At 48.3% G+C, this 57,671-nt stretch carries 44 protein-coding genes, 2 tRNA genes and 3 pseudogenes (1 of these 49 running past the window's edge); 22 read left to right on the top strand and 27 right to left on the bottom strand.

Annotation, left to right across the window (positions count from 1 at the left end):
* Positions 1-366: 366 nt before the first annotated feature.
* Complete coding sequence (locus FH974_RS08260) at positions 367-867, bottom strand: GNAT family N-acetyltransferase (RefSeq protein ID WP_242551807.1); 501 nt, start codon at positions 865-867, stop codon at positions 367-369.
* A 54-nt stretch (positions 868-921) separates the two neighbouring features.
* The gene (locus tag FH974_RS08265; RefSeq protein ID WP_047886659.1) at positions 922-1,818 is read right to left on the bottom strand and encodes a LysR family transcriptional regulator; all 897 of its coding nucleotides are present in this window, start codon (positions 1,816-1,818) and stop codon (positions 922-924) included.
* A 101-nt stretch (positions 1,819-1,919) separates the two neighbouring features.
* Here FH974_RS08265 and FH974_RS08270 point away from each other — a divergent pair, with 101 nt between their 5' ends.
* From FH974_RS08270 to FH974_RS08280, 3 genes are all read left to right on the top strand, one after another.
* Complete coding sequence (locus FH974_RS08270) at positions 1,920-2,531, top strand: LysE family translocator (RefSeq protein WP_047886658.1); 612 nt, start codon at positions 1,920-1,922, stop codon at positions 2,529-2,531.
* A gap of 314 nt (positions 2,532-2,845) precedes the next feature.
* A tRNA-Gly gene (locus tag FH974_RS08275) sits at positions 2,846-2,919 on the top strand.
* Positions 2,920-2,951: 32 nt separating this feature from the next.
* Positions 2,952-3,038 (top strand) — tRNA-Leu (locus FH974_RS08280).
* A 97-nt stretch (positions 3,039-3,135) separates the two neighbouring features.
* Here the strand turns inward: FH974_RS08280 and FH974_RS08285 are convergent.
* Together FH974_RS08285 and FH974_RS08290 are read right to left on the bottom strand one after the other, a co-directional pair.
* Positions 3,136-4,401, bottom strand: a complete 1,266-nt coding sequence (locus tag FH974_RS08285; protein ID WP_207103700.1) for an anaerobic sulfatase maturase — start codon at positions 4,399-4,401, stop codon at positions 3,136-3,138.
* Between the two features lie 142 nt (positions 4,402-4,543).
* Positions 4,544-6,139 carry an arylsulfatase gene (locus FH974_RS08290; RefSeq protein ID WP_047886656.1) on the bottom strand — a complete coding sequence of 532 codons (1,596 nt, stop codon included), beginning with the start codon at positions 6,137-6,139 and terminating at the stop codon, positions 4,544-4,546.
* Between the two features lie 394 nt (positions 6,140-6,533).
* On the opposite strand from FH974_RS08290, the gene FH974_RS08295 reads away from it, so the two are divergent.
* Positions 6,534-8,006 carry a diguanylate cyclase domain-containing protein gene (locus FH974_RS08295; RefSeq protein ID WP_047886654.1) on the top strand — a complete coding sequence of 491 codons (1,473 nt, stop codon included), beginning with the start codon at positions 6,534-6,536 and terminating at the stop codon, positions 8,004-8,006.
* A 182-nt stretch (positions 8,007-8,188) separates the two neighbouring features.
* On the opposite strand, the gene FH974_RS08300 is transcribed toward FH974_RS08295, so the two are convergent.
* From FH974_RS08300 to FH974_RS08320, 5 genes are all read right to left on the bottom strand, one after another.
* Positions 8,189-8,656 carry a hypothetical protein gene (locus tag FH974_RS08300; protein WP_047886653.1) on the bottom strand — a complete coding sequence of 156 codons (468 nt, stop codon included), beginning with the start codon at positions 8,654-8,656 and terminating at the stop codon, positions 8,189-8,191.
* A 401-nt stretch (positions 8,657-9,057) separates the two neighbouring features.
* Positions 9,058-9,639 carry an NAD(P)H-dependent oxidoreductase gene (locus FH974_RS08305; protein WP_047886652.1) on the bottom strand — a complete coding sequence of 194 codons (582 nt, stop codon included), beginning with the start codon at positions 9,637-9,639 and terminating at the stop codon, positions 9,058-9,060.
* 160 nt (positions 9,640-9,799) lie between these two features.
* Complete coding sequence (locus tag FH974_RS08310) at positions 9,800-10,339, bottom strand: hypothetical protein (protein WP_207103177.1); 540 nt, start codon at positions 10,337-10,339, stop codon at positions 9,800-9,802.
* Positions 10,340-10,754: 415 nt separating this feature from the next.
* Positions 10,755-11,060 (bottom strand): NIPSNAP family protein, encoded by a 306-nt coding sequence (locus tag FH974_RS08315; protein ID WP_047886650.1) that lies wholly within the window; start codon positions 11,058-11,060, stop codon positions 10,755-10,757.
* Positions 11,061-11,221: 161 nt separating this feature from the next.
* A complete protein-coding gene (locus FH974_RS08320; RefSeq protein ID WP_047886649.1) occupies positions 11,222-11,818 on the bottom strand; it encodes a DJ-1/PfpI family protein in 597 nt (198 codons plus the stop codon).
* Between the two features lie 340 nt (positions 11,819-12,158).
* On the opposite strand from FH974_RS08320, the pseudogene FH974_RS08325 reads away from it, so the two are divergent.
* A pseudogene (locus FH974_RS08325) lies at positions 12,159-13,039 on the top strand (IS5 family transposase).
* 133 nt (positions 13,040-13,172) lie between these two features.
* On the opposite strand, the gene FH974_RS08330 reads toward FH974_RS08325, so the two are convergent.
* The 3 genes and pseudogenes from FH974_RS08330 to FH974_RS08340 all read right to left on the bottom strand — a co-directional run bounded on the left by FH974_RS08330 (position 13,173) and on the right by FH974_RS08340 (position 16,206).
* Positions 13,173-13,796: a hypothetical protein gene (locus FH974_RS08330; protein ID WP_047886648.1), complete on the bottom strand. Its 624-nt coding sequence runs from the start codon at positions 13,794-13,796 to the stop codon at positions 13,173-13,175.
* A gap of 33 nt (positions 13,797-13,829) precedes the next feature.
* A pseudogene (locus FH974_RS08335) lies at positions 13,830-14,329 on the bottom strand (IS3 family transposase); the annotation flags it as partial.
* Positions 14,330-14,748: 419 nt separating this feature from the next.
* On the bottom strand, positions 14,749-16,206 hold the full coding sequence (locus FH974_RS08340; RefSeq protein ID WP_047886647.1) for a DUF3360 domain-containing protein: 1,458 nt from the start codon (positions 16,204-16,206) through the stop codon (positions 14,749-14,751).
* A 519-nt stretch (positions 16,207-16,725) separates the two neighbouring features.
* Here FH974_RS08340 and FH974_RS08345 point away from each other — a divergent pair.
* Positions 16,726-17,340: a 3'-5' exonuclease gene (locus FH974_RS08345; RefSeq protein ID WP_047886646.1), complete on the top strand. Its 615-nt coding sequence runs from the start codon at positions 16,726-16,728 to the stop codon at positions 17,338-17,340.
* Positions 17,341-17,602: 262 nt separating this feature from the next.
* Here FH974_RS08345 and FH974_RS08350 read toward each other — a convergent pair whose 3' ends face one another.
* Positions 17,603-18,064 (bottom strand): hypothetical protein, encoded by a 462-nt coding sequence (locus FH974_RS08350; protein WP_053061913.1) that lies wholly within the window; start codon positions 18,062-18,064, stop codon positions 17,603-17,605.
* Between the two features lie 275 nt (positions 18,065-18,339).
* Positions 18,340-18,657 (bottom strand): hypothetical protein, encoded by a 318-nt coding sequence (locus tag FH974_RS08355; RefSeq protein ID WP_047886645.1) that lies wholly within the window; start codon positions 18,655-18,657, stop codon positions 18,340-18,342.
* Between the two features lie 323 nt (positions 18,658-18,980).
* Here FH974_RS08355 and FH974_RS08360 point away from each other — a divergent pair.
* From FH974_RS08360 to FH974_RS08370, 3 genes and pseudogenes are all read left to right on the top strand, one after another.
* Positions 18,981-20,110: pseudogene (locus tag FH974_RS08360) on the top strand (IS3 family transposase).
* A 958-nt stretch (positions 20,111-21,068) separates the two neighbouring features.
* On the top strand, positions 21,069-21,542 hold the full coding sequence (locus tag FH974_RS08365; RefSeq protein WP_047885470.1) for a cell division inhibitor SulA: 474 nt from the start codon (positions 21,069-21,071) through the stop codon (positions 21,540-21,542).
* A 219-nt stretch (positions 21,543-21,761) separates the two neighbouring features.
* A complete protein-coding gene (locus FH974_RS08370; RefSeq protein ID WP_047885471.1) occupies positions 21,762-23,174 on the top strand; it encodes a basic amino acid/polyamine antiporter in 1,413 nt (470 codons plus the stop codon).
* Between the two features lie 88 nt (positions 23,175-23,262).
* Here FH974_RS08370 and FH974_RS08375 read toward each other — a convergent pair whose 3' ends face one another.
* The 5 genes from FH974_RS08375 to phnW form a co-directional block, all read right to left on the bottom strand.
* On the bottom strand, positions 23,263-23,661 hold the full coding sequence (locus FH974_RS08375; protein ID WP_047885472.1) for a hypothetical protein: 399 nt from the start codon (positions 23,659-23,661) through the stop codon (positions 23,263-23,265).
* Positions 23,662-23,983: 322 nt separating this feature from the next.
* On the bottom strand, positions 23,984-25,201 hold the full coding sequence (glgC, locus tag FH974_RS08380) for a glucose-1-phosphate adenylyltransferase (RefSeq protein WP_047885473.1): 1,218 nt from the start codon (positions 25,199-25,201) through the stop codon (positions 23,984-23,986).
* 371 nt (positions 25,202-25,572) lie between these two features.
* On the bottom strand, positions 25,573-26,385 hold the full coding sequence (gene phnX / locus FH974_RS08385; protein WP_047885474.1) for a phosphonoacetaldehyde hydrolase: 813 nt from the start codon (positions 26,383-26,385) through the stop codon (positions 25,573-25,575).
* Positions 26,386-26,493: 108 nt separating this feature from the next.
* Positions 26,494-27,891: an aspartate aminotransferase family protein gene (locus tag FH974_RS08390; protein ID WP_047885475.1), complete on the bottom strand. Its 1,398-nt coding sequence runs from the start codon at positions 27,889-27,891 to the stop codon at positions 26,494-26,496.
* 108 nt (positions 27,892-27,999) lie between these two features.
* Positions 28,000-29,097, bottom strand: coding sequence for a 2-aminoethylphosphonate--pyruvate transaminase (phnW, locus tag FH974_RS08395; protein ID WP_047885700.1), 1,098 nt, complete (start codon positions 29,095-29,097; stop codon positions 28,000-28,002).
* 297 nt (positions 29,098-29,394) lie between these two features.
* Between phnW and FH974_RS08400 the strand changes: the two genes are divergently transcribed.
* A complete protein-coding gene (locus FH974_RS08400) occupies positions 29,395-30,408 on the top strand; it encodes a putative 2-aminoethylphosphonate ABC transporter substrate-binding protein (protein WP_047885476.1) in 1,014 nt (337 codons plus the stop codon).
* A gap of 87 nt (positions 30,409-30,495) precedes the next feature.
* Here FH974_RS08400 and FH974_RS08405 read toward each other — a convergent pair whose 3' ends face one another.
* Positions 30,496-30,657, bottom strand: coding sequence for a hypothetical protein (locus FH974_RS08405; RefSeq protein WP_157038321.1), 162 nt, complete (start codon positions 30,655-30,657; stop codon positions 30,496-30,498).
* A 340-nt stretch (positions 30,658-30,997) separates the two neighbouring features.
* Here FH974_RS08405 and FH974_RS08410 point away from each other — a divergent pair, with 340 nt between their 5' ends.
* From FH974_RS08410 to phnR, 3 genes are all read left to right on the top strand, one after another.
* Entirely contained in the window at positions 30,998-32,074 is a 1,077-nt protein-coding gene (locus FH974_RS08410; protein WP_207103178.1) for a putative 2-aminoethylphosphonate ABC transporter ATP-binding protein, read from the top strand.
* A gap of 89 nt (positions 32,075-32,163) precedes the next feature.
* Positions 32,164-33,879, top strand: coding sequence for a putative 2-aminoethylphosphonate ABC transporter permease subunit (locus FH974_RS08415; protein ID WP_047885479.1), 1,716 nt, complete (start codon positions 32,164-32,166; stop codon positions 33,877-33,879).
* Positions 33,880-34,129: 250 nt separating this feature from the next.
* Positions 34,130-34,831: a phosphonate utilization transcriptional regulator PhnR gene (gene phnR, locus FH974_RS08420; RefSeq protein ID WP_047885480.1), complete on the top strand. Its 702-nt coding sequence runs from the start codon at positions 34,130-34,132 to the stop codon at positions 34,829-34,831.
* Positions 34,832-35,017: 186 nt separating this feature from the next.
* Here phnR and FH974_RS08425 read toward each other — a convergent pair whose 3' ends face one another.
* Entirely contained in the window at positions 35,018-36,493 is a 1,476-nt protein-coding gene (locus FH974_RS08425) for a Na+/H+ antiporter NhaC family protein (RefSeq protein ID WP_047885481.1), read from the bottom strand.
* A gap of 29 nt (positions 36,494-36,522) precedes the next feature.
* Complete coding sequence (locus tag FH974_RS08430; RefSeq protein ID WP_047885482.1) at positions 36,523-37,866, bottom strand: glutamine synthetase family protein; 1,344 nt, start codon at positions 37,864-37,866, stop codon at positions 36,523-36,525.
* A gap of 349 nt (positions 37,867-38,215) precedes the next feature.
* Between FH974_RS08430 and FH974_RS08435 the strand changes: the two genes are divergently transcribed.
* The 8 genes from FH974_RS08435 to gabT are packed head-to-tail and all read left to right on the top strand — an operon-like array spanning position 38,216 to position 47,081.
* On the top strand, positions 38,216-38,980 hold the full coding sequence (locus FH974_RS08435; protein WP_047885483.1) for a gamma-glutamyl-gamma-aminobutyrate hydrolase family protein: 765 nt from the start codon (positions 38,216-38,218) through the stop codon (positions 38,978-38,980).
* On the top strand, positions 38,958-39,515 hold the full coding sequence (gene puuR / locus FH974_RS08440; protein ID WP_047885484.1) for an HTH-type transcriptional regulator PuuR: 558 nt from the start codon (positions 38,958-38,960) through the stop codon (positions 39,513-39,515). The genes FH974_RS08435 and puuR overlap by 23 nt, the downstream gene beginning before the upstream one ends.
* Positions 39,516-39,541: 26 nt before the next feature.
* On the top strand, positions 39,542-41,020 hold the full coding sequence (locus FH974_RS08445) for an aldehyde dehydrogenase (protein WP_047885485.1): 1,479 nt from the start codon (positions 39,542-39,544) through the stop codon (positions 41,018-41,020).
* An 18-nt stretch (positions 41,021-41,038) separates the two neighbouring features.
* Positions 41,039-42,316, top strand: a complete 1,278-nt coding sequence (locus FH974_RS08450) for an NAD(P)/FAD-dependent oxidoreductase (protein ID WP_047885486.1) — start codon at positions 41,039-41,041, stop codon at positions 42,314-42,316.
* Positions 42,317-42,331: 15 nt separating this feature from the next.
* Entirely contained in the window at positions 42,332-43,201 is an 870-nt protein-coding gene (gene aguB, locus FH974_RS08455) for an N-carbamoylputrescine amidase (protein ID WP_047885487.1), read from the top strand.
* 24 nt (positions 43,202-43,225) lie between these two features.
* Positions 43,226-44,314, top strand: a complete 1,089-nt coding sequence (gene aguA / locus FH974_RS08460; RefSeq protein WP_047885488.1) for an agmatine deiminase — start codon at positions 43,226-43,228, stop codon at positions 44,312-44,314.
* A gap of 51 nt (positions 44,315-44,365) precedes the next feature.
* A complete protein-coding gene (locus FH974_RS08465) occupies positions 44,366-45,799 on the top strand; it encodes an NAD-dependent succinate-semialdehyde dehydrogenase (protein ID WP_047885489.1) in 1,434 nt (477 codons plus the stop codon).
* Positions 45,800-45,809: 10 nt separating this feature from the next.
* On the top strand, positions 45,810-47,081 hold the full coding sequence (gabT, locus tag FH974_RS08470; protein ID WP_047885490.1) for a 4-aminobutyrate--2-oxoglutarate transaminase: 1,272 nt from the start codon (positions 45,810-45,812) through the stop codon (positions 47,079-47,081).
* Positions 47,082-47,205: 124 nt separating this feature from the next.
* Here gabT and FH974_RS08475 read toward each other — a convergent pair whose 3' ends face one another.
* Positions 47,206-48,630, bottom strand: a complete 1,425-nt coding sequence (locus FH974_RS08475; RefSeq protein ID WP_047885491.1) for an FAD-dependent oxidoreductase — start codon at positions 48,628-48,630, stop codon at positions 47,206-47,208.
* A 451-nt stretch (positions 48,631-49,081) separates the two neighbouring features.
* Here FH974_RS08475 and FH974_RS08480 point away from each other — a divergent pair, with 451 nt between their 5' ends.
* Positions 49,082-50,038, top strand: a complete 957-nt coding sequence (locus FH974_RS08480; RefSeq protein ID WP_047885492.1) for a TerC family protein — start codon at positions 49,082-49,084, stop codon at positions 50,036-50,038.
* Between the two features lie 207 nt (positions 50,039-50,245).
* Here the strand turns inward: FH974_RS08480 and FH974_RS08485 are convergent, their stop codons facing one another.
* From FH974_RS08485 to bcsB, 4 genes are all read right to left on the bottom strand, one after another.
* Entirely contained in the window at positions 50,246-52,114 is a 1,869-nt protein-coding gene (locus tag FH974_RS08485; protein WP_084712566.1) for a L,D-transpeptidase family protein, read from the bottom strand.
* 547 nt (positions 52,115-52,661) lie between these two features.
* Positions 52,662-56,426, bottom strand: a complete 3,765-nt coding sequence (locus FH974_RS08490) for a cellulose synthase subunit BcsC-related outer membrane protein (protein ID WP_047885702.1) — start codon at positions 56,424-56,426, stop codon at positions 52,662-52,664.
* A 50-nt stretch (positions 56,427-56,476) separates the two neighbouring features.
* Positions 56,477-57,616, bottom strand: coding sequence for a cellulose synthase complex periplasmic endoglucanase BcsZ (gene bcsZ, locus FH974_RS08495; protein WP_047885494.1), 1,140 nt, complete (start codon positions 57,614-57,616; stop codon positions 56,477-56,479).
* Positions 57,613-57,671, bottom strand: the end of a protein-coding gene (gene bcsB / locus FH974_RS08500; protein ID WP_047885495.1) for a cellulose biosynthesis cyclic di-GMP-binding regulatory protein BcsB. It continues 2,230 nt past the right edge of the window; only the last 59 of its 2,289 coding nucleotides appear in the window; its start codon lies off the right edge, out of view; the stop codon is at positions 57,613-57,615. Before bcsB ends, bcsZ begins: the two co-directional genes overlap by 4 nt.

Here is a 57,671-nt window from a genome sequence, read left to right on the forward strand (position 1 = left end):
AGACAGCTTTTCAACATGCAAGCGAAAAAATGCCAACCATGCATTGAAGGGATGATTTATTACCGTCACTTTGGGTCTGATTTATCACTAATCATCAGATTTTTGGTCGAATTTATGACTCATCACAGTAAATCATGTAGTCGATTACACTGTCGATATATCAGTATCCGTTACAGGAAAAAGTGAGTCATTCAAAAAGGACAATGGGTAATTAGGTGAATGAAAAAGGAAGAGATGCCCATAAAGTTAGCCATTTGCTATCTGCTTTCAAGAGCTATCTGTTTTATGAGCCATCCGTTTTATAGCCACGGATGACTGAATTGCAAAATAATGAATCACTTAATAGCTAAATCACAGCCGCAGCCTTCATAGCGATAACACAAAGTGCGTACCAGAACGATATTCGAATCCCAGCCTGATAAAAAATTGTCTGGAGCGCACATTGCCGTCATCAATATCAGCAATTGCTTGCTTGATGCCATAACGAGATGCCAGCGACAACAATGCCGTCACCGCTTCTGACATGTATCCCTGACGCCAGTAATCGGAATGCAACAGGCAGCCGATTTCAGCTTCCGTCCGGCAGTTATTAAACGAATGAATCCCGCATGTTCCAATAACCATGCCTGACCCTTTGAGTGATACGCACCATTCAAAAGATACCCCTTTGCGGTGTAAATTCGCGACACTTTGCAGCATTTGATCGACTGTAGAAATATCGGTGAAAACCGGATCAGCCGCAAACTCCATCACCGCCTTATCGCTGTAAATTGAATATAATGCCTCTCGGTCTTCATTCTGTATGGCTCTTAATATTAACCTTTCGGTGTCGATTATCGGTAATATCATCCCTGCCTGTAATGTCATAGACTCTCCTTCCGATGGAAATTTATTTATGTGACGTCATCCGTTTTATTAAAACTAGATATTCGCAATTTTAGCGCGCTCTTCTGGTGTCGGAATACAATCACTGAATTTTTCATCCAGCCAATGGATGAAAGTATTTTCAAGTTCAGTCGGCGCCGTATCCTGTCGCAATAAAATATAGTTATATCCCGATGGGTTAAAACCAAACGGGGCAATTAAATTTCCCCGTCGAAGATCATCCGCCACAAGCGGGTAAGGCCCCATTGCAGCCCCAAGACCGTCAACCGCCGCCTGAAGCGAAAAATAAAAATGCGCGAATGTTTGCTGACTGTTATTTGCAAATCCTGCGTACCCGGTACGACTTATCCATTCTGACCAGGCTTCAGGCCGTGTTTGGGTGTGCAATAATTTCACCTGTTCGATCTTCTCTTTCATTTCATCCCAGTATCTGGGCGCAAATACCGGCCCCACCCACTCTTCCGTCAGGTGACGTTTCTGATAATCAAACACGACCGGAAAGTCATCCCGACGGATGGCCATCGCAATACCGGACGGACCTAACGTTACCGCGCCTCCCGCCGTTGACAACCGAATGTCAGTTCCGGGGTGTTCAGTATAAAAATCAGATAGCCTTGGCATCAGCCACCGCATCGTTAACGTAGGCTCACAGGAAATATCCAGGCTCTGCTGATTCAAGCCAACCACGGTTTCAACCCCTGCTTCCAACGTAGAGAATGCCTGCCCCGTATATTCAGACAGGGTTTTACCGGCTTCTGTCAGCACCACATGTCTGCCCTGACGTGCGAACAGCGTAAGCCCCAGATAACCCTCCAGCACTTTGATTTGTTTACTGACCGCTCCGTGAGTCAGATTCAACTTCTCTGCCGCTTCCGTAAAACTGCTCGACAGCGCAGCCTGATGAAAAACATAGAACGATTTTAAGTGCCTCACTGTGAATTTTTCTCACACATTGTCCGAAATCTCTTCGATTATAGTCAGCCCTGACATTGGCTACAATCACCCTCAACCTAAACATAAATACGGAGAGCAACATGGATATTTGGGGTCTGGCATTGTTGGGAATATTAATAGTGATCAGTCCAGGAGCGGACTTTGTTCTGGTTTTACAAACCAGTCTCAATGCCGGACGCAAAGCCGGTGTATGGACAGCGCTGGGAATCAGTGTAGCAATCACCCTTCACATCAGCTATTCCATGCTCGGGTTAAGTTACTTTATCTCACAAAACCCGACACTGTTTGCTGCGCTGCGATACCTGGGTGCCGGCTACCTGATTTATCTTGGAGTCAAAGGACTGCTGTCAAAGGGTCAAGCGCTACACATTGAGCGCAGAAAAACTGAGGAACAATCCGGCTTTTATTATTTCCGGCAAGGGCTGCTCTGCAATGCGCTGAACCCTAAAACGATGTTGTTTTTTCTCAGTGTCTTCAGCCAGGTCATGATGATTGACACCACCAGCCAAACCATCCCGATGTTTTATGGTTTATATATGATTGCACTTCACGGTCTCTGGTTTTCAGCTGTGGCCATGTTACTGACCTCTGATGCCTGCCAGTCATTGCTGCTGTCTGCCAAAGATCATATCAATAAACTGTGCAGCGCCGGATTAATTGCGTTTGGGGCATCATTAGGATTGCTTGGCTAACTAAATTCTGACAAACACTCAGGCTAAAAACAGCGCTGTCCAGCGACACCACAACCGTGCCTTGCCATTTTGTGCATTCTCTTGCCATTGTGTGGATAGTTTTGCCATAAGGCATCGAACAAACTCGGTGAGGTTGTCGCTGGACAGACTGGATAAGATTTCGCCACACAAGCCATTGATAATGAATAAAAAACAAACGAGACAGGCTCTATTTACGGTAAAAGTGTGACAAATGTATCAAATTGATTTTTATCTCATTGCTGAGACAGACCATTCAGCACTAGTATCAATCCCGTAGTCAGACAGAACGTTATGCGGACATCGTATAATGGTATTACCTCAGCTTCCCAAGCTGATGACACGGGTTCGATTCCCGTTGTCCGCTCCAAATGTTCACTGACTCATCACTTAAGGTTTTATGCGGTGGTGGCGGAATTGGTAGACGCGCTAGCTTCAGGTGCTAGTGTCCGCAAGGACGTGAGGGTTCAAGTCCCTCCCTCCGCACCAAACCTTGAGATACCTTTCAGATAGCACTTTTCAAAGCTGACATTCTCTGTTTGCGTTCCTCAATCTTTTTAAGATGCATCCTTGCAGCTTTCACTTTCTAGCGTTTCTGCTGTTGAATCATGGTTGCAATACCCACCAAAATGGGTGACGCATACTCATAAAACGCTTTCAACCCAGAGCAAAGGTAGTTAAGCCCAATTTCGCCTTCCGGCGTTTTGATCAACCTGTTTTTCGGGCACTCTCCCCAACACAAATTCAAGTGATCGCACGATAAACAGTAGTCAGGCAAACTATCCCGTTTTGACATGCCAAACGCTTCCTGACGAACAGAAAACACCATGTGATTGAGCTTGTGATCTCGAATGTTACCCAGCTTGTATTCCGGATAGACAAAGTGATCGCACGAATAGACACTACCATCATGTTCAATCGCGAGCGCTTTACCACAAAACTCTGAAGTTACACACAACTGAGAGGGATACCCCATGGTTTGGGCCACGGCAGTTTCAAACAGATTGACCAGTACCCGGCCCAGATCATGATTCACCCACTCTTCAAACACCCCTTTTAGAAAGTTGCCCCAGTCATCCGGGTCAACAGACCAATCGGTAACCACAGACATTGGGTGACCCGGTTTACTCAGTTCTGACCCAACCACTGGCAACATCGATGCATTCCAGAATTGTGGCGCGGTTGTTTTAAATGCATTGGCTTCAACACAAGGCGTAAACTGAATGTAGGTGGCTCCCAACTCTTTTGTCAGGAACCGATAAACTTCAAGCGGAAACTTCGCGTTGTGCCGATTCACAACAGTCAAAGCATTAAATGGCACATCATGTTTTCTCAGGCACTCAACGGCACGCATAACAGCATCAAACGTCGGTTTTCCGCTTTTTGTTACACGGTATTTATCGTGAATCTCTCTAGGGCCATCGATGGATAATCCAACCAGAAAATGATGTTCTTTGAGGAACTGACACCAGGCATCGTTCAGCGCAATTCCGTTTGTCTGCAAGTCATTATGAAGTGTTACGCCTTTTGGCTGGTATTTTTTCTGCAGCGCGACAACGTTGCGAAAGTAGTCAATACCTAACAGCGTTGGCTCACCTCCCTGCCAGGAAAACACGATTTCATTGCCATCATGACTGTTTATATAACTCTGGATAAAGTGTTCGAGGGTTTCATCATCCATACGAGGTTGTCGAGGCTGATGCAATAGCCCCTCTTTATGGAGATAGAAACAGTACTGGCAATCGATGTTGCACTTAGCTCCCCCCGGTTTCGCCATTACATGAAACTGGCGGGCATAGCGTGCTTGTCCTGATGGGTCCTTCTCTGCCGTTTTCAGTGGCACAAGAGACATTCGGGTCGTATCGCTGGTTTGCATACGTCGCATAACATTACACGTCCTGTGACAAATCGCTAATCAATACGCAGAGCCCAATCACAACCCATTCACAAAAAAAATCACAAGTTAGTGCTTGGACTCTGCGTGCAGCATCATGCTACTGCTGTGTCTTTTTCATCGCATCTTCAATGGTTTTAGCCATATCAAATGTTGAGCCACCCTGTACCGGCGGGTATTTCACCAGTGACTCAACGTGTTGCTGAACCATTTCACTGATTGGTGCCAACAGCCACGACACTTTCTGAGTCAGGTGGCCATAGGCATCGATAGAATCATAACTCTCGAACGGGTCCGCTCTCAGGTTATAGACCTTAGGCTTGGCCTGACTAACGAGGTTGTCATAGTAGTGTTCTGCAGTCGCAAAGTGGAATTTCCAAGGGCCAACCCGGACTGCCGATAGCTGACTTTCAAAGTAATAAAAGATAGAAGTGCGGGCGGATTTGTCGCTGGTACCCTGCCAGTAAGTCAGGTTATCAACACCATCAATATATTGCTTTTTCTCATCCATCATTTTCTTGCCGACATCCTTAACACCGGCAGCAGAAGCTAGGGTGGTAAACAAGTCCTGATGCCCCTGAATACCGTTGAGCGTTTTTCCGGCCGGTAAGACTTTCGGCCAACGAACCATCATCGGCACCCGGACACCACCTTCATAAGTCGTCATTTTTTCGCCCCGGAATGGCGTAGTCCCCCCATGAGGCCAGGATGAATGCTCGGGTCCGTTGTCGGTGGTGTAAATGACAATCGTGTTTTCTGCCAGACCCCGTTTTTTCAGCTCATCCAAAATAAAGCCAATATCATCATCATGCTGAAGCATGCCGCTGCCGTAGAAATCATACTCACTGGTGAAATTTTCTGCGGCATAACGCCATTTATCATTGAGGCGGGTATATAGGTGCATTCGGCTGGTGTTAATCCAGGTGAAGAATGGCTTATCGGCTTCAATGGCCTTATCAATGAACGTCAGGGCCGCCGGGATCATTTCGGCGCGGTCGAAGTCTTTCATCCGTTCATTGCCCAGAGGGCCGGTATCGGTACACTTCTGCTTACCAACCACTCCAAAACGCGGATCTTCCGTGGCATCTTCAGCCTCTGTTGCAAAGCAATGCAGTACGCCGCGGGTTCCGAATTTCTTACTGTACTCTTCTATAGAGCCGGAATAGGCTTTCGCGAAATTCTGGTAATCGCGTTGCTCATGCTCTTCCTGGGTGTTGAGGTGATAAAGATTGCCGAAGAACTCATCGAAACCATGCACCGTCGGTAAGGCAAAATTGTGGTCACCCAGATGGTTTTTACCGAACTGACCAGTGGCATATCCCGCCTCTTTCAAGACTTCAGCCAACGTTGGAGACTCTTTCTTGAGCCCCAACGATCCGCCGGGCATCGCCACCGTTGTCATACCTGAACGTATCGGATACTGACCCGTTATAAATGCAGCACGGCCAGCCGTTGAACTCGGCTGCGCATAATGATCGGTAAACTTGAGACCCTCATTGGCAATCCGGTCAATATTCGGGGTGGTATAACCCATCGTCCCCTGACCATAGGCACTCACATTCTGCCAGCCAATATCATCACCAAAGATAACAACAATATTTGGTTTATCCTGCTGCGCCAACACACTCCCCGGCAGCAAGATACCAATAACAGAAGCTAAAGAAGTTAGCCGCGTGGTACTTATGGTCTTCTCCATGTGCTCATCCTTATAGATAAGTAAATGCCAAATGACATACTCAAGCATAGACGCCAATCACAAAGGGGTAGAAGACATGGCATGGTTGGAAAGAAAAATCAGAACCAGATTCAAGAATTCAGGGCTCAATCAGTAAGCCGTACAGCGACAATGACCCGTACTCTTCCTAAAACGGCGGCCGAAGTACTTGCATCAGCAGTCTGGAAATGTGAGGTAATTAACAGCCTTATTTTATTGAATCAACCACTCAAAATAATAATGACAATAATCAATAGAAGCAGAGACGCGTTCCGCTAGCATGATGCAAAACATGGCCAGGTTACTACCCCGGGTTACTACAATGCGGACGTTAAGATATTCCTCCTATTACCTTCTGACCAAGCTGTCTTTGCTTATGGGTATTCTTATCTTCTGCCTGACCCTGCTTCTTTCCGTTGGCCATTATCACAACTACATTCATTTACGAATGAACACCTACCACGACATGCTCAATGTCATTAAAAATATTTACCTGTTAGAGCTTGTCGTCAAAAGTGAACGTCAACTGACTTCCCTCTCAGCATTACTGGACAAAACAGACATAGAGAACGGCCAGTCTGCCATTAATCACACCTGGCCAATTGTGCATAAAATCAAGATGGAGGCTGATCATTATATCTACTTCTATAACGCACAGACCGGGAACATTGACAGCTACCCAGAGTGGAAGAGACCTGACGACTTCGACCCGGTTACCCGTCCTTGGTACGCATTGATAGAACAGCCGACCGACAAACCGTCATGGATTGGCCCCTACCCGGAATTTGGCAGCGATAAACCGGTCATCAGCCTGGGACAGACCATTGTATCGACCGATGGACGCACACTTGGCGTATTGTTGGTGGACATGTCGTTGGATTCCATCCACTGTGTCATGGAAAGAGTATCCGGCGGGTTAGACGTCGCGATCTTTATGCGCTCAAAAGAAAATAACGAGATGATCTCTGTCATCAATGAACAGCTGTTAAAGATTGAGCATATTATCCCTAATGATAATTCTGTCGCGCTCAGTGGGTTAACGCAGGGTGCACTTATACTGTATTCATTACCCTACCTTCCCTGGGAAATCGGGTTATACATTCCTGCCCACCGTTTCAGGCAGGCTTTTATGAATGAACTGGTTATTCAGGTCTTACCCGTAACAGCCATCACACTCATCACTTTTCTGGGCATTCTGTTCTTACTGAAGATTTTTTATCAGGAACTCAGACTAGTTGAAAAAGAAGTCCGCCGATTAGGTAAAGCAGCTCAGCCACACTCCGTTGCCTTACCGTTTTCTTCCTGGTTTGTCGAAAAAAGCCTCAAAGCCCTGAATAAAAAACACCAAAGCCAGTATCAGACATTACGACGAGATCCATTAACCCGCGTTTTAAACCGGCGCGCCTTTGATCAAGATAAAAAGGTGTTATTAACGACTAATCAATCTTATGCTCTGATCCTGATCGACATCGATCATTTCAAGCACATCAATGACAGTTGGGGGCATCAGTTTGGCGACACCGTGCTTTGCCGCATTGCCGAACTCATCGCGTCAGTCGTCGGAGAAGATCACACCTACAGGATCGGCGGCGACGAATTCGCATGTATTGTTCCTGCTGACGTTGAACACCTTGAATCAACCCTAAACAAAATACAGCACTGTGCCAGCCACCAGCAATGGCGCGAGACAGAATGTCCGATTACATTGAGCATGGGGGCGGCAATGGGGCCCGACGAGCCAACGACTCTCTTTCAACAAGCCGATGCCGCGCTGTACCAAAGTAAACACATGGGCCGAAACTGCTGGCACCTTTCAGCAGACCAAGCTGACAACCAGACGCCACAGTGACCCATTAATAGAGTTCAACGGCAGGTTCGTTCGAGTCCAGCACGTACTAGTCAAACCGACTACGGCTATTAGCCCTCGCCTCAGAGAAAATGAAATTGTACCAGCCACAGTGTTTACCAGTACAATCCATTCCTATTGATAGAATATATCAATAAATATCTCTGCTGCTGCGAGCCAAATAACTAAAAGGCGTGTTGCGGTTCAGGAATAGTCTTGAAGGTAGCGTCAAATACGCTTCGGTCACCTTCCGACAGGTTAACTTGAAAACCCACTGCTCTCTCATAAAAGTCGTGAGCTTTAGCGTCTTCTCCAACAATGTGGCAGGCATGACTGAATACGGCATTCGTGAAGGCCTGAACCCAATCAGCCCCTTGACCATCAAAATATTCAAACGCTTTTTCTGCATATTGAACACTCAACGAAGAACCATTTACACAAAGTGCTCTTGCAACGGCCAAATAAGCCAAATGTTTGTTCTCTTCCGTCCCTATTTCTGACCAATGAAAGAGTGAAGTAAACGAAGCGGTTAAAAGCCTTTGCTTGTCTTCATTACTCAAATCACCCTCTGAAAGTGACCAGAATTCGTTGTTACTCTCTATCGCAAAATAACGATGAAAACGCGAAACATCTTCCATATTCGGCTTAGCCATAAAACATCCTTATTATTAATTTCATAATTACTTTCAGAAAAATATCAAATGGACACACTAAAACATACCTTTAAAGTATATTAAGAAAGATTTATCCATTCTGACAATGGCCTAAATTACCATACCTACACTTTTAATTTCACAGCAGGATAGATACATTGTCACTGTAAATATTAATACCAGAAAACCTCAGTGAACTTAGTAGATATTGAAAGAAAGTCTACTCACGACATTATCTATAAATACATTTTCTGATTTTCATCACATTCCATATGTTCATTCATGAAGTAATTCTAATACCACTATGTGTGAACGGCTTATCACTTCATGTCAGAAAATTTGGAATCTAACCATAATGATAAAAGATGAGAAAGAGGTATCGAGTCATTTATGAGTTTCAACTAAAACTGAGCTTTTATTTTTCTTACGAAGGCATCAACTCGAGCTTGTGATGCATTTTCACTCTTATAAAACGACAACATTTCAAACTTACATCGCTTTGCACATGCGCCCAATAGAGCCACTTTCAGTACCCTTTTCACAGGCTGCCAAAGTACAAACTTGTCCACCCACCAGGGGGAACCCAGTGTTGTTATCACCTTTACTTCTTGAAGGTTGTCTAAACAAGGTGTAATCGCGCCCAAATCTGAAGCATGATTGTAGGCATGCCCCGGAGCCCACACACGATCAAACCACCCTTTCAAAATAGCCGGGAAACCAAACCACCACGTGGGAAACACCAATACTAGTGATTCTGCTTGCTTCAACTGCGCAATTTCCTCAGCAAGTAAAGTATCATCAAAATCACTTTGATAATAACTCAGCCTCTCTTGCTGAGTTAAGGCTGGAGAAAAGCTATTTTCATACAGATCAAGTAAAGTAATCTCATAACCTTTTGACTGTAGGTGTTCAATCGTATGTTTTGCTAAATAGTGACATAAACTTTCCTTTATTGGGTGTGATACTACTATCAAACATTTCATTTATTTTCCCTTTAACTTTTAACAACGATACTGTTTATAGATTAATGGTTACTATCAACAACCAGACATTTTATACATTCTATAATCACAAAGAAAAAATCCACATGGCGTCTTATGAGGCTATACAACATTTATCATAGACGCCATCAGTGTTATAAACTTAACCAGCACATGGGTTGGTAATGGATATATCGACTATATTTATCGTAGACTCGATGAAAGAAATACTATCTTTACTCCCTTCACGCTTGTAGCTGTTTTTTGCAGTACCTTCCAAACCAATATACAAATTATCAAATAACTCATTAAATCTAATATCTATCCGTTTACCAACACTGATATTGAACCTCTCAGATGAATATGATTTAGTCGATTCAGATGTAAAATACTCATAGTTAAAATAACCATCATTGATTGCATTCCCACAAAGATAATCTGCAAACATGAAGTCTGAATAAGAATTCTGGCTTCCAAAACTATCTTTTTGACTTTTCAGTTCTCCAGAGCTAAGCCAAAATCCGTTAACGTTATCATCAATAAGGACGGTATAGGTAACGAAATCTCCTACGAGTACATGGCTAATTTCTTTTGAGGTAGTATTGTCGTTAACTCTAGTTACGATTCCTTCTACGGTAACGTATACTGGTTCAGCACAAATGCTGAATGATACGAAGAGTAATGCAAATCCTGTTTTATTCATTTTAATCCCTTGTAACAAATAATCGAATGAAAGAAAAACAGTGAAAAGATGACATCAGTTAACCTTAAGCATGTATCTTAAATCAACTACATCCCTTAGATACTGTCATGGTAATACTCGGCAACAAAGAAAATAGTTAGCCTGTTTCAATCTAGCACAGTTTTTAAAAAATCAAACAAATAAGATAGAATATTAAGTTGAATTTCTTACTGATAAAAACAACCTTTATTACAAAGGCATTACCACTTCATTAAAAATCACGTCTGTAATTCTTATTTATTAATAGAAATATAATTATATGATTTCATAAAAACTAAAAAATATTAAATGGCACATAAGTAAAACATTTCAGGACAGTACTAAAATCCAAAATTACACATGTGCCAAATAGCTATTAAACGCTTCTCTTGCTTAGTTAGTCAAACACAGGCCTGAAAAAACTGCGCTCATAGCTGACTATACAATTTGTTTTTTCAGCAAACTTAATAGCGGCTATGCATTCATTATCTTTAAAAGAGTCGTTCCGATATGACTCATACTCCGCAAGGCTCGGAAAAGTAAACAGAGCAAGAGCGACGTTGTTAGCACCTTCAGATGGTAGAAAATAACCATTATGCTGACCACCAAATTTGGCGACAAGCGGTATCCACATTTTTGCGTATTCTTCAAACTCACTGACCTTCGCAGGATCAATGATATATCTCAGGTAACACGTAACCATTTAATGAACTCCTTTTCGAAATTTCAGATGCTCTGCCAGCGTATAACCCACGCTACGAAAGCTTGCACTAAAAAAGCCTCTGTACGTTTCAATACTTAACCCAAAGCAGACAAAGAAAGCAATGAGTACCCATCGCTTCTGAACGCGTTATCAGGTCATTTCTACAGATATGTCCCGACAATAGACATACAATGTTGAACTGTACTTTCTTTTTCGCCTACTGGCGCCACATAGTGAATTGCAGCTTCGGCGTGTGACCTCCCCGCAAGCTTACACAATACCCATGTTGCTAAATACTGCGAGGATAAACAGCCACCTGCTGTTGCCAGGTTACCTTTTGCATAGAAAGGCTGCTCTAATACTTTGACACCCGCCTCGATAACCCAAGGTTTTGTTGTCAAATCTGTACACGCTGGAATTTGGTCTAGTAAACCCAACATTGACATCAGTAACGTTCCAGAACATTGCCCACCGATTATCTGCTTTTGCGGATTGAGGTTGAACTGCGATAACAATTGACTATCTTGCGCTATATCCCGTGTAAACACACCGCTACCAAACAGCACCGCGTCGGCAGTATGAGTAAATTCTAATGGCTGTTGAGCGCGAATGGTCACACCATTCATTGACGTAACAAACTCAGTGGGACTTGTAATTTGTACGTTCCAACCAAACTCTTTCATTCGATTTAAAATGCCGAATGCAACAAACGAATCCAACTCATTGAAGCCATCAAAAGTAAGCACCGCGATGTTCATATTGATCTTCCTTTTCCTGAATCCACATTTGGCCAGTGAATGCCAAACAGTGGGAATGACTCTTAACTACTTTGCTATGCCTGTACTAACTTTTGAGTGTAATGCTCAAAGGCAACACGCTACCGCCCCCTTGGATGGCGTCATTGCCTCCGGCTAGAACACAAGTTACCGAATGACAGTACAGTGTATCCACAACATCTGACAATCATGACTAGCACCCACAATATGCATGACAACACATAACATTAAAACCCATTATTGGCTTTGTTGACTAAATCGGCGTGAACTTTTCTGACATTCAGTGATGTGATCTTGCGACATTTACTGACAGGCCACCTCCATGGGAAAAAACACTTACCGGACAGATACCTGGAAAGAGTACAACCAAGCACAGATTAACCGCGGTTCACTGACATTCTGGATCGACGAGGAAACGATTTGCGCTTGAGTATGCTCTGAGCATCACGGTAAACGTGGACGCCTATTAGTACTCAGGCACCGCGATCATGACGGTGCTCATGGTGATGCTGCTTTTCAATATGTCACTTCGTGCTGTTCAAGGCTTCATGGAGTCAGTGTTTTCTCTGATGAAAGTACCGCTTACCAGCCCGAATTACAGCAGTATCATCAAACGAGCGAAAACGGTCGATATTCCCATCAAAATGCCTGCTCGAGGTGAAATTCGTCATCTTGCCATTGACGCAACTGGCCTGAAGGTTTTCGGTGAAGGTGAATGGAAGATGAAAAAACATGGCAAGGAACAACGCCGTGTCTGGCGAAAACTCCATCTTGTTGTTGATGCTGATAACCATCAAGTCATCTGCGAGGAACTCTCGTTATCAACCGCCACCGATGGCGAAGTCATGCCAATATTGCTCGACCAAACTTATCGTAAGATCAGACTGATATCAGGTGACGGCGCTTATGATACCAGGCTGTTCTATCAAGCGATTCAACGGAAGAAAGCACAACCCTTTATCCCTCCCAAAGTTGGAACAGCATACTGGGATCACGGTCATCCCAGAAGTGATGCGGTTGCAAACCAGCGTATTCACGGTAGCAATGAACACCCTCCAGTCGCTCAATCTCAGAAACGGTGATGCCGAGATATAAGCGGCTGCTGGCTCAACTTTAAACCAGCGTGATTACAACACTCAGGTCGGGGAAGTGCTTGCTGCAGTCCGTGCGTTGAACAAATTAACAAGGCTGGTATGCCCGTAACCCACAAAGTTAGATAAATCATGACTTATGTTGGCTAGATCTGCCGGCTTTCTGATTTGATCAACAAAGCCGACATCTGGTCAAAACTACATCAAACTGAAATCACGTCTCTTAGTGTTTGCAACTTTCAAGTTTACCAATTTTTCCGAGATATACGGAAAACCACTACGACTAGCGCTTTATTTTTTGGATATCCATACTCCCCTTCACTCATTGTTTTGTGAAGGTAGTCTATCGTAAATTCATTTCCAAATTCTTCTTCAAGACCAACTAACCGGCTTTCTAGTAGATCGCTCTCACTCAGTGCGCCATTGCCCTTTGTTAATGTACTTACGGCAGCAATATATCCAGTCTGGAGCCTGTTTTCTGATATTCCTTCTATCGCTAAGGCTTTTATTCTCTTTGCTTCTTTAATCAACTGAATTGAAAGCAGAGAGCGCTTTACTTCTACAACATGCCTTAAGTTACCTGTTTTTCTGCTGGTAATCACTAAATCAAGCTTTCCTGCGACCCTGAGATCATCTGGTGATGTCGGAAGTGACACTTTAAGTTTATCTAATACGTGTATGACTGGCATCTCCAGACGATAACCAATATTAGGGAAGAATTCAGATAGTGCCTGACCAATGTGGACATTTAAATAGTACTCAGGCATTTTTCGTATATGAACGGCGGAATATTCCATTGCATTACGTGCCGCATGTTCCAAAGCATCGAGCATAACTCGCTGTATAGCTAAAGTTGTAGCTTTACTCATAAATTTTTCCAACGTGATTGAATATCCGCCGACTCAGTAGACACTAAATAACCTTTCTTCATATCGCTTTTCATACTCTACAGACGACAACTGATTATTGGAACCATGTCTACGTTTAACGTTGTAAAACATCTCGATGTACTCGAAGATTTCCATACGAACTTTTTCCCGCGTGGCGTAGACATTTCGTTTTATTCTTTCTCTTTTTAGTAACTGGAACAAGCTCTCTGCTAAAGTATTGTCATGGCAGTTGCCCCGACGACTCATGCTTGATCAAGTCCATACTGTTTTAAGAACCTATCCCAATCATGGCTGGTATACTGGCTTCCTTGATCGGAATGTACGAGCACGTTTTCTTTAGGTAAGCGTCGCTAAATCGCCATCAAAAACGCATCCATAACCAGCTCTTTGGTAATTCTGCTTTTCATTGACCAACCAATAACTCGTCGGGAAAACAGAACAACTACTATGGCAAGATATAGCCAGCCATCGTGCGTTTTTATATATGTAATGTCAGTTACCCAAGATTGATTCGACGAATTTCGGCACTCTCATCATATTTGGCTTGATATTGGTGAACTCTGGGCCGTACGTTTAATCTAGGGATAAATACTATGTTTTGTTGTTCCTAGACGATAAACCACATCAGCCACGCAATGACCTTTTTCAGTAACCAGTTTGACGGCTTCAACTTTGAATTCTTCTAGATATCGCTTGCTGCTCATAAGCACCTCTCTGCTAGTCCATTGTCTAACTAAGGGTGTCTATCAAGTTGATGGCTATTCACCTACCCCAAAAAAGGGGGGCTGCGTTTTATCGAGGTTTAACTCAGCACTAAAGAAACGAACAAATAGTCTTATCTGATATCCGATGAGCTTAGAACAAGATTAGAGCCGGGATGGGAGAAGGCACAGGCGGCGGCGACCACCTATGCCTTTAAAGCGAGATTGTATTAACCGATTAGAGCAGGAATACCCGGAAGCTGGCCAACGACAGCAAGGGAGCCAGCGCAAATGATAAAGGCAATACCAGGAATCAGGTATTTATCTTTGCTCGATAGCTCGTTGGCGCGCTCATGGTCGCCGATAAGTCCGAGGTTATCCAACAGCATAGTGATTGCCCAACCAAAGACTGGGTTAACGAATGCACAGGCAAAAATACAGATACCTGCACTGAGTGAATCTTTATGCTTATGGATCATCTGCATACCCGCTTCAAGAAGTGGTAAGAATACACCAACAATTAGCGCAACGCGTAGAACAGGCTCCCACATTGCTAGATCCATCGGGTAACCAATTACTGCCGCGGCAATACACATTAAGCCCGTTAACAGCGCGCCACCAGGAATAGGACGTTTGGCAATTGCGGCTGGAATCATGTACGTCCCCCAAGAAGAAGCTAGGTTACCGCCACCCAATAGTGAGCCTACACCCTGACGAACAGATGCTCCGACCATCGTGTCGTCGACATCCATTAATACGCCTTTTGCTTCTTTTGGGTAGTTAAGTTCTTGAAAAACACGATGACCGAGGTAGTCAGGAGACCACATAGCGACGGCTAGCAGAGCAAATGGAGTAACGGCAATAAAGTGCTCTAGGGTTGGCCAGCCTAGTTGCCAACCGGTATTTTCACCCCACCAGTAGAATGGACTGAAATTAGGCAAGCCCGGCTTAGTGGTAAAAGCAAACTCGGCGCCCATCACATAAGCGACAATCCCCGCTAGTGCAGAACACAGTGGGATGGCCAACCAACGTTTGTTGATCTTGGCTAAGTAGGCATACACCATAACCGTTAGACCAATGACCACAAACGAAATGTACCCTTGATCCGTACTTGCAGCCCACGCTTCAGTCTTATTAATCTGTCCGATCAACCCCACTGCGCCGAGGTATATCAGCAACCCACCTCGAACCCCAACGCCAGTCAGGGTCATGAGTTTAGAACCACCTTTAGTCAAAGCGAGAATTAAACCAAAAGCACATACCATCAAACCGAGAGCCAGAGGATGTCCCCCTGCTGCAGCAATCAGAGGAATCAGCGGTATCATTGGGCCATGGGTACCGGCTAAGTTTGCGTTCGGGTTTAGGATGGCAGAAAACAGGATAACAAACAGAGCGCCCGCGATAAGCAGTTCGTAACGCACGTTTTCTGCAACGAACTCCGGAGATAAACCGAACTGAACAGCAAAGGCGGAAACCATGGCGGTTACCATCACCACTTTACCAATGGTTGCTGCTAATGCAGGTACCCAGTCTTCGATTTCAATACTGTAATCACGTGATGGCAGATGAATCCCCCAGCGACGAAAGCTCATGACGGTTAAATCATGGTTTAGAAAATCTTCTCGGTTTTCAAATTCATGCGGTTTTTTGCGCACATCCCTGTAAAAAGTCTTACCTGTATCAGACATTGAGTTATCCTTTTCATGTTTCGAAGTTGAACTATGTCAATTGGAGTTTCGCTTGGTATACAGACCCTCGACCAATACGAGACGACATCCTAAGTGCTATCGAGCACCTTTATTGATTTGAGCTTATTAAGCATGTGTTTCTACCGGTAGGAATATTAGACATTAGTCAAAGAGCAACAAAACTCTCACTTATTAAACATAAATTTAACATCGCATTGGTCGTATTGAACTTTGGGGAGTAATTTTACTAATGCAAATACGTATGAATGGAATTAAATAGATTTCATATCTCTAAATGATTTCGGGGCAAAAGTAAGTTAGACATGGCAGATCAAGATGATGTCTGCTCAAATCGTGCCAGACACATTGCTGAATTAACAATTATCACATAACCTCAGGTATGGAAAAATCGCTTAACTCAGTGTCAAGTATGAGGGTGCAGATCAGAGCCTCATCGCCTTTCTTTTCCTATCGTTTTCGATGATACTCTTGCACATTATTGTTTAGTTGGAAAACTTCATGCCTCAAGCAAATTCCGTGGTAGTACTTGACTTTGAAACCACTGGCCTTTCTCCTAATTTGGGTGACCGCGCAATTGAAATCGGTGCGGTTAAATTAGTCAATGGTGAAGTTGTCGATACTTTTCAGCAACTAATGAATCCTGGCTTCAGAGTGAGCTCATTCATTGAAAGTTATACTGGTATCACCAATAACATGTTACGTACAGCACCAAGCTGCGACGAGGTGATGGCATCGTTTAGTGAGTTCATTCTCGATGAGAACCTTATAGCTCATAACGCTTCGTTCGATAAACGATTTCTAGACGCAGAGCTTGAGAGAATCAACCGTGGTTATTCAGGAGAATTCGCTTGCTCCTTACTGGTGGCAAGACGACTGATTCAAGGTGCACCGTCACACAAACTTGGTGAGCTCGTTCGCTACAAAAACATCGACAACGATGGTGTTTTTCACCGAGCATTAGCCGATGCACAAATGACAGCCAAACTCTGGCTTCTAATGGTAGATGAATTAGAGCAATTAGGTATCGCCAAGCCTAGCTTCCAGTTTATGAAAACCGTTAGTAAAACAGCAAAAGGGAACGTGAATCTGCTACTCGCTAAAAGTCGTGCTTAACTCACTCTTACTCAAATACTTTTTGATAAAACTTTGAAAAGTATTTGATTTTAGGGTCTTCGACGTTTAAGTGAATTTCAAAAAATCAGCGACAAGGTTCGCCATCAATGTCGCGTATTTCTAAATCACAACAATCTTGACCCATTAAAAAGCATTATTGGACAATTTTGAGTTAGACCTCTTGCTCTACATATGTAACATCAGAGGAATTAGAGTACCCTTACACCTGAAATCAAGGGAGTTGATGACCTAGCTATCTAGATCATCTAACCTGAATCTTACCGATCTCATTGCTACGGCTATATAAATACTTCGGATGATATATCCAATATATATTTGGGTTATCAGAGTCTCGCGATATCCACAACTCAAGCTCTCCAGAATGAATAACAATACGCAATGTGGTTCTATCTACTGGTCGAGTTTTATTGGTAGAAATGTATATCTGATTTTTTAATGCACTGATCAATCTTTTTTCATCAAACTCAAGAGTTGTGCCTACGATAAAACTGTATTCACTCAACTGCTCTGACAGTTCATTTCTAATCATACGTTTAAGAAACAGTAATGAAAAAAAGCTGACCAACATGACACAAAACAATAGAATTATGACTTGCTTTCTTATCTTCCATTCTTTGAATAAAGCAGTAAAGAAGATTGTAAAAACACATACAGGGATAAGCGCATGTACAACCACATGCCATGTGTCAAATAGCTTGATCATAAATAACCTTATTACATAAGTCACCAGACCTCAATGTGTGTAATTTCCATTGCGCTTTATCCTTGAAAATTTACATCAATGAGAGATATGGTGACTTCTTAAGCTCATTTTCTGAAAAACATTACCAATTATAGGTATCACTTCTTCAGAGAGTAAAGTAAGCCAATAATCTATTGATTAAAAAGGGGCTCTAACTTCCCATCCCAATTAATGGTATTTGCAACCCACTCATTTTTTGACTTGTAGAAAATACAATTACACCGCATAGCGTGATATTAAAACTTAATAGCATAAGTGTGCATCACAAAGCTTGAACCAGCTTTTCGGGTTCCAATAAACTCAGTTCCCAATGCAGAACCAGATCTAAATGTAAATAGTTCAAACTGAGACATTCCTTGGTGAACAAGCTTATTAATTTCTTCTTGATTAATCGGCCAATGCGGTACTAGAGTGTCTGCTAGATATTTCATTTTACCTTTCTCGAACAACTTAGCTGAACTATGACATAGTTCTTTGATACCATCTAAATCTGGCACACTAGCGGTTACTTTTGTGGCAATTCCTAACAATAAAATCGCAATATAGACTCTCAAGATCAATGCTCCCTTTATCTTGAACTCTTAATCGACCTCAGCATGCATTCTTTGAATGCAGCTTGCTAACACCATTAACAATCAATATGCAACTAGGTTGGATTAAATACAAGTTTGATTAAGAAATAGTGAGAGCACTGATTACAATTTTTCAACCCTATCTTTTGATTTACGTATAAATTCCTCTATATCGGAACATTTCTTGATTTTTTAAGTCTCAACTCACTTATACGCTGTTTACTGTCAAACTAACCTGACCTGCTCCCCGCTTTCTAATCCAGCTAAAACTTAGTAATGTTCATCTTATAAAAAGGAAGGTGAATATGAAGAAGCAATTCAACGAACAGCAGATCATTGCCATTCTCAAGGAAGCGGAAGCGGGTCTGCCCTTCAAAGAATTATGCCGCAAGCACAATATTTCCGATGCCACATTCTACCTATGGCGTAAAAAGTACGCGGGCATGGATGTTTCCGATGCCCGTCGCTTGAAAGCATTGGAAGATGAGAATGCCAAGCTCAAGAAGCTCTTGGCGGAATCCATGCTTGATGTTGATGCTTTAAAAGCGGCTCTTAACCAAAAGTATTGACCGTCGGAGACAAGCGCAAGGCTGTGCATGCAATGCAGGAAGTCACCACGATTTCGGAGCGCAAAGCCTGTCTGCTCGTCGGTATAAATCGCGCATCGATGAGATACCAACCTCAATCTAAAGAGAGTGATGTGGAGCTGTCGGCTCGTATACAAGAACTGGCACTAGAGAGAAAAAGGTTCGGATATCGCCGTATTCACCATCTTCTTCGGCGGGAAGGGACAGAGGTTAATCATAAGCGTATTTACCGGTTATACCGAGAGTCTGGACTGACCGTCCGTAAACGGAAGCGAAGGAAATCATTATGTGTCGAGCGAGAGCCACTTTTACTTCCCTCACTGCCCAACCATACCTGGTCGATGGACTTCGTCATGGATGCACTCAGTTCTGGTCGTAGGATAAAGTGCCTCACTATCGTTGACGACTTCACAAAGGAGTGCCTGGATATTACTGTTGCATCAGGAATTTCTGGAGATGAGGTGGTCGCCATACTTGAGTCTATTGCAGCTTTCCGTGGTTATCCTGAGACTGTTCGAACAGATCAGGGGCCAGAGTTTACGGGTAAAGCCCTCGACCAATGGGCTTATAATCATGGTGTCATTCTGAAGCTGATACAGGCTGGTAAGCCAACCCAGAATGCTTATATCGAAAGCTTTAACGGCAAGTTCAGGGACGAGTGTTTTAACGAGCATCTGTTCAGAGACTTGAGCCATGCTCGTAAACTGATCAGTGACTGACGCATTGACTACAATGAAAATCGGCCGCACTCATCAATTGGATACCTAACTCCCTCTGAATTTGCAGTACTGACACGTTCAGGGCTAAACAGTAACGTAACTGACATTACTAAAGAAGTGCTGGATTAATTATTGGGGGCAGGTCAAACCTTCACCGGTAAGAACCGCTTAATCAAGTATCTAACTCATTTTGGGGCAAAACTGATTTAGCCGTTTTTATTACATCACCTCTTGACCACCTAATGTGACTTAACATCTCGTTGAAATAGCTACATGACTTTCATATTGAATATGTTTACAACACAAATATCCTTACTACTGCTACATCAGAATCTTTAAGTAGGCACTGAGGTGTCATTTCTAATACCTTACTGTTCACTTAATTGAAAACAGAAAATCAAAAATCATATGGCCAACCCGTCTCATCCAATGGCATGTTGACCCTACGACTTACCACGGAAACTGTTCTAGAAAGCATCTATTTATTGTTGGATAGCAAACGCACATCAACCGTGCCGTGTACCTGGCATACATGCCGTAACACAACATCTCAGTGTAAATGATTAACAATAAGCCCAAGAAACCCGCTTCTAATGGAAACCCTGATTCAACCAGCTAACGACTTCACATCAGTCTCAATATTTTGAAAGGGCTTTATGTAAGACTAGAAAGCACACAGCTTTTCCCATTTACTCCCATTTTCCCATTTAATCCCAAGGTGGAACAAAAACCACACTGAACTGAGACAGTAAAGATAGCTTAAATACTGACGTGTTTTTGCCCACACCACCTTAAATTACTGTATAAGACAGTTATATCAATGTGATGATCATAAAAAATTCATCACAAATATTCGCCTTTATTTCTCGCTAAACCTGGATTGCCTTGATCTCCTACCTGTTCAAAAATTAACAAAAAAACCATTATTTATCAATATTTTAAAATCATCTCCATAATCCCATTCAGCCGGACAGAATCCAAAATGAGACTGGAACTGACACACAAAAAACACTTGCATCAATATCCGAACACAACTACTGTATAGACATACAGCATGTATAAATAAACACTGTGAGGATGATGGACTATGGCAGCTTACCTTGAACACTTACATTCAATCTCTGCTTCTCAAGCTTATAAGGCAACTTTTACGGCGCAGACTGCTGCCCCATCGTCTCCGAAAGCTGTTAAATGCCCGATTGAAGTCTGCTTTTCAGACCGTACACAAACGCAACTGGCGTATTTTCTTCGTATCCTGAAACAGGCCAGCGAACAGAATCGTTGGATCATGTTTATCGGACAAGAATCCCTGGTGGATAAGAATTTGCTGAAAAGCGCTGGCATTGATCTGCACAAAGTTCTGGTGCTGACCAATAAGAAAGGAAAGAGTGATCAGGCTCTGATGGCACAAGCACTACGTTCAGGTAACTGTAGCGCGGTAATCGCTACGGGTGAGATTGAAGCCTTCACCAGTACCGATATTCGTGACGCTTCCGATTTTGGTGCCAGCTATGCCTTTGTAATTAATCGTGATAGCAAAAGCCAAATCACTTTTCATTGATCAAAGCGGCACATTTACTCCCTGTTTATAAACTTTTCGTGCCATCCTTTTGATAAAGCCATTTGCAAACGCTGATGGCTTTTTTGATCCAGTACAATGAATAGTGTTTTTAACTACTCATTACGTGACTTACATCACCTTAGGCGTGTAAGTTCATAGAATTACCTCATAATAGACCCGAAAATATCCTGCAATAAGAGATTAATACCGGATAGAAAAATGGATAACAAACTGGGTTTAGGCTCGCTAACCGCCTTAGTCATCGGCTCTATGATAGGTGCCGGAGTGTTCAGCTTACCGCAAAACATGGCAGCGGTTGCCAGTCCGGCTGCGGTCATCATTGGCTGGACTATCACCGGCATCGGAATGATCTTTCTTGCTCTGTCTTTTCAATATTTGGCTGAACAAAAGCCACATATTGTCAGTGGAGTATTTGGCTATGCACAAGCGGGTTTCGGTGACTTTATCGGCTTTTGTTCAGCCTGGGGGTACTGGTTAAGTGCAATGCTGGCAAACGTTTCTTATCTGGTCATCGTATTCAGCACCCTGGGAATGCTTTTCGACCAGCCAGATAACATTTTGTTTGGTCAGGGCAACACCTGGTTGTCAGTCATTGGTTCCTCGGTCTTATTGTGGATGGTTCATTTCCTGGTTAAACGCGGGGTACAGACCGCAGCACTGATTAACCTCGTGACCACGTGTGCCAAACTGATTCCTCTGTGCCTGTTTATCATTACTGCCCTCATCGCGTTTCGCTGGGACATTTTTGTTTTTGACTTCTCGGGTCTGCACTTCGGCGAGAGCCACAATCTGATCACTCAGGTTAAATCCACCATGCTCATTACAGTCTGGGTCTTTATCGGGATTGAAGGTGCTGTGGTGGTGTCAAACCGGGCACGCCATCGCCGTGATATTGGTCGCGCCACTATTCTGGGTCTGCTGACCGCCCTGACTATCTATGTGTTTGTCACGTTATTGTCGATGGGAGTTGTTAGCACAGAGACATTAGCTAGTTACCAAAACCCGTCAATGGCGAAGGTACTGACCGAAATCCTAGGCCCATGGGGAACGTATATTATTGGTGGTGGCCTGCTGATTTCGGTTTGCGGTGCATTTCTCAGCTGGACAGTGCTGGCTTCGGAAGCCCCTTATCTGGCAGCAAGAGACAACATGTTCCCGAAACGCTTTGCGGAACAAAATGAGGCCGGTAGCCCAATCAAATCCCTGATGCTGACAAACGTCTGTATTCAGCTCTCACTGCTATTTGTGATGTTTGCCGGCAGTACATACGACACATTGCTGGCCATCGCCTCAGAGATGATCCTAGTTCCCTACTTCCTGGTAGGAGCCTACACTCTCAAGCTGGCGCTGGAACAAAAAAATCGCGGCAAACTCTTGTTTGTCGGTATTGCCGCCAGCTTGTACGGCCTCTGGTTACTGTATGCTTCAGGCCTGAACTACCTGTTATTATCAGCACTGCTTTACCTGCCTGGGCTGTACTTTTATATCCAGGCTAAACGCGAGCAGAATATAAACCCGTTCGTCGGAAAGGAAAAAACCGCAGCCAGCCTGCTTACTGCGGCGGCCTGCCTGGCTGTCGGCATGCTCTGGCAAGGTATGCTTCATTTATAAGTTGCGCTTAGCAACCCGACTCTGCTTGAGCGCAAAAAGAAAAAGCCAGCACTTATATGCTGGCTTGTTTTTTGGTTGATTGGGCCTGTTACAGCATATGCGCTCTGATTACTTCACCCTGCTCATCCAACAGGATGAGTTTGCACATTGATTTTGATTCGATCTCACCTAATTGTTCATCCTCGAACGCATAGGGAAGCTGGATCGTTAACTCATCAATGTGCTCTGCTCGGGCCAGACGCAACAATCGAATAATATTGTTGGTATCACTCACACTGGTAGATAAAACTTTCAGTGCCTGCAACTGCAATTTTTCAGAGTTTGTCATTCCCGACGGCATTGTCGAAGTCCATGATATTTCAAATGCCGGAACGAGTGACTTTAACGCATCAAACAAAGTCATCCTCTGTTTGCAGGATGCAGATAAGAATGTGGTGTAGTTAAACGTCACATTCTCATGACTTGAGAAATCAACTGATGTTTCCATAATCGTCCTTACAAGAAACATTACTGCTGTTGGTAATCACTCAATGCATCGGGCTGATTACAAACTACCCTGTTTCCACTATACGTCGTAGCATTATTTGATCTATGTCGAATTTATAAAAATATGCAGCGGATCTTCTTTTTAAGTCATCATGTAGCAAATAGAAAATACATAAGAAACAATTGATTAACATCAACAAAACCGACGATAAACTTTTGGCCTTTCTTGATATAAAAGTCAATTTTTGCTAGTACGCTTGGATTTTGGCAGGTAAGCAGCGCTGGCAATTCGCTACATCTCGTCAAACTGCCAGCCTGAACATTTAAAACTGATAATCGGAAGGGATCACGACAACACCATTCGGAGAGACTTTGAAACGTTCTGCATCTTGCTTTTTGTTTACGCCAATTTGGGTACCCGGTGGAATCACAACGTGCTTGTCGATGATACAATTTTCAAGGTGTGCACCATCACCGACCGAGACATTCTCGAAGAGGATGCTGTTAATCACTACCGCAGCATTATCCACACGAACCGTTGGAAACAGGATAGAGTTCTGTACCGAGCCACCGGCGACGACAACGCCGCTTGAAATGATGGAATTAATAAAAATCCCTTCATTGCCCTGTGGTGAAGAAACCGTCCGCGCCGGCGGTAATTGCGGCTCATAGGTTCGAATCGGCCATTCTTTCTGATAAAGATCCATGGGCGGCTGCGGCGATAGCAAATCCATGTTCGCTTCATAGTAGGAATCAATCGTCCCCACATCTCGCCAGTACGCATCCTGACTCACCCGCCCTTCTTCACCACCGAACTGATAAGCATACACCCGCTCGCCATCAATCAATTCCGGAATAATGTCATTCCCGAAATCGTGACTGGAATCCGGGTTCGCGGCGTCTTTACGCAGGGAACGCTCAAGTGCATCCATCGAAAAGATATAAATCCCCATCGAGACCAGACAGGCATCTGGCTTATTCGGGATAGGAAGCGGATCGTCAGGTTTTTCTGTAAATGACTGTATTTTATGATTTTCATCAACAGCCATTACCCCGAAAGCACTTGCTTGCTCACGCGGCACTTCCATACAAGCCACAGTCAGTTCGGCTTCACTTTCAACATGGTGTTTGAGCATTGGCGCGTAGTCCATCCGGTAGATGTGATCACCCGACAATACAACGACATACTTGGCTTCGCTCCGGGTCAACAAGTAGAGGTTCTGATAAATGGCATCAGCCGTGCCCTGATACCAACTGGCACCAGTGCGCATCTGAGGGGGGACGGCTGTGATATATTCCCGCAACTCCGGATTGAAAATCGACCACCCATCCCGTAAATGCTTCTGTAAAGAATGGGATTTGTATTGCGTCAGCACCAGAATGCGTCTCAGGCCAGAATGAAGACAGTTGGTGAGCGTGAAATCGATGATGCGGTATTTACCACCAAATGGCACCGCCGGTTTTGCACGATTATCGGTCAAAGGCGATAATCGCGACCCCACACCACCAGCAAGAATGACGGAAATTGTCTCTTGTTTCATTACTTATCCCCTAACGCTTAATCCATATGAGCACATTTCAAAAACATAAACAGCAAGATTCAGACCAAAATGAGGGAATCGTAACCCAATGATTATTAATAAAAATCCTTCACCTTTTCATCAGATGGGTTTTCAGCGCTTCATTTTGGTGCCTCCAGTAAGAATAGTGCACTAAAAAAGCCCTAATGGCGTATGACCGCACCATTAGGGCTAACTGGTTCATTCAGATTAGGTTTTTGTTGTTATAAGCTGTGTTTCTTTTGCTTGAAGCCCGCTTTATTAGTCAGTTCAGGTTCCCCGCCGTGGAGAACCAGATGACGCTGCACCAGATCGTGGCAGCGCAAACTAAGCCACCAGCATCAAGCGTACCCTCAAGGGCGTTCACCTTCCGCCAGACGACGCTCAATATCGGCTACAACGTCTGGCAAATCCGCAATGGTATCAATTTGGTAATGTGCACCAGAATGGGCAAAGGCATCCTGCGCTTTGGCTCGCGCGGCAGCCAGCGTCGCTTCATCAGACGCTTCAAACTCCGCTTGAGTCAGACCCGCTTCGTTACCGGACAACAGCAGGGCGACCGTCCACATACCGGCATTCAGACCTTCTGTAATACCCGGCACAGAGTCATCCACTTTAATACACGCTTTGACATCACTGACCTGAAGCTCAATCATGTTCTGCAGCACCATGTAAGGTGCCGGACGACCGCCCGCAGCTAAGTCATCAGTTGCAACCGCGCAATCCGGGCTATAACCATTCGCTTTTGCGGCTGGGATGAGAGCGTCCAGCACGACACGCGGATAGCCGGTACATGAACCAATTTTAATGCCCTGCTCGCGCAGACCATCCACAACGGCTTTCGCACCAGGGATCAAATCCGCATGCTCACCGACCTTCGCTACCTGGAGCGGCATGAAGGTTTGATAAATCTTATCGATATCCGCTTTTTCCATCGCCCGGCCAAACTGAGCCTGCCAGCGCTGACTGACACTCGGCAGCGCACCAACCGCCTGAATGTGATCCCACTTACCGAGTCCCATCGGAACACGCGCTTCTTCCAGGGAAATGTCGAAGTCGTATTCACGGCGGAATGCTTCCACAAAAATGGTGGTAGGTGCAAACGAGCCAAAATCAACAATTGTACCGGCCCAGTCAAACATTACCGCCTGAACATACTTAGTCATGGTTCTATCCTTTTCTGTGTGAGGAGCCGCCCCGGGCTAACTGCACAATTATCGGGCAAACTCAGAGTTCAATCTTCTTTGATGTAAATAATGGTGATTCAACTGCCGCTAGCAGTTGTGCTGTAAATCCGATACTTCCCGGATTGCCTGTTCGACAATGTCCAAAGCGTGCTCCAGCTCGCCCCGCTCAATAATCAACGGTGGGCTAAGCTGCAAAACGTTACCCTGTGACACTTTAAAGCTGAGTCCCAGCTCAAGGCAGCGATACAAAATAGATTCGGCTTCATCCAAGGCGCGCCTTTTCGCTTCACGGCAGGTCACCAGCTCGATTCCCCAGAGCAGCCCCATTCCCCGAATGTCGCCAATCAGTGAATAGCGCGACTGCATTGCCCGGAGCCTGTCACGCACGTAGGCCTCATCGTCTTTAACTTTGGCCAGCAGTGATTCCTGCTCAATGACTTCTATCGTGGCCAGCGCAGCGGCGCAGCCCACCGGACTTTTCTCATGGGTGTAATGCCCCAGCGATACCTGTGAAGCCGTGTTGTATTTGTCTTTGGTCAGCATGGCCGCCATCGGGACGATGCCCCCGCCCAATCCTTTTCCAATACAAAGGATATCCGGTTCGATACCAAAAGCCTGATACGTAAACCAGTGACCGGTTCGGCCCATGCCGTTCGGTATGTCATCGATGATCAGCAACACATTGTGCTTGTCACAGATTTCTCGGATACGCTGCCAGTAGGCGCGGCTTGGAATTTGTACATCGGTATTTCGCAGTCCTTCAGCGATAAATGCACCGACGCCGCCCTCTTTTTCGATTACATATTCCAAATAGTCCGCATAGTGCACATCACTGCCATCCGGTGACGGGAAAGCACCCCGGTAGGTGATCGCAGGCGGAATTCGCTCCACTCCGGCCAGTAACGGCCCCATACCTTCACGAAAACACGCTTCCCCGCCGACCGCAATCGCATCCAGGGACGCCCCGTGGAATGAGTCCCACAGCGACACCACTTTGTAATTACCGGTAACATGGCGAGCCAGCTTCAGTGCCATCCCGACAACCGACGTTCCTCCCGGCGCAAACAGTACCCGGTTCAGTTCCCCCCCGGCGATTTCTGTCAGCTTTTTCGCGCAATCAATCGCTGTCTGATTGGTAAACCGGCGCGGTGAGAACGGCAACGCTGCGATCTGATTCTGAATCCGGTTCACCACGTGCGGATGCCCGTAACCCACCTGATGGACATTGTTGCCATGAAAATCCATATACCGTTTACCAGCGGCATCCCGCAGGTAAATCCCTTCCGCTTCAACCAGCGCATCAAGGCATGGCGTTGACATTGACTGGTGCAGGAAATACCGGCTGTCCTGCTCCAGCATTTGTTGGGTCGTGGGGTCCGCAATACTTTGCGTCCAGCGTTGCCGGGCCGGCGTAATATTGGTATCCCCTTCGCTGCGCAGTAACTGTGCCGACAGCGATGATTGCGAGTGGACCTGAGTAGACATGTTCAGAGCCTTTCTTTCCCGTGATTCTTTAAGCCTGCGCTTCGTTGAGTCATGCTTCTTTTATTACCAACGCATCCGTAAATTAATGCGTCTTTACAGCCATCACTTTCAGGCCCAGTACATTGACGCACGAATTGCATCAATCAGGCGGTGCATGTCTTGGTTGTGAACGTCACCGATATTTCCGATACGGAAGCAATCAGCGTTAGAAACCTTACCCGGATAGATAACAAAGCCTTTTTCTTTCAGCAGCGTGTAGAAACGTTTGAAATCATACTCAGCATGTTCCGGTGAGTAGAAAGACGTAATGATGGGTGAATGCAGCGATGCGTCCAGCAGACAACGGAAACCCAGTGATTCCATACCTTCAACCAAAATTCTCTGATTGGTATGGTAGCGCTGATAACGTGCCGCTACGCCACCCTCGTCAGCCAACTCAATCAGGGCCTGATGGAAAGCTCGAACCGTATGCGTCGGTGAGGTAAAACGCCATTTACCCTGATTTTTTTCCATGCATGCCCACTGATCAAACAAGTCCAGAGACAGCGAACGGGCACGACCACGGCATTGTTCCAGTTCCGCCTGCTTGGCTATCACAAACCCGAAACCCGGTACGCCCTGAATGCATTTGTTGGCCGAGCTGATCATAAAATCAACACCCATCACACCGATATCCATTGGGATCCCACCGAAACTGGACATCGCATCCAGAATCATGATTTTGTTTCGGGCTTTTACTACATCACATACCGCAGCAACTGGGTTCAACATACCGGTCGTGGTCTCACAGTGAACCATGGCAACGTGTGTGATGGCCGGATCCTGATCCAGTTGCTGAGCAATATAGTCAGCGTCAGGCTGCGCCACTTCACCGAGATCCAGCACTGTATGGGCAATGTTGAGGTACTGGGCAATCTGGCCGATACGCTCACCATATGCACCGTTATTGATCACCAGTAACTTACCGTCAGTCGGTATGACACTACCAATAGTCGCTTCTACTGAAGCGGTTCCGCTGCCCTGCATCAGGACACTTGTATAACCTTCCGATTCTGTTGCCAGCGCCACCAGTTGCTGACGGATCACCTCTACAACCCCTTTGTTGTATTCATCATCCCAGGTACACCAGTCTTTTAGCATGGCTTCACGTACTGTACGGCTGGTTGACAGTGGGCCCGGTGTCAGCAACAGATATTGATTATCCAAGTTTTCCATTTTTCTCTTCCAATTTTGGACTATACCAGATTGATTAAACTATACCGACCCGGATTATTTTGTGTAAATCCCCGGCCGGGACATTTCACAAAATCTTCATATGTCACTTTCATGACAAATTTGCGCTGATTAGCCGGAATTTGTCGTCAAATCCCTTTCAATAAAATTGTTAGCAAAATGCAATATTCCAATCATCTAACTGTCATCTTTCCTTCCTAGCATCATCCGGGTCGAAAACATCTGGTAAAGACCAGTTTGGTCGCCAATATCATTCATGGAGAAAGAACGATGAAAAACCGTTGGATTATTGCCCCTCTGACTGCAATTGCAGCCCTGACCGCTTCTTCTGCATTTGCAGCTGAGGAACTGACGGTCTACACAGCATTCGAAACTGACATGCTGGCGAACTACAAAAAGACCTTCGAAAAAGCTAACCCAGACATCAAAATCAAATGGGTTCGCGATTCAACCGGTATCATGACAGCCAAACTGCTGGCAGAAAAAGACAACCCGCGTGCTGACGTCGTCTGGGGTCTGGCAGGTTCATCAATGGCGCTACTGAAAGAAGAAGGTGTGCTGAAGCCTTACTCACCAAAGGGGCTGGCTGACGTTCGTCCAAGCATGGTGGATCCACAGGACAACAAAGCCTGGTTCGGTAACGATGCCTTCTTTAATGCGGTCTGTTTCAATGAAATGGTCGCCAAAGCTCAAGGCCTGCCAAAACCGGAAAGTTGGGACGACTTACTCAAGCCTGTTTACAAAGGCCACATCGCGATGCCAAACCCGGCTTCATCCGGCACCGGCTACATGCAGGTTTCCGCCTGGATCCAATCTATGGGTGAGCAACAAGCATGGACCTACATGGAGAAACTGGACAACAACATCGCGCACTACACACATTCTGGCTCTAAGCCATGTGTTCAGGCCGGTATGGGTGAAGTGGCTATCGGCATTTCAATGGCGCTTCGCGGAGCAACCCTGAAAACACAAGGTGCCCCTATCGACATCATCCTGCCAAAAGGCGGTGTGGGCTGGGAAGCTGAAGCCGTGGGTCTGGTGAACACGAAATCTGACGCTGCGAAACGTCTGGTTGACTGGTCAGTTTCGAAAGATGCGAACAAGCTGTACAGTGAGTACTACCCGGTTGTGGCACACAAAGACGTGAGTGCGCCAGTGAAGAATTACCCGGATGTAGAAAAAGCGATGCTGAATCTGGACTTCGGCAAAATGGCAGTCAGCCGTGAAGCCGTGCTGAAAACCTGGTCTGAGAAGTTCGACGCGAAATCTGAGCCTCGCTCATAAACGTTGGCCTAATCAGCACAAACAAAAAAAGCGTGGTGACGACAGTCACCACGCTTTCGTTTTTCTCTTAAACAGTCTGGCAACGCATCATAACTGATAATGCGCATAAGAGAGGCTCACCTGTTGTTCTTGTTGTTGTGCACTCTCTTGCTGCTCTTTGCGGGCATCCAGCTTTGCCAGCTCTTTTTTCATTTCAGACAGCTCACGCTCCATATAAGAGATATTGCGAATTAACATTTGTCTTTCCATGCTTCATTCCTTATGAAGTAAGTGTAACTTTCAGGGCCCCACCTGCCCGCATTCCCAGGTGGCCTCAAAGCATTAATGGATAGACTGGCCTACACCTTTCTGGTCAGTCCCCCCTCAGACATCGACATATTGAAGCTTCCGGGAAACAAAAAACGTGGCTTGCTCGTCATACTGCTTATTTTTGTACAACAAAAAATGCCGCATTCAGCACTGGTTAAGTATGGTCAGCCCGGACAAGATTTTCCATGTCAAAAATGTCTTTTTATCGTAAAACGCTTGTCATTTAAGTGTCATGCTGCGCCTTTAAATTTGGTATATACCAAATTTAAAGAGAAACAACATGGAAACGTATCTGAAGATTGAACATGTCAGTAAGCAGTACGGTCAGTTTACTGCGCTGAACGACATCTCCCTTGATATCCGCAAAGGCGAATTTATCTGTTTTCTGGGGCCGTCGGGTTGCGGTAAAACCACACTGCTGCGTGCCATTGCCGGACTGGATCTGGCCTCTTCAGGCAAAATTACCCAAGGTGGTAAAGAAACCACGTTCCTTTCCCCTGAAAAACGCGATTTCGGGATCGTTTTTCAGTCTTATGCCCTGTTTCCTAACCTTACCGTGTCAGAAAACATCGGCCTTGGCCTGCGTAATCAGGGCAAGGACAACAAAACCGTCGATGACGCCGTCAATCACTGGCTGGAAGTTATCGGTCTGCCCGATGCTGGTATCAAGTACCCGAACCAACTTTCCGGCGGTCAGCAACAGCGTGTCGCACTGGCTCGCGCCTTATCATTATCACCAGGTTTGTTACTGCTTGATGAACCTTTGTCCGCCCTTGATGCAAAAGTGCGATCTCACCTGCGTGATGAAATCCGTCGCCTGCAACGCAAACTGGGGATCACCACCATCATGGTGACGCACGATCAGGAAGAAGCGCTGGCAATGGCTGATCGCATCGTGGTGATGAATCACGGCGTCATTGAACAGGTTGGCACCCCACAGGAAATCTACCAGAAACCGGCCTCACGATTCGTGGCTGACTTCGTGGGCAACATGAATTTCATTCCGGCGTCTGTGGTCAGCGAGCAAGACATCCGTATTGGTGAAACCCTGCTGCCAAAACCGTGTGACAGCCTGAAACGCGGCGTGCAGTTCGAACTGGGAATGCGCCCGGAAGACCTTCACTTCCTGGAAATCGGAAAACAAACCGCTTCCAGTTTCCCGGTCAAGATTGAAGAGCTGGAGTTTCAGGGCACCTATGTACGGGCTGAATGCCGCGTGCAGGGGGAATATCAGGGCGGCACGATCAAAGTAGATGTCCCTATCCGTGAATTACGTGAACTGGCGCTGGAACGCGGCCATTACCACTTCGTCAATCTGTCGAACAAACACGCCCATATTTTTCAGGCGCAAGCATGAATTCGGGCATGGACACAGGAAGAGAAACTGTAATGGATACTGGAATGAGCACGTTAAGTCCCCAAGAGACGGCCAAACGACAATCGCCAATGAACACGCAAACGGCACCAATAACAACACGCCAGCGACTGGCACAATTTTCCGCCTCTCTCAGTAAAGATAACCTGATCCTCGGCACCGTTCTGCTGCTGATTCTGGCCATACTGGGCACCTTTGTAATTGGTCCGCTGTTCGCCATGCTGCAAAAAAGCGTGCTCAATGCGGACGGAGAGTTCGTCGGACTTGCTAACTTTGTCACGTACTTTGCTTCACCGGCCCTGTGGCAGTCCTTGCAAAATACCCTGACCCTAGGGATCATCGTCACACTGTGCGTCGGGCTACTGTCATTTGGTTATGCCTTTGCGCTGACCCGCAGCTGTATGCCACTGAAAGGCCTGTTCAGTATTCTGGGCTCTGCACCTATTCTGGCGCCATCTCTGCTGCCGGCGATCAGTCTGATCTATCTGTTCGGTAATCAGGGGATCGCCAAAGATCTGCTCATGGGCCATTCAGTATACGGTCCGATCGGGATCGCCATGGGCCTGATCTTCTGGACGTTTCCTCACGCCGTGATGATTCTGACTACCTCACTGCGCACCTCGGATGCTCGTCTGTACGAGGCAGCCAAAGCGCTCAATACCTCATCCCTGAAAACCTTTTTCATTGTTACTTTGCCAGCCGCGAAATATGGCCTGATCAGCACCCTGATCGTGGTGTTTACCCTCGTGGTGTGTGATTTCGGGGTACCGAAGGTAATCGGCGGCAGCTACAACGTACTGGCGACGGACATCTTCAAGCAAGTTGTCGGTCAGCAGAACTTCTCGATGGGTGCCGTCACCAGCGTATTGCTACTGTTGCCTGCTCTGCTCGCCTTTGTGGCCGACCGCTGGGTACAGAAAAAACAACAGGGGCTGTTTGATTCCCGTTCGGTGGCTTACGTGCCAACACCGAGCCCGGTACGAGACGGCCTGTGCTTCCTGTTCTGCGCCACTCTTTCGGTGATGATCCTGGCCGTGATCGGTATGGCGGTCTATGGCTCTCTGGTGACCTTCTGGCCCTGGAACCTGACGCTCAGCCTGAACAACTACAATTTTGAGCAGTTCAGTACTTATGGCTGGGAACCGTATTTCAACTCGCTGCACCTGTCTGGCATGGTCGCTTTGCTGGGAACGGTGGTGATTTTTATCGGGGCGTACTGCATTGAAAAAGGCCGCCTGTTCGCCCCGCTGCGCAGCCTGCTGCAAATGCTCGCCATCCTGCCTATGGCTGTACCGGGCATGGTTCTGGGTCTGGGCTACATCTTCTTCTTTAACGATCAGGCAAACCCGCTGACGATGTTGTACGGCACCATGGCCATTCTGGTGATCAACACCGTGATTCACTACTACACGGTCGGACACATGACGGCACTGACGGCACTGAAACAGCTGCCAGCCGAGGTCGAAGCCATTTCTGCATCCATCAAAATGCCGCAATACAAGGTGTTTTTCAAAGTCACGGTGCCGGTTTGTCTGCCAGCCATCCTCGACATTGCGGTTTACCTGTTCGTGAATGCCATGACAACCACCTCTGCCATTGTCTTCCTGTATGCGACCGACACCCTGCCTGCGTCTGTATCGGTACTGAATATGGACGATGCCGGTCAGACCGGTCCGGCCGCTGCGATGGCTGTTATGATTCTGCTGACGGCCGCAGGCGTGAAACTGCTGCAAGTGGGTAGCCACCAATTGATTGAGCGTTACACCCAGGCGTGGCGCAAACGCTAACCGCCTCAGTGATTTTGGCGCAGGCTGCCACAACTTGCCTGTTTGCCTGCCGGGCCGTAACTCCCTGACTAATAAATCCATTATTAGAAAGCGTTGCGGCCCGATTCAACAAACCGTCATACTCATCGATTACCGTCCTAGTGCCGTTGGGTTTGTGCTTACAGCCGGTCAAGCAAGCCTGATATAATGCCAATCCAATTAACCGCCCGCAGGTGCCGTTAATCGAATTTGCATTCTGATAAGGTGAATTGTGCAATATCTGAAAATCATGGAAGCCATCAACGAGCAGATTGATGCCGGTCTGTTGGTTGCCGGAAATAAACTGCCTGCAGAGCGAAAGCTGGCAGAGTCTTTCAATACCACGCGTGTGACATTACGTGAATCTCTCGCGCTGCTGGAAGCCGAAGGAAAGCTGTACCGGGAAGACCGACGCGGTTGGTTTGTCTCGCCGCAACCGCTGCGATACGACCCTACCTACACCACCAATTTTCCGGAAATGGCACGCCAGCAAGGCCGGACGGCACGCAGTGAACTGATTCAGGCCCGGTTGATCCCGGCCAGCCGTCGTGCGGCATCGCTGCTCAAAGTTCCGCCCTTGTCGGAAGTTTACCGTATCGATCGGGTTCGTTTTCTCGAAAACCGCCCTGTGGTGGTAGTGACCAACTTTATCCTGCCGCGCTTTTTCCCTGGCTTGCTGGAAAGGTCGTTTACCCACTCGCTGACAACTATCTACCGGGAAGAGTACGGCGTGCTGTATTCCAAAACACGCTACCGGGTCAGAACCACTTCGTTACTCGGTGACACGGCCCAGCATCTGCGTGCTACGGCAGGTAGCCCGGCGATGCTGGTCGAGCGACTGAACTACGACCAGCACGGCAATGTGATTGACTGTGATCTGGAATACTGGCGACACGATGCGATCAGCATTGAGTCTACCGCTACGCTCGACTAAAACCTTGACTCACCATCGCGGTGGCCAAACGTGTTTGCCACACCACAGCTTTAACCCCTGATAAAACAAAAAGCCCGGACCAATTGGCCCGGGCTTTGTTTATACGGGTGTCTCATGGATAACCGTGTGCTTATCCATCAACCGTGTTTTTTTAACAACCGTGGTTTTTATCCAACAACCGTGGTTTTAGGCAACAGCAATGAAGAACACGGCTGTCGAGATAATACCGATCAGTGCATATGGCAGCTGAGTCAGCGCGTGTTGCATCGCCGTACAACCAGAGCCTTGTGCTGACAGAACTGTTGAGTCACTGAAGAAGCACGAGTGGCTGCCCGCGGCTGATGCTGACAGTAGCGCGCCCACAGTGATGTGAACCGGCACCCCAAGATGCTCACCCAGCGGGAACACGATTGGCATCGCTACCGCAAACAGTCCCCAGGACGATGCTGTCGCAAACACCAGCCCTGTCATCACCAGGAAGATAATCACCGGGAAGAAGCCAGGTGACATCCATGGTGACACCGCTTCAATCACGTATTGCGTCAGACCCAGCTGATCGTTCACGTTTTTCAGCATGAAACCACCCACTACTGTTGCCAGTGGCACCATCATCACTTTGATACCGTCGTAGATAGCATCAAACATGGTGTCCAGGCTCAGCAGTCGCTGAATACCGTAGAAGAAAATGGTGAACATGATTGCCGCAAATACGCCAGCCAGCAGGTCAATGTCAAAGTACCAGCTCGCACCAACCAGCACGACCATTGGCAGTACAAAGTTCATCACACCCAGGAACGCATTCGGATGAGGCTCAATGTTGTCACCGAAGTTGATCTCAGTCGCGCCTTCGGGCTTCACCTGTCCGCTCTTGGCACGTGCTTCCGCCACTTTCATCGCGCCCATGTCAGGCAGTTTGTCAGTTGCGACCAGCAGTACCACCACCAGCGTTACCCAGCCGTAAGCCATGTAAGGAATCGCCTGAATATACACACCCAGACCACCCCCGGTTTCGGCCACGTTGTTATCTTCCAGCAGGGAACTGAAGAACACCGCCCAGGTTGAGATAGGAATGATGATACAGATGGGTGCCGCCGTTGAATCGACCAGGTACGCCAGTTTCTCGCGAGAGATCTTGTAGCTGTCGGTGATGCGTTTCATTGATGATGAGATGGCAATTGCATTCAAGTAATCATCAATGAATACCAGAATCCCCAACAGGAAAGTCAGCAACATTGACTGCTTGCGGCTCTTCACTTTGGTGACCAGCGCACTGCTCAGGCTAAGAATACTGCCGCCTTTTTCGAGGATGGCAATCAGACCACCCATCAGACCACACACCAGAATAACCCAGGCGATCGTCTCATCCATCATCACGCTGAGAGAGACATCGACGACCCCGCCAACCAGGTTTGCCGGATCAATCATCAGCAAGCCCATGATCGCACCACTGAACAGGGCTTCAACTGTCCTGTGAGTGATCAACGCAAACGCAAGGACAAACAGGGTCGGTAACAGGCTTACCCAACCGTAAGCCTCACCCTGTATATGGTTGTTACCGATAATGACAAAGGTAGCAATGGCGCCAAAAACGGCGACCAGATAGAACCAATAGCTATTGCTGGGCTTGACGGGGGTATCAAGCACTGTGTTTTGGGTCGTCATACAGATTCCTTCCTTTATTTTGGTCTTTGCTAAGCTGTGTGCAGCATCCATTCAACTTCTAATGGCGTGACCGCAGTTTCAAATTCAGTCAGTTCGCTTTGCTTACAGGCTGAATAAATGTGAATAAATTCCTCTGATAGATACTGTCCGAATTCGCCCTGTTCCAGTTCAGCCAATGCATCAGACATTCGGGTCGGAATCGAGGCCGCATTCTTGCTTAATGGCGGTGGGCACTGCTCCGGAGTAAAGTGCGGAGCCGCAAGAACACTTGACAACACCACTGACGCCAGAACATACGGGTTTACATCGGCGCCGGCAATACGGTGCTCAATACGACGGTTACTGCTGTCACTCATCGGAATGCGAAGCGCAACACCACGGTGGTTTTCGCCCCAGTCTGCTTTTGTCGGAGTATACGACCCGAGCGAGAAACGGCGGTAAGAGTTCACATTCGGGCACAACAGTGCAATAGAACTTGGAATGGCGTGAATCATCGCCGCCAGCGTCTGGTAAAACAGCGGGCTGGCATCCCCATTCGAGTTCGAGAACAAGTTTTCGCCATGCTCATCCACCACACTCATATGAATGTGCTGACCATTACCGGCTTCATGCGCAAAAGGTTTCGCCATGAACGTCACATCAAAGTTGTGCTGATGCGCAACCTGACGGATCAGACGCTTGGCAAAAATCAGCTGATCACACGCCTTGAGCACATCGTCGGTATGGTTGAAGTTGATCTCAAACTGACCCGGCGCCGATTCTGACAGCGCACCGGACGTATTCAGATCCTGCTTCTGCGCTGCAGTATTAAGGTCAGACAGGAACGCCGCGTAATCATCAAGGCTGTCGATGTCATACACTGCCGTGTCTTTTTCCTGACGATTCTTAGTTGGGTTATGTGCCGGTCGCACCAGCCCGTTTTCCGCCCGCTTCTTATCGACCAGATAGAACTCCAGCTCCAGCGCGATAACCGGGTATTTTCCGTCTTTATGTAGCGTGTCCAGGATCTGCTCCAGCACGTTTCGAATAAACAGACGGCTTGGCTTCTCGCCGGAGCTGTCCATCATCGAAAGCAAAAGCTGCGCCACACTTGGATTGGCAGTCGGCGTCAGCGTGCCCGGAATCGGCATACAGATATGATCCGGTTCACCCAGCGCTTCTCCCAGCCCGGCTTCTTCAATCACGCTCCCTGCATTGCTCAGTGTGATTGTTGAAACCGGCAGTGGTACACCATTCACCACCTTCTTCAAGGCATTGACAGGAATACGCTTCCCGCGAGGGGTGGCATTAATGTCGGTAAAAACGAGATCCACAAATTCGGTTTCAGGCCATTTTTGTAAAAAATTTTTAATTTCAGATTCGAATGTATCCATACAATTGTCTCCGGCTAATTTTTCATCGCCTGTCATATTCAACCGAACGCAAAAATTAATTATTTAGAACACACCATCGAATGTTACAACTAAGCAAAAAGAAAAATATTCCTTATTTTTTAATTGTTTATTCTCTGATTGCGCATTTCAATTGACTCAAGCGAGTAACAAATTATTAACACAACGATCGAGTTTTGCTCAATATTTTAAACACTATTTTGGTGATTAAATGGCATTTCAGCGATCACAATCACAAAATTTCATTCTTTTTGAGCATGAACGTTGCGTAAATCGATTACGTTTTGTAACGTCAATGTTAAATATTTCGAACAAGAAGTGTTAGACAAAAATGAATAGATCACCAGTCATCGCCATCGTTAGCTGTCAGAAGAAATTGAATGGTTATTTAATTCAATCGGTTAATGAGTTTTATATTAATGCTGTCACTGACTTTGGCGGGATCCCGGTTCTGTTACCGGCGGCACTGAACAAAGATGCGCTGGGCACACTGTGCGAACAATTTGACGGCTTCCTGTTTCCGGGCAGTCACTCCAACGTTGCGCCACACCGCTATCAGGCCACGCATGATGAGGATTACACCGATGAAGGACGTGATGAACTCGCATTGCAGCTGATTCGCACCGCTATAGAGCAACGTATCCCTGCTTTGGGGATTTGCCGTGGCTTCCAGGAAATGAATGTGGCGTTAGGCGGCAGCCTGCACCCACACGTGCGCCATGTGGGTTATAACGACCACCGCGAAAATCCGTCAGAGGACTTTGCGGTTAAATACGGTCCGGCCCACCCGATTCATGTTGAACACGGCGGCCTGTTTTCTGACTGGCTGGGCGAGCAAAACACATTTAGCGTCAATACCCTGCACAATCAGGGGATCAATCAGCTGGCGCCTGGCTTACGCGTGGAAGGTTGCGCACCTGACGGCCTGATTGAAGCATTCAGTCTGCCTGAACACCCGTACTTTGTTGGTGTGCAATGGCACCCAGAATGGCAAGCAAAACACAATCAGTTCTCACAGTTTTTGTTCAGACACTTTATTATGGCTTCATCTCAACGTAATGGAGCCAAGAGAAGTGGACAACGAAGCGATAGGTAACAAAATAGCCAGTTTGCGTAAAGAGCACGGAATGTCTCAACGCGAACTGGCAGAGAAAGCACACATGACCAACAGTGCCATTTCATCGATTGAAAACGGCAAGGTCAGTCCATCTGTCAGTTCCCTGCAGAAAATCGTCAATGTGTTTTCTTTGTCGTTATCTGAGTTTTTCACGTTTGAACAAAACGAGAAGAAAGAAGCAAAGGTTGTACTCACTGCCGAAGAACTTGTTGAAATGGGCAGTGAAAGCGTATCGATGAAGCTGGTATGTAACGGCACCAAAGAACGCAAAATGGGTTTTCTGATTGAAGAATACAGCCCACATTCCAGTACCGGCGCGGCAGTGATTCAGCACGAGGGTGAAGAAGCCGGCACCGTACTGGAAGGCGAAATAGAACTGGAATACGGCGATAAAACTTATGTGATCAAGCAGGGAGAGTCTTACCTGATTGACACAACCATCGCCCACAAATTTACCAATAAATCCGACAGGGTCTGTAAGATCATCAGTGCTCACACGCCTGCGACTTTCTAGCGCCCTGTCCTGTTCAAGGAGAGCGTATGAAATCGCAGCAGGAATGGAAGCAACTGAAAGACCAAACCCGGCTTGAAACGCGGGCATTCATCAACGGGGAATATGTCAGTGCCGCTGACGGCGAGACATTCAGTAACATTAACCCTGCGACCGCTGAAACACTGGGCCAAATCGCACGCTGCAAACAACATGATGTTGATCTTGCTGTCTCATACGCCCGCCAGGCATTTGAAAACGGCTGCTGGCAACACCAGCCACCAGCCGCTCGTAAAAAAGTCCTCTACCGCTTTGCGGAACTGATTGACACTCACCGCGATACACTGGCGCTGCTGGAATCACTCGATACCGGCAAGCCCATTGCACACGCCCACTCGACCGATATTCCAGGTGCCGCAGCTTCTCTGCGCTGGTATGCCGAAGCCATTGACAAAGTGTACGGCGAAGTCGCCCCAACCGAACATGACGTTCATGCCTTTATTACCCATCAGGCGATGGGAGTAGTCGCCGCGGTTGTGCCATGGAACTTCCCGCTCTGGCTGGCCTGCTGGAAACTGGGACCTGCCCTGGCGGCAGGCAACAGCGTGATTCTGAAACCGTCAGAAAAATCGTCCCTGACTGCTATTTATCTGGGTCAGCTGGCCAATGAAGCCGGTCTGCCTGCCGGTGTGTTCCAGGTCATTCCGGGCTTGGGCCACGAAGCCGGTGAAGCACTGGCCCGTCATCACGATGTTGACTGTATTACCTTTACCGGGTCAACCAAGATTGCCGGACACCTGATGGTGTGCGCCGGTGAAACCAACCTGAAAAAAGTCTGGGCAGAAGCCGGTGGTAAGAACGCCAACATCGTCTTTGCCAACTACCAAGATCTCGACAAAGCGGCTGCCGAAGCGGCGGCGGGTTGTTTCTACAATCAGGGCGAAGTTTGTGTGGCTGCCACTCGTCTGTTGGTTGAAGAAAGCATCAAAGATGCCTTCATCGACAAAGTGGTATCAGCTGCGCAGCGTTTTGCGCCGAAAGATCCGCTCGACCCGACATCTTCGATGGGTGCACTGATCGACCAGGATCATAAAGACAAAGTGCTGTCCTACGTTGACCTCGCCCAGCAGGAAGGCGCTACTGTGCTGTGTGGCGGTGATGTGGATGCGAAAGGTGCCTTTGTCGCCCCGGTTATCCTCGACAACGTTACTAACCAGATGCGCGTTGCCCGTGAAGAAATTTTCGGCCCGGTACTGTGTGTGATTCCGTTCAAAGATGAACAGGACGCCATTCGTATTGCCAACGACTCCCCATACGGCCTGGGTGCCGCAGTATGGAGTTCTGACCTGAGCCAGGCACACCGTGTGGCCAAGCAGCTGGAAGCCGGTTCAGTATGGGTCAACAACTACAACGAAGGCGACATGACGGTGCCTTTCGGTGGCTTCAAAATGAGTGGCAACGGCCGTGACAAGTCACTGCATGCCATCGAGAAATTCACAGAAACCAAGACCACTTGGATCCGCTTGTAAAAATAAAAGGACGTGATTATGAACAAGCACACTGATTCTTACTACGCCAACTCCATCGACAATATGCCCGATTACCCGCAGTTGCAGGACCATATCGAGGCGGATATTTGTATCGTTGGAGCCGGTTTCTCGGGTCTCTCCTCTGCCCTGCACCTGAGCCAGAAGGGATTCAAAGTGGTCGTGCTGGAAAGTGCCAAGATTGGTTTCGGCGCGACCGGACGCAACGGCGGCCAGATTGTAAACAGCTACAGCCGTGACGTCGATGTTATCGAGAAGCGCTATGAGCCGAAAATCGCCAAAGCGCTATGTGACATGATTTTTGAAGGCGGCGACATCATCCGCGACCTGATCAACACCTACGATATCCAGTGTGATCATAAACCAGGCGGCGTATTTGCAGCACTGAACCATAAACAGATGCGTGGGCTGGAAGAGCACAAAACCAACTGGGAACGCTTTGGTAACGATCAGCTGAGTTTGCTGGACAAAAACCAGATGCGTGAAGCCCTGGGGACCGATGCCTATGTCGGCGGTATGCTGGATAACCGTGGTGGCCATATTCACCCGCTGAAGCTGGCTCTGGGCGAAGCAGCAGCTGTTACTCAGCTGGGTGGCCAGATTTTTGAACAATCCGCAGTCGTGCGTATCGAAAAAGGCGCCAAAGCTGTCGCGCACACCGCAAAGGGTTCCGTAAAAGCCAGTTACCTGGTTCTGGCCGGTAACGCCTATCTCGGCGGTCTGGCACCCAACATCAGTAACAAAGCGATTCCATGCGGCACGCAGGTCGTTGCTACCCAGCCGCTGACCGATGAACAACTGCAATCTGTGCTGCCATCTGACTACTGCGTTGAAGACTGCAACTACCTGCTTGATTACTTCCGCCTGACGGCTGACAAGCGCCTGCTGTTCGGAGGCGGTGTGGTGTACGGTGCCCGTGATCCGGAAAACGTCGAACAACTGATTCGTCCGAAGATGGAAGGGATTTTCCCGCAGCTGAAAGGCATCGGCATTGATTACGCATGGACCGGCAACTTCCTGCTGACCTACTCCCGCATGCCGCAGTTCGGCTGTTTTGATAACAATATTTACTACCTGCAGGGATACAGCGGCCACGGGGTTACCTGTACCCACCTGGCGGGCAAGCTGCTGGCTGAAACCCTAACCGGCCATGCCGAACGCTTTGATGCCTTTGCATCGCTGAAACACTATGCCTTCCCAGGCGGTCGCCACTTCCAGGTGCCGTTCACTGCACTGGGTGCGGCTTATTACAACCTACGAGACAAACTGGCTATTTAATAAAGGATTATCATTATGCCTAAAAACGTCACTTTTGCTGCCGTCCAGCTTTCTATCAGCTGGGATTTAGACAACAACCTGGAAAAGATTCGCCAGCATGTCCGTGAAGCAGCCGAGAACGGTGCTAACGTGGTGGTACTGCAAGAACTGTTCGCCGCTCCGTATTTCTGCAAGAAACAGGAAGCAAAATACTTCGAGCTGGCACAACCACTGGAAAACAGCCCGCTGATCAAATCCATGAGCGAGCTGGCCAAAGAGTGTGGCGTGGTTATTCCGGTCAGCTACTTCGAGAAATCCGGTAATACCTTCTTCAACTCACTGGTCATGATTGATGCCGATGGTACGGTGATGGACAACTACCGTAAATCGCACATCCCTGACGGCCCTGGCTACAGCGAGAAGTTCTACTTCAGCCCTGGCGACACTGGCTTCAAAGTCTGGGATACCCGCTTCGGTCGCTTCGGTGCCGGGATCTGCTGGGATCAGTGGTTCCCTGAGCTGGCGCGCAGCCTGGTGCTTCAGGGCGCGGAAGTGATCTTCTACCCAACCGCGATCGGCTCTGAGCCGCAGGATCCGACTCTGGACTCCCGCGATCACTGGCAGCGCACCATGCAGGGCCACTCTGCGGCAAACCTGGTACCGGTGATTGCTTCAAACCGTACCGGTGTGGAACTGGACGACGGTATTGAAACCACTTTCTACGGCTCCTCGTTTATCACCAACCACACCGGTGAAAAACTGGCCGAAGCCAGCCGTGATGAAGAAACCATCATCTATGCCACGATTGATCTGGAAGCCACGGCCAAAGCTCGCCACAGCTGGGGACTTTTCCGCGACCGTCGCCCTGAACTTTACCACCGCGTAAACAAGCTGAGTGATAACTGATTCAGAGAGATAAGGAGATCCCCGATGGAACTAGCCAGCACGCCTGCACAGGATGGCTTTTATTTCCCTGCCGAATTTGCCCGGCAGGAACAAGTCTGGCTCGCCTGGCCGGAGCGGACTGACAACTGGCGTAACGATGCCAAACCGGCGCAACGCGCGTTTGCTGATGTGGCCAATGCCATCGTGAAAACCGTCCCGGTATGCGTTGTTATCAGCAAATGGCAGGCAGAATATGCCCGCCAACTGTTGGATGATGCGATTTCACTGGAAATCATGCCGTATAACGATGCCTGGATGCGGGACATCGGTCCGACCATTCTGGTGAACGACCAAGGCGAGCGACGCGGCGTCAGCTGGCAGTTCAATGCCTGGGGTGGCGACTATAACGGGCTGTATGACTACTGGGAAGATGATGACCAGGTGGCGGCAGCCGTATGCGCCAAACTCGGTTTAGATCACTACCGTGCACCGTTTGTACTCGAAGGGGGTGCGATTCATACCGACGGTCAGGGCACACTTTACACGACAGAGGAATGTCTGCTGAGTCCGGGGCGTAACCCGTCCATGTCCAAAGCCGACATTGAGCAACAACTGGCCGAGTATCTCGGTATCCAAAAAGTCATCTGGCTGCCGAATGGCCTGTTCAATGACGAAACCGATGGCCACGTTGATAACCTGCTGCATGTGATTGCGCCGGGCAAAGTAGCACTGACCTGGACTGACAATGTCCGCGATCCGCAGTACACACTTTCCCGTGAGGCGCTGCGAGTACTGGTGAACAGTACCGATGCCCGCGGACGCCGGATTGAAGTGGTCAAGCTTCCGCTGCCGGGACCGCTGTATCTCAGTAAAGAAGAAGCAGAGGGTGTGATTCAGTCAGAGGGCATGAACCGTACTGAAGGGGAGCGTTTAAGCGGCTCGTACGCCAACTTCCTGATGATCAACCATACGGTGTTTATGCCACTGCTGGATCCGATCACCGATCGTCTGGCAATGCAATCCCTGCAGGATGCCCTGCCCGATTATCAGATTGTGGGTATCCCGGCACGAGAAATATTACTGGGTGGTGGCAACATTCACTGCATTACCCAGCAGATCCCAAGCGGATTATGACAAATTCAGGCCGCACGCAATGCGGCGGCCTGCTCTGAATTAGGACAAACTATGCACCAGATTAACAATGCAAGTTTGCTCAGTGGACTGAGCGAACAGGGTTCTCACACCCTGACCATCACCAATCCGGCTACCGGCGAAGTACTGGGTCACGTGCCTACCGTTAGCGAATCCGCCTTACAGGACATGATTGAGGCCGCTCACCAGGGGCAAAAAGCTTGGGCAAAGACCACGGCCAAGCACCGTGCTCAGTGCCTGAACCGCTGGTTTCAGCTGATTCATGACAACCAGGACGATCTGGCACGCATCATGACGCTGGAGCAAGGTAAACCGCTGGCAGAAGCAAAAGGCGAAGTGGCCTACGGTGCCAGCTTTATCGAATGGTTTGCAGAAGAAGCCAAGCGTACTTATGGTGAGACCATTCCGGGTCATACCGCAGACCGCCGCCTGATGACCATCAAACAGCCAATCGGTGTTGCCTGTGCCATTACGCCGTGGAACTTCCCGATTGCGATGATCACGCGTAAAGCCGCCCCTGCGCTGGCAGCCGGCTGTAGCTTCATTGTCAAACCCTCAGAACTGACTCCCCTGTCTGCGCTGGCTATCACGGAACTTGCCTATCAGGCGGGAATTCCACGCGACATTCTGAAAGTGGTATGCAGTGATAACGCGCGCATGATCGGCCAGATCTTCACCGCCAGCCCGCTGATCCGCAAACTTTCTTTCACCGGCTCAACCCGGGTTGGCAAATTGCTGATGGAACAATGCGCAGACACCGTGAAACGCACATCAATGGAACTGGGTGGCAACGCGCCGTTCATCGTCTTTGATGACGCGGATATTCCGGCTGCTATTCAGGGAGCCATCGCATCTAAATTCCGCAATGCCGGACAGACCTGTGTATGCGCCAACCGCTTCTACGTTCACAGCCGCATTTACGACGATTTCGTGGCTCAGTTCCACGCCACAATCAACAAACTGGTGACCGGTAACGGACTGGATGAAGGCGTCACTATCGGGCCGGTTATCAACCAGGCCGCCAAAGACAAAGTCACCCACCTGATCAATCAGGCTTGCCAGCAAGGTGCGACCCAACTGGGTGAGCCAATTCCGGCAGACGGCCTGTTTGTTCCACCTCAGATTCTGGTCAATGTCGACCACCAGATGGACATCGTTCAGCAGGAGATCTTTGGCCCGGTTGCTCCGGTGATCAAATTCGACAGCGATGAAGCACTGATCGAGATGGCAAACGACACACCATACGGTCTGGCCGCTTACTTCTACAGCCAGAACATCAAGCGCATCTGGAAAGTCGCAGAAGCACTGGAATACGGCATGGTCGGTATTAACGAAGGCATTATTTCAACCGAAGTTGCTCCGTTTGGCGGAGTGAAAGAGTCCGGCATTGGCCGCGAAGGTGCCAAACAAGGCATCGATGAGTACATGGAAATCAAATATCTCTGCTTCGGCGGCATTAACGAATAAGGAAATGAACATGAAATCCAATCAGGAACTGCACAACCAAAGACAACAAGTGATCGCTCAAGGCATGGGTGCCGCGTATCCGCTGTACGTAGAGAAAGCCCTGAATGCCAAGGTATGGGATGTGGAAGGCAACGAGTATATCGACTTCGCCGCCGGTATCGCCGTGAACAATACCGGCCACTCCCACCCTCGCATTGTGGAAGCCGTAAAGCAGCAGCTGGATAAATTTTCCCACACTTGCGCCATGGTCACGCCGTACGCCTCATTTGTTGAGCTGGCTGACAAACTGACAACAGTGGCTCCTATTCAGGATGCTAAAGCGGTCTTTCTGACCACGGGTGCCGAGGCGGTTGAAAACGCGATTAAAATTGCTCGTGCCCACACCAAGCGCAGCGGCGTGATTGCTTTCAAAGGTGGTTTCCACGGCCGTACTAACCTGACCATGGGTTTGACTGGTAAAGTCGCACCATACAAAGCGGGCTTCGGACCGTTCCCGAACGAGATTTACCACGTGCCTTACCCAAATGCGTACCACGGTATTTCAATCGATGACAGCCTGCAGGCCATTGACGACCTGTTCAGCTGTGATATCGAACCAAGCCGTGTGGCAGCCATTATCTTTGAACCGGTTCAGGGTGAAGGCGGTTTTTACCAGGCGCCTCCTGCATTTGCTCAACGCATTCGCGCCCTGTGTGATCAGCACGGTATTGTCCTTATCGCCGATGAAATTCAAACGGGCTTTGCCCGTACCGGCAAGCTGTTCGCCACAGAATATCTGGGTATCGAACCTGACCTGATGACCATGGCAAAAGGTATCGCCGGTGGCTTCCCGCTGTCTGCGGTTGTCGGTAAAGCCGCGATCATGGATGCCGCGGGCCCGGGTGGTCTGGGCGGTACTTACGCCGGTTCACCACTGGGCTGTGTCGCAGGTCTTGAAGTGCTGAACATCATTGAAGAAGAGCAGCTGTGTAACAAAGCCCTGAATATTGGTGAAATTGCCAAAGCCCGTCTGGAAGCACTGCAACAGGACGTGCCAGCCATGGGTGATATCCGCGCACTGGGTGCCATGATTGCCATTGAATTTACTGACCCGGCAACCGGTAAGCCGCTGCCAGACCTGACGAAAGCCATTATCGGTCAGGCACAGCAAGCCGGCCTGATTCTGTTGTCCTGTGGTGTGAAAGGCAATGTCATTCGCCTGTTGCCACCGCTGACGATTGACAATGAAACACTGGAGCAGGGTCTGAACAAACTGGCTGAGGTACTGAAAGCCACAGCCTGATAACGTCTCACGATATCCCGAGATAAGACCAACACCGCCTGTCGGGGCCAGCCGACATGGCGGTGTTTTTTATTGCAAGCAAGCAAACGGAGCAACACCACCAAAAAAGAGCGATAAATGGCGGTTATGCTTTATCTGTCTTTCCGGCAGCATTGGCCAGTTTAGCCAACTGCTTATCAAGCCACAGCGGGGTTTTACCTGCGTCTTCCGCCGCTTCTTTACGTCGAATCGCATTTCGCACCAGCATGGCACCGGTCCATCGGAAAGGCTCTGGCGGGAAGTACCCTTTCGGTCCGGTTGTTAAACCGCACCGGCTCCATTCATTGTCCAGATCCAGTACCATCGCAGAGAGGATCTTTCCCCCCATCCAGGTCTGCACCACGCCATTACCGGAATATCCCAATCCGTAAATGATGTCCGAATTTTGTTTCATGCGCCCAAAAAACGGCATGCCCGTCACAGAACGATCTGAGGCCCCGGTCCAGGTGGCGACAAATTTCTCCGCTTTCAGCGTCGGAAAGAAGCGGTCAAATGCCCCACGCAACAAAGACTGGTAACGGCTGGGTTCATCAAAGACCGGGCTGATGCGGTTGGCAAACGAAAAATGGTTTCCGCCTTTCCCCAACATCAAACGGCCATCCGGCGTTGTCCGGTAGTAGTGCACAAATGTGCGGGAATCAACCACGGCTTTACCATCCTCCAGCCCGATTGACGCCAGTTTGTCCGGCATCGGTCGGGTAATCGCCATGTCGGATGAGACCAGTACCACACTGCGCCTGAACTCGGGAAACTGCTCTGTCATCCAGGCATTCAGCGCCAACACCACCTTGCGGGCATAAATCTCACCCTGGGGTGTTGAAATGGTCACCGGCACCTCAGTGTTGATACTCTCCATCGGGGTATTCTCGTAAATGATCACACCCAGCTCCTCCGCTACCCGCTTCAGGCCCCGCACCAACATCGCTGGTTGTACACTTCCGGCAGCGGGCGAATAGAAGCCTTCGCTGTGCAAATCGGAGCCGGCGGCTCGTTTGACTTTGTCGGCCTGCCACGCCTGCCAGCTGTTCAGCGCCTTCTCATCCAGCGCAGCCATCACCGAGGCCATGCTGCCTTCCTGAGCCGGACTGGTTGCGGTGTACAAGGCGCCATGGCGACGCAGTTGCGCATCTATGTTGTGGGCCTGACAGAATGCTTCCAATTCATAAACGGCCTGCTCCGAGGCCGCAACCAGACGGGCCGCTTCTTCTTCACCGTACAGCTTTTTCATCGACAGGTACTTTGTTGACCAGGTCAGCATACAGCCACCGTTTCTCCCGGAGGCTCCGCTTCCGCACAATCCCTTGTCGATAATCACAACATCCAGATCTGGCTGCTGCTGTTTGATATTGATTGCCGTCCACAATCCAGTGTACCCGCCTCCGACGATACAGATATCGGTCTGAATATCGCTGGTTAAAACGTTCGGTTGAGCGCCCTGCTCCTGCTTCATTGCCTGTGCAAACCAGAAAGGTTGGCTGGCAGTCCCGTTGTGTTGCTTGTCCTTTGCCATGTAGTGTTGTTATCCCGCTCAGCTGTTGTCAGAACTAGAATGACGATAGTAAATTGGTATAGACCAAATTTGTTAAAGGCACTCTAGCGACCAACTGTGAACGCTTAATGACAATCCTTCACAAACAGCGTATAACTGAAAACACCAGCCAGTTACTTTTCCTTTGATGCGATACTTAGCAACACCAAGGGCAAAAAAGTGATACGGGCTGAAAAAGTACTGGCGTATTTTATTTTTTCTTCTTAGAATGCGCCCGCTTTGGGGAGTAGTCACCTTAGTTCGTCTGTCGTCATCTCGAAGCCAACGCTTCCGGCAGCCGAGGGTGGAACCACCATCCTGACGAGACCAACGCCATTGAACTGACACAACTGTGTCTGTGTTTTCATGCGCGAAAGGTCTTGGCACGTCTCATCATCCCGCCCCTTTCGCGCACCTGTGAAAGGAGATTTTCATGAGTCTTATCAGCTACGAAGGGTTTGCCCTGCTGACATTGTGTATGTTGGCGCTCGATTTATACCAAACCCGAAATGGCCAGGTCACGATCAAAAAAGCCACCATCTGGAGCTTGTTCTGGGTCGGGCTGGCACTGATTTTCAACGTGGTGATTTATTTCTACTGGCCGATGATGGCGCCGGACAGCAGCTATACCAATGGTGAAGCCGCGACCGCGTTCCTGACCGGCTACCTGCTTGAAAAATCCCTGAGTGTCGATAACTTGTTTGTCTTCGCCCTGATCTTCAGCCAGTTTGCGGTACCGGAAGCGATTCGCCCTCGGGTACTGATGCTAGGGGTCGTCGGGGCACTGGTGCTTCGCGCGATCATGATTGGTGTCGGGGCTGAGTTGCTGACTCAGTTCCACTGGATTCTGTACGTGTTCGCTGCATTCCTGCTCTACACCGGTTACAAACTGTGGCGGGAAGACGAAGAAGAGGATCAGGATTTTTCAACGTCACTGCCGGTCCGGCTGGTTAAACGTTGCTTCCGGGTCAGCGACAGCTATCAAGGCCACCGATTCCTGGTTAAAGACAGTCAAGGCTGGATGGCAACACCGCTGTTTATCGTGATCGCGGTGATCGCGATGACAGACGTCATGTTCGCCCTTGATTCAATACCGGCGATTTTTGCTGTCACCAAAGAGCCGTTTCTGGTACTGACTGCGAACGTCTTTGCCCTGTTGGGTCTGCGCTCGCTGTACTTTGTGCTGGAAGGCATGCTCAGCCGGTTCTGCTACCTGCGCCCGGCTCTGGCATTCATTCTGAGCTTCATCGGGGTGAAAATGCTACTGATGGAAACGCCGTACGCCATCCCGACCCTTGTGTCTCTAGGGGTAATCGTGGTGACTATCACCGTCGCGATTGTCGCGTCGTTACGTAAAACCCGACGTATTGAAGCGCCTGAATCCAACTAAAGTCCGTGAGCACCCGTTACACTCTTGAGCGAATAGCGGCATGCTGAGTAACGGGAAACCCAAAAAAACGGGGGCAACTGCATGGCAAGCCAGAAAACAGAAAAACTGCCCCATGATACAAAGACAGAAGAGCCCTGCATTTGCAGGGCTCTTTTTCGTTGACGGCCATCGGTCAAGCGTGGCTGACTATCACAGAGACTGACACGATCACTGGGTATAACGATAGTTCTTCATTGTCGAGAACACAGGATCAGCCGGCTCATCCGTCGGCCGGTCATAGCCATAGATATCTTCCCGCATCTGCAACTGATCATTATCATCAACCCATGCCGTCAGATAGGTCATGTCTACATCAATTCTTCGCGGCAAGCTGATAGTATCCGTGGAACTGCCCGCCACCAGCTTATCGTAACTGCGCCAGCTTGGCCGCTGCTGGTAATCAATGATAAACCGGGCCAGATCCGCCGCTTTTTCAACCCGAACACACCCCGAACTCAGATTACGTTTAGAGCGGTTGAACAACCCTCTCGCCGGGGTATCATGCAGGTAAATCGCGTAGTCGTTAGGCATGAGGAATTTCACATTCCCCAGTGAATTTGTCGGCCCCGGCCCCTGCATAAACTCATACGGAAAAGTTTCTGGGGTGACGCTTGCCCACTCGATCTGATCCGGTGAGATCTCGCTGCGATCCCGCCAACTGCGGATGATCTTCAGATCTTTCTTCCGCAGATAATCCGTTGATGCTTTCGCTTTAGGAATCACATCTTTTTTCTTGATGGTTTCCGGCACATTCCAGTTCGGATTGACCACCATGACATTCAGCGCCGATGAAAACAGGTTTGTCGGACGGGAATTACGCCCGACGATCACTTTCGACTCGAACACAATTTGATCGTGGTAAGCGATTTCCATACGGTAGTCCGGGATGTTAATCCGGATACTCGGCCGGTTTTCCCCGCTGGCGACCAGTTGACTGCGGTGCAGGTTCAGCGCCAACACGCGCGCAACTTCACTATACGGCAGCGCCAGTTGTTTCGCTGTCGCCGGGCCAATAACACCGTCATCTGCCATGCCGTTGCGGTGCTGGAACCGGCGAATCGCCTGATTCACTTCACCGTCATTGAGAATTTGACGACTTGCACGATAATGGTCAGCCACCTCACTGCTCATATCCCCATACGCAACCAACACATCCAGCATTTCATGGCCTAGAGGGATCACCTGCCCTTTTTTCACCAGCACCCGCCCCTTAGGCGTATAGTGGTGAGCCGGTAAGCGTTGGTACTTCTCGGCCATTCGAACAACACGTGACATTTGCTCTGTTAGCGTCGGGCGACCCTGCAATTCATTCAGCAGCGTTGATTCATTAATACCCGAGGTGATCACCGAGACTGGCAGTGTCGTCAGTGCAGAGCGCTCAATGGGCAGTAACGACTGATGGCGGAACAGACGACTGGGTTGGGCTTTCAGTTGACGGATAAACGCCTGATACACCAGATAGCTGTCGGTCGCTAAAATATCAAAGCCCCGTTGATCATTGTCATGCTCACGCTCTTTAAGCTCTTTCACACGCTGCTCGATACCCGGCGCAAGACCTGCGTAACCCAAAGCTGTCAGACGCAGAAACAGTGCATCACGTAACGCTTTCGTGTTCCAAAGCGGCATGTAGCCATTGATGTCATAAATACGATTAACCGGCCCGGCAAAGCACACTTGTGCCGCCGAATGCGGGCACAACGCCGCCACGCTGTCGAGTGGCTTCGCACCCAGAAGACTGAAATCCAGCCCTTTGTGACTGGCCGTCGTCGACCGTGAAGCGTCACTCGCTGCGGGCGGGTTTTCCGGCGTCGTCTGTCGGCTGACAGCAGCACGCACCGGCGATGATATCACCGGGCCACTGTCAGTAGATGGAACAAGTTTTATTTGTCCCGGAACAGTCGTCACGGAGGAGACAACATAAGAAGTGCCGGACGTACGTTCAGAAACAGACTCGAGAGAATGCGCCTGTTGCGCATAACCACCTATCACAAGTGCTAACAAACTTAGTGCGGTTGGTCGGTGTCGGTAGCAAGACATCACTGGTACCCTGAGCTAAACAATGCTTTTTAATGCTCAATCCTTGAGGGAGTTATTGTAATCAATCATCCTGATTGTGATTTACTTCTCATTATATTTAGTCAAATTTTTGACATCATGACAAGTAAATAGTCATGATTATCACCAACATTATGAGACACAACGCATATATTATCATCTCGTTGCACTCAATCTTTCATGGGGATAAACCAATTCGTGATCAAAACCGTTGGATTTCAGATATAGAAAACAGTGATTGTATTTTTTTCACTTCAGGATTTGATGAATATAACTCTCAGCTAAACGAAATAATCAAGAACCCCGTCGCTATCACGCAGCAAACTTTAGATACAAATTGGGTAAACATTGAGAAAACAGTCCAGCAAAAATAATCAGAATAATGGCTGAAGAAAAATTTGAAACAACTTGAGACAAGATGACGAAAAAATGGGAATAAGATCTGTCAGATAAATGATGGAGGCTGCCCCCCATCATTAAATCACCCTACTTGACATGTTCATTTAGCAGAATGTGAAGTCAGCCTGCGTTAGTCAAAATCACTGTATAGCTTCGGTACCGCTGGTGGAAACTCAATAGGCTGCCAGCGATCATTGAAGGTATATTTGGCATAGAACATAAAATGGTTCGGCGTGTAAAAATCTGACCGTTGCAAATCAAAGGATGCCCCAAGATACCAACGTTCACTGACTCGTTTTTCTAAAGCAGCTTGCAGCGAGTAACCAAAACCACCTCCGGTATCTGACTGACCACTGGATAGATAAGGCGCATCTTCCTGCGTCCAGGAGTTCGATACCGAGCCACTGATCAAGTACGACCAGGTATTGTCATAACGACCATAGTAATTAACCGGCAAAGAGATAGAAAAATAGCTTTGCGGACTGTAATAACCACCATGCAGTAACGAATACTCGCTGAGATTTTTGTCATAGCTGAGATACATCAGGTTAGTCCCGACACTCAGGCGACGATCATCGGTAGCGATAAGCTTATAATATGCCCCTCCCAGCAGCCCCAGGCGCGTGTTGTCGGCCACCTTTTCACCATTCATAAAATGGAACTGCGCACTACTCCAGAACCCGTAAGATCCGCCGTCGTCCCAACTGGCATTGAATTTCACGCCGGTTCGTACAACACCGCCCCATTCTGTGCCGGCTGGGTCTGAAGCCTCTGAAGGGACCGTCATTCCCGCATAAGAGAGCGTACTACTGGTCTCCGGACGGCGCGATACCGTTGCCGTCCAGCCAATATCTCCGAGATCACCATCCACACTTAGACCGCCCACCCAGGTCGAATGATTAAAACCTAACGGGGTCGTGCCTATGTCAGCTCGCCAGTTTTCGGCTTCCCAGCCAACTCCCAGCGCCATACCGGATGCCTTGTTACGGAATCTGGTGATATCTTTGTCAGTATTTTTGTCGTAATAGCCCAGCTCACCGGAATCGACAGAGATATAATCCGCTCTCAGTAGAAGATGCCCCTCCCATTGGGTAACCGGAATACGTGCTTCAATGGGTATCTGACTGGATTTATTTTCACCGTCACGGGCGCTGTAATCCCAACCAATCAGAATATGGCCGTCAGTACGATCACGAAGCTTATCAATATCCGTTTTAACGTTTCGGGTTAACCAGTAATCGTCTGCTGTGTCGTAAAGCTCCCTGGGCGTTGGTGTTTCAGACTTAGCCACTGCGGTGTCTTTGCGTTTTTCGATACGATCGCTGTTTAATGCCTGATAGGCCCGCATTTCAGCCAGGTTCCACTGCTGATTGTCCATGGCAATGGCCATACTGTCGCGATAGTCCATGGCATCAGCGTCCGACCGACTATCCAGCAATGCGTTAAATTCACTGGCTTTTTGTTGATAACCCACTCGATGTAGCACTGTCGCAGCAGCCATAAGCTGACGCGCACTAAGTGAATGGCGCTTAGCATCTAAAGCCGCCACCAAATTCGGATAGCGCGCTTTATCACCTAACTCTGCGGCAGCCAGAAGCATACCTATCTGGCCCTGAGTCTGATATGGCTCTTGCTCCGATGACGCTTTTTCGTAGCCGTCAAAGGCACGTTTTGCATCGTGACGGGCCAAAAGAATATCGGCCTCTGCCAACCAACGTCGGGTTTGGAGAGCATCCAGTTCCCTCAATTCAGAGGCTGATAGTTTGTCGGAAACTGAACGTTTTCCTGTCGTGAGCTGAGGGGACAGAGTGTTGTACCAGCGATCAAAATCGGCAAAATGCATGAGACTGACCATCAGCCCGCCATACGCCAAATGCGCATCAGCGTCCCAGCTACCGGAAGGCTGTAACGTTCGGTATATACGTTCCGCCTCTTGCGGATGCCCTACATCTACCCATGCATTCGCGATACGAGAAAGAGGCTGAACCTGACCCGCAAACTGTTTCTCCAGACGATGAAGTGTCTCTCTGACCGCTGACGGGGAGATCGCATACTGCTTATGAAGATCAGTAAGATCACGGTTCAGTTGCAACCGGATCAGATTGCGCTGCATCGACTCAGTACGGTTGTTTACCGGCACACGTTCCAGTGCCGCGATGGCCGCATCCGGCTGCTCGGTATCCGCGAGATACAAGGCATACGCAAACTGCATTTCAGGATCCGCAGTCTCGGCCGCCCATCGCTTCATCTGTGCATCAGCCCGGGATCGCTCGCCCAGAGACAGCAGCACATTGGCGATATCCAGACGTAACCACGGTGACGTTGGATTAACCTCAATCAACGCTGCCAGATATTTCTCTGTCCCGGCTCTGTCATCATTCGCCATGGCTGTACGCAAATTGCGCAAAATAGTGTCCGACTGAATAGCCGCCATTTTATCGGCAACCACAGATTGTTGCGCCGGAGTATAGCGTTGCGCCAGTTTCAGAGCTCCAACAGCATCATCCTGCTCTAACAGCACATCAAGACGACCACGAAGCGCTGAGCCATTGAGCTTATCCCGCTCAAGTGCCATACGGTAATACCTGTCCGCGGCAGCGTACTTACCTTGCTGAAGGTATAACGCACCCAGCGATGTAAACGCGTAAGGCCCGCTTTGATCGATGGTGATGGCGCTTTTATAGCGCTGCTCAGCCTTGGAAAAATTGCCCCGCGCAGCAAACTTGTCCCCGTCGTCCAGATAGGTCCAGTAACTCGACGTCTGAACCAGGTTCTCCCATTTGGACTGCGTATCCGGGTTGGTATTCAGCGCCAGCGCCTGCTTGAAATAATTGAGCGCTTGCTTTTGATTGCCCGCTCTCAGGTAAACCAACCCCAGCCCGCCAAGAATGTCAGGGTCTTGAGGTCGTGTCGATAAAGCGTAACGTAACTGTTTTTCCGCCTGCGCGTTTTTCCCTTCATCCAGCAGCTTCAAGCCTCTCAGCTTAGCGAGATAAGTCGGATCTTTCCTCAGCTCCTGCTCGATTTCCCATCGCTTAGCCGCTCCCTGACTGGCTCGCTGAAGATCCATGTCCGAAGGAAAATAACTGGCAAGCAAAGAGTATTGCTTAACGACGTCGGCCGAGATAGGAACGATATCCAAAGCCCTCATCCATGAATTACGGACAGTCGTTCCCAATCCCGGGGTAAAGGCAAGCTGACGATAAGTGTTCAGCACCCAGGGATCCGCCGGGTTTTCTTTCATAATATGATTGGCCAGTGCCAGCTGATATTGCGGCACTCCCGGGTAATCAGCATTCAGGCGTTCCAGCCCGCGTTTAACGTCCGCCCAGCGACTGCTCAGATTGCCTTCCAGCTGGAGGTATTCCAGCTGCAATGCCGGTGACGGCATTCCTTGGGGAAACAGTGTGTTATACGCGGAAAGCGCTTCCTGATAACGACCTGATTTCGCCAGTAAGCGGGCATGTTGATAGGCCAGCCTGTCTTTACCGCGAAGGGCCAGAATGACGCCTAACGCCTGAGTGTGGCTTGAGCGAGGCGCTGATTTTTTCAGACGCTCATAAACCTGCTGGGCCAGTTCGGGTTGTTGCCTTTTCAGGTACATATTGGCTTCATAATAAAGCCCGGCAGGATGATTCTCTTCAATGGCGAATAATCGTTCCAGCGTGCTTTCGACAATATCATCCCGTCCGACCGCATCCGCCAGCTTAAGCTGATTCAACAACCACTCCACCGAGTTAACCCGAGGCACAGCCGTCGCAAACTGCGCTGGCTGTACCGGCTGATACACCGCCTCAAGTTGAGCCTTGGTTAAAGGTGCCGTCGAAATCTGCTGGATACCGGCGTGTGCGCTCAGGGAGGAAAAAAGGCTACTTACCCCCAAAGCAACAGGCATCAGATGCGTTACACTTATTTTTACGGCTGGTTTTAAAGCTGGACCTGTCCTTACTGGCATTGATTACTCCATGAAGGAAGAAGTTCGCCTTTAGGACCAAAACGATAACGCTCGTTGTGCCAGCCTAAACCAAACAGCGCCAGCACATTGTCATAGTAGTGATCGTAACGGTCGTGGTTAAACACTGCTGATGCCCGGTCAGCCTGTGAAGCCAGGACAGCCTGCTGGCCGGAAGCGGCCAGTAATGGCAACATAGCCGCTGAAAAACCGGCGCTTCCAGATTGGGAATAAGTCCCTTCAACGGTATTCACTTCTCTTGGCGGCGCTTGCAACTCGATTGTTGCCTTCACCATTGGCTGCATGGCTTTTACTAAGCGCGCTTTTTCTTCGACACTATCATCCAGCATCCCCGCCCATAAATAGGTACGAATGGCGTTATAGCTGCCTACCGGTCCAGTCTCAGCATCTGCTGAATATTGCCCGCCTTTCAGCCTTGCCCAATCAGGACTAAAACCTGCGGGCATCGTCTTCATCAACATGGCGGTGCTGGATTGATACAAGGATGCCCATTCCGGCTGCGGGTACAGGGAATGCATTCTTGCAACCAGCTGAAGCGGCTGATAACTCGGATTAATCCGGAATTCACCATTACCCTGCGCAAACCCTTCCGGTGCCGGAAGCAATACCATTCCGATACCATCAAGCGTAATTGTCTCTTCACGCAAAATCCGGCTGGCCAGCAGGTAAGCCAGCGACTGATAATAATAGTTGTCCCAAATACGCCCGGCTTCCGCCAGTGAATATGCGATCCACAGATCAGAATCAGAGGCCGGATTGGCATCCAGCACACCAAATTGACCATCTGGCTTGCGGCCCCACAGCCAAGCCGGTAAACGAGCCGTTAAATCACCACCACTCAGGTGTGTTTGCGTCCAGTCCAGCACGTCACTAAATGCCTGTTTGTCATTCGCGACCAGAGCAAAAAACAGCGCATACGACTGCCCTTCAGAAGTGGTGATCAGACGGGCATCACTCCCGTCAATGACCCGCCCCTGCTTCATGTAGACAGACTTAAAATGCTCCCATTGCGGCCAGTCGCAACTGTTCGCCAGTTCCTGGGAAGCAAGCACCTGTGACGAAAGCACCTGTAACGAAAGCATCATGGTCAGGATCGCAATCCACTTTCTCATTCTTCGTCCTCGGTATTTTCAGTGCGTTTCTGGGCAATCTGACGCAGTACCCGCC

Source organism: Photobacterium ganghwense, from assembly GCF_017329545.1.
GTDB classification, from domain to species: domain Bacteria; phylum Pseudomonadota; class Gammaproteobacteria; order Enterobacterales; family Vibrionaceae; genus Photobacterium; species Photobacterium ganghwense.

Coding starts and splice junctions, on each gene's coding strand:
- FH974_RS08475 (WP_047885491.1), bottom strand. CDS start 48,630: ATGGCAAAGGACAAGCAACACAACGGGACTGCCAGCCAACCTTTCTGG.
- FH974_RS08410 (WP_207103178.1), top strand. CDS start 30,998: ATGGAAACGTATCTGAAGATTGAACATGTCAGTAAGCAGTACGGTCAG.
- glgC (WP_047885473.1), bottom strand. CDS start 25,201: ATGAAACAAGAGACAATTTCCGTCATTCTTGCTGGTGGTGTGGGGTCG.
- phnX (WP_047885474.1), bottom strand. CDS start 26,385: ATGACTAAGTATGTTCAGGCGGTAATGTTTGACTGGGCCGGTACAATT.
- aguB (WP_047885487.1), top strand. CDS start 42,332: ATGCCTAAAAACGTCACTTTTGCTGCCGTCCAGCTTTCTATCAGCTGG.
- FH974_RS08295 (WP_047886654.1), top strand. CDS start 6,534: ATGGGTATTCTTATCTTCTGCCTGACCCTGCTTCTTTCCGTTGGCCAT.
- FH974_RS08450 (WP_047885486.1), top strand. CDS start 41,039: ATGAACAAGCACACTGATTCTTACTACGCCAACTCCATCGACAATATG.
- FH974_RS08260 (WP_242551807.1), bottom strand. CDS start 867: ATGACATTACAGGCAGGGATGATATTACCGATAATCGACACCGAAAGG.
- aguA (WP_047885488.1), top strand. CDS start 43,226: ATGGAACTAGCCAGCACGCCTGCACAGGATGGCTTTTATTTCCCTGCC.
- FH974_RS08405 (WP_157038321.1), bottom strand. CDS start 30,657: ATGGAAAGACAAATGTTAATTCGCAATATCTCTTATATGGAGCGTGAG.
- FH974_RS08345 (WP_047886646.1), top strand. CDS start 16,726: ATGCCTCAAGCAAATTCCGTGGTAGTACTTGACTTTGAAACCACTGGC.
- FH974_RS08465 (WP_047885489.1), top strand. CDS start 44,366: ATGCACCAGATTAACAATGCAAGTTTGCTCAGTGGACTGAGCGAACAG.
- FH974_RS08270 (WP_047886658.1), top strand. CDS start 1,920: ATGGATATTTGGGGTCTGGCATTGTTGGGAATATTAATAGTGATCAGT.
- FH974_RS08370 (WP_047885471.1), top strand. CDS start 21,762: ATGGATAACAAACTGGGTTTAGGCTCGCTAACCGCCTTAGTCATCGGC.
- FH974_RS08415 (WP_047885479.1), top strand. CDS start 32,164: ATGAACACGCAAACGGCACCAATAACAACACGCCAGCGACTGGCACAA.
- gabT (WP_047885490.1), top strand. CDS start 45,810: ATGAAATCCAATCAGGAACTGCACAACCAAAGACAACAAGTGATCGCT.
- FH974_RS08375 (WP_047885472.1), bottom strand. CDS start 23,661: ATGGAAACATCAGTTGATTTCTCAAGTCATGAGAATGTGACGTTTAAC.
- FH974_RS08285 (WP_207103700.1), bottom strand. CDS start 4,401: ATGTCTCTTGTGCCACTGAAAACGGCAGAGAAGGACCCATCAGGACAA.
- FH974_RS08290 (WP_047886656.1), bottom strand. CDS start 6,139: ATGGAGAAGACCATAAGTACCACGCGGCTAACTTCTTTAGCTTCTGTT.
- FH974_RS08485 (WP_084712566.1), bottom strand. CDS start 52,114: ATGTCTTGCTACCGACACCGACCAACCGCACTAAGTTTGTTAGCACTT.
- FH974_RS08340 (WP_047886647.1), bottom strand. CDS start 16,206: ATGTCTGATACAGGTAAGACTTTTTACAGGGATGTGCGCAAAAAACCG.
- FH974_RS08435 (WP_047885483.1), top strand. CDS start 38,216: ATGAATAGATCACCAGTCATCGCCATCGTTAGCTGTCAGAAGAAATTG.
- FH974_RS08490 (WP_047885702.1), bottom strand. CDS start 56,426: ATGCCTGTTGCTTTGGGGGTAAGTAGCCTTTTTTCCTCCCTGAGCGCA.
- FH974_RS08445 (WP_047885485.1), top strand. CDS start 39,542: ATGAAATCGCAGCAGGAATGGAAGCAACTGAAAGACCAAACCCGGCTT.
- FH974_RS08365 (WP_047885470.1), top strand. CDS start 21,069: ATGGCAGCTTACCTTGAACACTTACATTCAATCTCTGCTTCTCAAGCT.
- FH974_RS08425 (WP_047885481.1), bottom strand. CDS start 36,493: ATGACGACCCAAAACACAGTGCTTGATACCCCCGTCAAGCCCAGCAAT.
- FH974_RS08430 (WP_047885482.1), bottom strand. CDS start 37,866: ATGGATACATTCGAATCTGAAATTAAAAATTTTTTACAAAAATGGCCT.
- FH974_RS08390 (WP_047885475.1), bottom strand. CDS start 27,891: ATGTCTACTCAGGTCCACTCGCAATCATCGCTGTCGGCACAGTTACTG.
- FH974_RS08350 (WP_053061913.1), bottom strand. CDS start 18,064: ATGATCAAGCTATTTGACACATGGCATGTGGTTGTACATGCGCTTATC.
- FH974_RS08310 (WP_207103177.1), bottom strand. CDS start 10,339: ATGAATAAAACAGGATTTGCATTACTCTTCGTATCATTCAGCATTTGT.
- FH974_RS08320 (WP_047886649.1), bottom strand. CDS start 11,818: ATGAACATCGCGGTGCTTACTTTTGATGGCTTCAATGAGTTGGATTCG.
- FH974_RS08330 (WP_047886648.1), bottom strand. CDS start 13,796: ATGAGTAAAGCTACAACTTTAGCTATACAGCGAGTTATGCTCGATGCT.
- bcsZ (WP_047885494.1), bottom strand. CDS start 57,616: ATGAGAAAGTGGATTGCGATCCTGACCATGATGCTTTCGTTACAGGTG.
- FH974_RS08315 (WP_047886650.1), bottom strand. CDS start 11,060: ATGGTTACGTGTTACCTGAGATATATCATTGATCCTGCGAAGGTCAGT.
- FH974_RS08305 (WP_047886652.1), bottom strand. CDS start 9,639: ATGAAATGTTTGATAGTAGTATCACACCCAATAAAGGAAAGTTTATGT.
- FH974_RS08480 (WP_047885492.1), top strand. CDS start 49,082: ATGAGTCTTATCAGCTACGAAGGGTTTGCCCTGCTGACATTGTGTATG.
- FH974_RS08400 (WP_047885476.1), top strand. CDS start 29,395: ATGAAAAACCGTTGGATTATTGCCCCTCTGACTGCAATTGCAGCCCTG.
- FH974_RS08300 (WP_047886653.1), bottom strand. CDS start 8,656: ATGGCTAAGCCGAATATGGAAGATGTTTCGCGTTTTCATCGTTATTTT.